This is a genomic window from Pseudohalioglobus lutimaris (genome assembly GCF_002866825.1).
GTDB lineage: Bacteria > Pseudomonadota > Gammaproteobacteria > Pseudomonadales > Halieaceae > Halioglobus > Halioglobus lutimaris.
In genome coordinates this window covers 1-54,246 of the sequence record NZ_PKUS01000039.1, presented here as the reverse complement: position 1 = coordinate 54,246, position 54,246 = coordinate 1, and the positions used below count along the sequence as shown (strand labels likewise).

Sequence of the window (54,246 nt, the reverse complement as noted above, 5' to 3'; positions counted from 1 at the left end):
TATTGGATCTGTGATCAGATGATTAACGAGGAATTACTGTGACACAGAATTCTGAACACTCCCTTGCGATTTTTACTAGCTACTGTCTGCCCAGCTAGTGGTTTACTTTGCCGGGTAAGCTCAAGTCACCTGACGCGATGTCCATCACATCCACAACGCAAAGCAAAGGCGCATGTACACTTTGATTGACTCGCAAGCCCGCTGTAACCCCATCATAAGTGGTTTCAGTAATATCAATTGATTGATCAAAAGCGACTTTTACTTCAACTGTGTCGTCATTGAAGATTGGTGACCACCCTGGGCTATCCAGCAGAATTGGTAGTCCCGGCCAGGTTTTCGGCAGTTTGGGAGTGGTGCCGTCGGGTATATCCACTACGCCTAGAGCGCCTTTGCCACACTGTTCATTCGGTTGCAGTACAACCCAGTGGCTATGCCAGACATTGCCATCATTGCCAGTGTCATTGTCGGCGTTCTCATCATACAAAGGGGTATCGTCAAAATCAGGATGAGCGGTTACAGCCAGCGCCAGTATCCCGGCGTTATCCTCAAAACCCACCACGCCACTATTCAGGCTTGTTGGCCATACATAGGAAAATACATCGCTTCCGGCGAGTTTGCCCGTTGGCAGCGGTTTAACACTCCCGGCATTCACTGCAACTCCCATATGAAAAGTGGCAATATTCTTCTGCAGAGTGACTTTGGCGTGGACAATATCAAAAGATGGCTTTATCCCGCCTGTTTGATCTGGCTCGGTGTGAATGCCGCCGGTATGGTTGCCGCTGGCAAAAGCCTGGGTAATTGTGGCGGCAATAGTCAATGTGGCTGCTTTGACAAGGTAGTTTGAGTTCATAATATGCTCCGATTTAGCTTCCGCAGGTAATAAAGTATCGACTCAATACTAAATAGTCTACCCGAAAAACCCGGCTTGTCAATAAGGTTTCGATTCAATACTATTTGCTCATGGATATACTGGAAACACAGCATCTACTGGAGCGGGTCGCAAGCCTGCTGCGCACAGAGACCCGTAACCTTTTGCTAGTACACGGCCTGCAGCCGGTGCAGTTCGAAGCGCTGCATTATTTGTCAATCTGCAATCGATATTCAGATACCCCAATGGGCGTTACTGAGTACCTTGGCCAAACAAAGGGTTCGGTGTCACAAACACTTAAAGTACTTGAGAAAAAAGGACTCATTGAGAAAACGGCTGACAAATCCGATAAGCGCGTGGCTCATTTGTCGGTAACAAAAGCCGGTCGCAATCTGGTATCCAGCATGCTGCCCTCGCCATCACTGGCAAGGGCCGGCAAGCAGTTAGGCAGGACGGACGAGGCGTCTATTGATGCTTCGCTTCGTAACCTGCTAAGAAGCATGCAGCAGGCGAACAATTTTAAGACATTCGGTCAATGTGCCACCTGCAGACACAATATCAGGCTGACAGATGATGAGTATGTATGTGGCTTAACAGAAGAAGCACTAAGTGGCGAAGATATTGAGCTCATTTGCCGCGAGCACAAGCCCAACCAATCAAGCGAGCACGGTGCTGTAACCGGCGCTCCGGCTTGATAAAAAGTGGCTGGAGTCCATGGCAGGCGTGAGACTACGGAGTATTAATGTCCATTCAGCTCGAGTTCATCAATTTTATAGTTCCTCGAAAAGTTATTGAGGAAAAGTATCCCGGAGGTTGGAGCAGGTGCCTTGACGACCATGAGAACCTGATTGGCGGCAGAGTCTGGTATGACGATCACCTGTTTAGAGATGGCGCCATGAATCCCGAGGACATAGGTTCATTGGTCGAGGAATGGGGCCGCCTGGGCCTCCATACGCACGATCCAGAAAACGGTGAGCCGTCCCGATGGGTAGACGTCTGTGTGGTAGAAGCAGCCTTTGGTGGTGCAACCATACCTTGCGATTGGCTGGAGACAGACGGTAGCGTAGCCTTTCATAAGTCATTCCCTGCCGGCGAGCTTATTGGAAGGAGAAATTTCTGCGGATAGCAGGCCAGGGAACCAGAGCAGGGTCGTAGCGAGAATTTAGCCTTAAATCGGCCGACTGCAGCTATAATCCAATGGTAGGCGGATGATGAGCGGAGGTGCCGTCAAATGACAGGTAAACCGTCGGCGAGCGAGTTCGACGTCATTGTCATCGGGTCCGGCATTGGCGGAATGACAACGGCCACTGCGCTTTCGCGTTTGGACCATAAAGTATTGCTGCTAGAGCAAGCGCAGACGATTGGTGGGTTGACCCACACTTTCTCTCGTAATGGTTTCACCTGGGATGTCGGTCTCCACTATTGCGGCACATTCGGCCATGAGCAACATGCGGGTCGGATTCTGGACTGGCTCAGCGGTGGAGCAATTGAGTTTCATTCGGTTGGTACCGTCTACGACACGCTTCACTTCCCGGATGGATTTGAGATTTCCATAGGGCGTCCTGCCGAAGCCTACAAAATGGAACTAAAAGAGCGTTTTCCTGACAATGTCGACGAGATAGATGCCTACTTCGAGGCGTTGCGGTCGGCTGAGGAAGCTGGGCACATGGTGGGTGCTGAGCGAGCGATGCCCGAACCATTCCGTTTTGCACATCACTGGTGGAATAAGAAGAAGATCCAGCGCTGGTGCAGTCGCACCACGGGTGAGGTTATCGCGGAACTCATCAGCAACCCCAGGCTCGCCGCCGTGCTGTCGGCGCAGTGGGGCACCTATGGCGGCAAACCCAAAGAAGCGAGCTTCGCCATTCACGCCATCATCATCGGACACTACCTTGAAGGCGCCGCCTACCCCGTCGGTGGTGCCGCCGCCATCGCAAGAGGACTTGTTCCGGTGATCGAGGCGGCGGGTGGCAGTGCCCGGGCTGGAACACCGGTTAGAGAGATACTACTGGAAGAGGGTAAAGCCGTGGGTGTGCGCACCCAGTCCGGCGAAGAGTTCACTGCGCCCTGTATCGTCTCGGCGATCGGCGCCGGTGAAACCGTGAAGCACCTGCTTCCAGAGAAAAGTTGTGAGCAGGACTGGGCCCGGGAAATAGCCACTTTCAAGCCGTCTATCTGCCACTTCGATCTCTATCTCGGCTTCGAGGGAGACATCGCCCAGCACGGTGCGACGCGCTCTAACCATTGGTTTTATGAAAGCTGGGACACCAGTGATGCCATCTGGACAGCGGGCGGAAGCGAGCCAATTCAAATGATGTTTGTGTCGTTTTCCTCTCTCAAGAATCCTGCTCATGACCCCGGCCCGGCGAACAGGCACACCGGTGATATGCTGATTTGGGCCGATTGGTCGTCGGTAGCTAAATTTGCGGATGGGGGAGCTGATGAATGTGCCGACGAGTGGGCATTGTTTAAGCAGCGCGTCGAGTCCAGGATGTTGGATTTCTTTGCGGATAAGTTCCCGCAACTGGCGCCGCTTATCGTCTACCATGAACTTGGCACACCACTCGCAACCGCGTCATTCACTGGCCACGAAAAGGGTGGGTTTTATGGCGTAGAAACGACCCCGCGCCGCATGTTGTCAGACGCGCTCAACGCCCGAACGCCTGTTCCCGGTTTATTCCTGGCAGGCCAGGACGTTATGACCCCGGGAATCGCTGGAGCACTTTCGGGTGGCATGTTGGGGGCAGCGGCGATCGACCCGCGAGTCTTCCAGAAGTTAAGTTAAGGCAGGCAAAATCGCGTTCATCGCCAGGAACGTGATGCCGTCGAAGGGCTTTGAACAGGCAACCGTTCGCGGACGGCAGTGGTGTTGACAACCGACCCGGTGCGGCCTGTCTTGAAACCGCGCGCCGAATGAGGAAGCCTGGCTTTTCTCTGGAGGTTGTCTGCCAGATGATATGGTGAAATGGAGTGCATAAGCTGAAATGAAATTAAAAGTGTTTATTGGGGTATTCGTTGCTCTGCTTTTATTTGGGTTGGGTGGGCTTTATACCAAGGATTCTGCGACAGTGGGCCAGGCAAATCTCGTAGAGAGCTTTTTCAAAGACTACTGTAGACAACATGGTAGCTACCCAACTTATGAAACTGTAGAGCGTGAGTTTCCCGGGCTATATCCGAACCACGATTGGTATTATTGGCCGAATGAGGCAAGAACTGTCGCATCATTTCAATACCCCATGACACTGCCAATTCCTTCCGCCCCCGGCCGTTCAAAGATCTCCGAGTTCATTCCCATTATTTACGCTTACGTCGTCCATCATCCCTGCGAGGGACTGTTTTGAAAGCATTGCATTGAGACCCGGAAGGTGTACAAATGCCACGTAGCACGATCACATAATGGTACTCACTGCCGCTCGCTGCGCTGACGGCAGTGCGCCACTGGCGTAGGGCGCAATGCGTGCCTATAGGAAAGCTATGAATATCAGTGACAAGATTAATTACGTAGAATTTCCAGCCCGGGATATAGAGGCTACAAAGGCCTTTTTTACTTCCGTCTTTGGTTGGGGTTTTGAAGACTTTGGCCCCGAGTACACGGCTTTCTCAGATCAAGGAATCGATGGCGGGTTTTTTAAATCCGAGCCAAACGGGAACGAACTGGCGGTTTGGTCTGATCTTGGCGCATAACAGGTCAAGGGTGCGGAAGGCTTATAGCCGCGTTAATTTAAGGCGTTGGATCTTGCCGATACGCCTTTCAAAAAGCCCCGCTTACTAGCGGCAGTTTTATGGCGCAATTTCATCTGGATACCACTCTGGCCTGCAGCTATGAAAGCGCTGCAATGGAAGTAAAGACGCCTTCTCTCCTTATGTACATATCTCATCCTCTTTTGGTTTTTGAGCCAGTGAATGGGACGGTGGTTCCGGAGGTATGGGAAGAGAAAACCTATTGGTTTCGTCTGAAACTTTTTGGCGTTGTTCCCCTCGGCACCCAGGTATTACGCATTACATTTGATGAAGAAAACGCAGTATTCAGGTTTTGCGACGACGGTTACAGTCGACTGATTCGACGTTGGTATCACTTGATAATCATTCAGGGGGAGGGCGGCGTTACCCAATATCGAGACACCCTGGATCTCAAGGCGGGGATTGCTACGCCCTTTGTTTGGCTGTTCGCGCGCGTGTTCTTTGCCCACCGTCAGAAGCGGTTGAGACAGATTGCACTGTCTGGATTCAATTATGAGGAGGCTTGGAATCTGTAGCAGGCTGCCAGGGGCGCCAAACAAGGCGGTGGAGCGGATGCGTGATCTTGCCCTTGCGTCGGCCGCTGCGGCAACCTCAGCAACTCTGCTTCAGGCCCGCCTGCGGCGTTATGCGACTTGAGAATTCGAATATCGAATATCGAATATGATATATGTACGGTTTACCGAGAACAGCCGATACTTGAAAATCGTCGACTGGGCAGGATCACGGTAGCGTTTCAGGGGCTCCACGAGAACTGGGCCAATACCGGGGGATGGCCGGCGCTGCGCTTGAAGCGTTAGGCTCTCAGTATAGTGATAACAGATAGAGATAACAGATAGAGAGAACAGAGAATGATCATAGAGGTTGGAGAAAAAGTTCACGTTGTGTATCGCTCGCTTTACGAGAATTCTACCCGTCGTCATTTTATTGGTGTCGTGGTTTCGGCGCAGGACGCGCTGTGTAGAATTGAGGGTTACGCTTTCGTCTATGACGCCAAGAAGACTGAATTTGAGAAAAAGGACAAATTGAGAACAACGATTATTGATCTGGCGGAGAGCGGCTATGTCGTTAACATTGTCGATACAGGTGTTGATATCAAGGATGTTCATTATCGGTATATGTCAGGTGTGGGCTTGATGGCCACTGACGGTAAGGATTTTCTGCTGGACATTAACGAATTTGGGTCACGAAGCTGACTCCAGGGCTGATAAGTCAAGGCACGAGACACCAGAAAGTATGGGCTTGTTTGAGTTGTTGTCTTCTCTTGCCGTGAGTGTCGTCTGCGGTCGGCAATACGGGGGTCTTGTTGATCTATGGAACTGATTGCCTATGTGGTCGTCGTTATACTCGTGAGTGTCGGCAGCTTCTGGATTGCGGGTAGCATATACGGATTGATTCATCGTCCGGCGATCTACTTTCCAATCTCCCTGGCAACAAAAATGGCGCTCTGCGCCGTATTCGGAGCACTGTTTTTAATGATTGGCGGTGTTTTGCTGGCGACCATGGTCTTTAACGCTGCGATGCAGCAAAGGCCGGATTATAGTCGGTGGCCAACCATTGTCTCCGGGTTAGTGATTTCTATCCTGTGCACGATTGTTATTTATTTTTCAGCTGTAACCCTGGCGTGGAAAATTATTGGATAGTGGGAATACCGCCAGGTTGGGCGCCATGAGGTCTGCCCCATTGGAGGCTATCCGCGAGGGGCAGGGCCATATCGAATACTGGAGAGATTGAGATGATCGAAGGTTCCTGTCATTGTGGTGCGGTTCACTGGCGCTTCAGCGGTGTTCCGGAACGGGCGACCGCGTGTAACTGCACCGTGTGTCGTCGTTATGGCGTGCTTTGGGCATACGACTTTGAAAATGAGGGTATTTCTGTCTCTGGACCCACTCGAGCCTACGTGCGCGGTGAATCCATAGAGTTTCACTTTTGTCCCCGTTGTGGCTGCGTCGCCTACTGGCGAGCAAAGGAGCCCGATGAGCATGGACGTCGCAGGATCGCCGTCAACTTAAGGCTTACCGAGCCAGAAGCGGTTGGCGAGGTCCCCATTGATCACTTTGACGGTCTCGATAGTTTTAAAGACTTACCCGGAGATGGCCGGTGTGTCTCAGACTACTGGTTCTAAACCGGGGGTTGCTGGCCCTTGCGGCTCACAATGTGCAACTGGCGTTTATTCGGGATGTCCAGGCTGTATCGTTGCTCTGGGTGTAGTATGACCAGACCTGCTTACTGGGCCTATTTGCTGTTCTGGCTGGTGCTGATGGCCCTGGCAATCGGCAACGGTGTTCTGCGCGAGGCAACCTACGGGCAGAAAATTCCAGAGCTCTATGCCCACCAACTCTCAACAGCCATTGCCGGCGCTATTTTTGGCGTGTCAGTGTTGGTTCTTTCGAAACGGGTGATACCGGGTTCTCCCGGAGAAGCTATCGCAATAGGCTTTACCTGGTTGGCGCTGACATTGTGCTTCGAGTTTCTTTTTGGGCATTATGTTGCCGGTCATGCCTGGTCGTTATTGTTTCGGGACTACGATCTAATGTCTGGCCGGGTTTGGCTATTGCTTCTTGTGTGGATTACGTTTCTGCCATACCTTGTCTATAAAGTACGTAAATAACCTGCATTGACCCGGGTCGGGTCGTTCCCGTCAATTGGCGCATACGTGTACCGTGTGACTGCTGATGTGGCCATCAGGTAAAAAGCGAGACAAGTAAATATGCTGGAAATCAGGCCCACCTGCGAGAATTGCAATATCGCGTTACCACCCAGCTCTACCGATGCGATGATATGCAGCTACGAGTGTACGTTTTGTAAGCACTGTGTGGATACGGTTCTGGAGAACGTATGCCCGAACTGTGGCGGTGGTTTCTGTCACAGGCCAGTGCGGCCGGCCAGGAACTTACGCAATGACAATTATTTGGGTAAGCACCCGGCATCGGGCGTGGTGGTTTTCAAACCTGTGGATGTAGAACAGCACAGGGCATTCTCGTCATCGGTAAAGCAGGTGTTGCCCAACGCGAGGTAGGGTGTGATAGCAAAGAGTCTTTGCGCTGTGAAGAGCTTGCATCGCAATGGATAGAACGAACTGAAAGCGGTGAGGTAGATGGCCTTGCTACGGGTAGCCGCGGGCGCTACAGGTGACCCAGAGCATGACCTCGGACAGCCATTGAGAAAGTAGGAGTAGGGTCATGCAGGTGCGCGCTTACACGGAAGCCGATGAGTCAGCCGTCATTGCGCTCTGGGATGAGTGCGGCCTGATTGCCCCGCAGAATAGTCCGCTCAGGGATATACAGCGCAAGCTACAGGTGGGTCGTGATCTCTTTCTGGTGGGTGTGAGCGATGGCGGAATTGTCGCAACTGTGATGGGTGGTTACGAAGGTCATAGGGGCTGGATAAACTACCTTGCGGTAAAGCCTTCCGAGCGGCGAAAAGGTATTGGCCAGGCTCTCATGAAGGCTGTTGAGCAACGGATTCATGAAAAGGGCTGCCCCAAGATCAATCTGCAGATTCGCTCGAAGAATAGTGAAGTTATCGCCTTCTACAAGGCTGTTGTTTACCTCAAAGACGACGTGGTCAGCCTGGGTAAGCGGCTGGAGTACGACTCATAGCGAGAAGAATTATGGATATCACGCTGGATAAGGCGCGCATATACGAGGTGCTCTGCGGATACTGTCGCGGACTCGACCGCATGGACAAAGCACTGGCTTACGCAACCTGGCATAAGGAGGGAACCGCGCTGTATCATGATATCTACGAGGGCAGCGGGCGTGGTTTCGTAGACTGGGTCTGGGAAGCTCACGCCGGTATGGAAAGGCACTTCCACCAAATTGGTAATCACCTGATCGTTGTCGACGGTGATACGGCCAGCAGCGAGACCTACGTCACGGTCGCTCTCTGGACGCTTCCCGATTCAGAAGGGATTCAGCAGGAAATAGTTGGCAGGGGAAGGTACCTGGACCGGTGGTCAAAGCAGCAGGGAAACTGGGCGATAGATCATCGTGAACATATCCTTGATATGCAGACTGTTCATGAACTCAGTCGTGGCTATATTAACCAGGTGTCAGCACGCGACAGCTCTGATCCCTCTTATGCCTTTCTAGCGGGTGGGTCCCACCGTCCATGACACGGCGTCGAATGGCCGATCTCGGTGACGTGTCTGGCGATGCAGTGGCGTTGGTGTCCACGAGTCTGCATCGCCAGGGGCCTGGTCCATGGCGGTGTCTTCACTGTCGTCGGATAGTGACCAGTGAGTCGGCGCAGCGCATTTCGTAATGTAGCCTCTTGCGTGGGGATTGAGCTGCCCAGGGTTTTTCAAAGGTCTTTTACAGGGGCGGTTTAATCATGTCTATCCCGTTGCAATTGGTACACTCAGCGCATCTGACCCTGCGGCCTATTCTCAAGAGCGATCTTACGGACCTGATGCAGGTGAATGGTGATTCTGAAGTGACTCGCTTCCTGCCCTATCCAACGTGGGAATCAGAAAAAGATGCCCAGGCGTGGTGGGTCAGGATGGAAGAGCGTATGTCGACCGGTACCGCAAAACAATTTGTCATTCATCACCCGGAGGACGGCAAGGTCATCGGTAGCGTCTTGTTGTTCAATTATGATGAGGGGAGCAGCCGCCTGGAGATCGGGTACGTACTGGCCCGCAGCTACTGGCGACGCGGCTATGCCAGGGAAGCCCTAAACGCACTCTTGCGACAGCTCATGGGTGAGTCTGGTATTCGGCGGGTGGAGGCAGAAGTGAACCCGGAGAATACGGCTTCAAACGCGCTGCTGGCTTCGTTGGGGTTTAGCCTCGAAGGTTGCCGCAGGGAGCGCTGGTTGGCGGAAAGCGGCCCCTACAGCGTCAATGTCTACGGATTGCTCGCCTCAGAGCTCCCAGCATTCGCGGATACCCCCTGATATGGCGCCTCAGCTATGCGCAACAGCAGCTTGCTTTGCGAAGGAACTGGAAATGAAAAAAGTACTCGAAGTAGATTCATTGATAGGCCAAAGGTTTGAATATCGTGTCGCGTGAAGATTTATACCTGGAGGCTCCGTTTGCATACAGGCTAACCAAAAGTGGGCTGGCTCAAATCTCTTACAGGGGCAGGGTGGTGATGACGTTGCGCGGCGCAAAGTCGAGTCGCTTTGTTAACCGCATTGGTGTGCTGGACGCGGACGCCGCCCAGCTTGAGATGGCGAAGCTTACAGGACACTTCAAGCATGGTAATGAACGCGCATCAAAGCTCCATAGAGAATAGTAAACACAACGCTGGTGGGCACTGGATAGTGCTCTACCAGGTCGGGAGGATCTGATATGGAGAAGGTAACGGGAATCGGCGGTGTTTTTTTCAGGGCAAAAGATCCTGAGAAGCTCTCGTTGTGGTACGAGAGGCACCTGGGGGTCTCCACTGTGCCCTCTAGTTATGATCAGTCACCCTGGCTGCAGGCAGAGGGGCCCACGGTATTCGCTCCGTTTGAGATGAATACAGGCTACTTTGGTGACGAGGCACAGAGTTGGATGATCAACTTCAGGGTGAGTGACCTGGCGGCCATGGTTGCCCAACTGCAGTCGGCCGGGATTGATGTCGTCATTGATGAGGAGGTCTACCCTAACGGCAGGTTCGCAAGACTGCACGACCCCGAGGGAAATCCCGTCGAGTTGTGGCAGCCGAAGTAATCAGCCTGCATGCACAGAGAGTGAAAACGCCACAAGGAGTCCGTTTACAGGTGGAGCGCAGGCAGTGCGGCTTATGAGTGCCCGGGAGGTGCTTCTTGTCTACGACACACAGTGCCCTGCCTGCGCTTACTATTGCACGCTTGTACGTCTCAGGGAGTCAGTAGGCGAATTGACGCTTGTTGATGCCCGCCAGCCGAGTGAGGTGATGAAACAAGTTACGGACAGGGGCCTGGATATCGATCAGGGTATGGTGCTCATCGTTAATAGTGAGTTTTACGATGGGGCAGATGCTATTAACGCCCTGGCGTTGTTGGGCACGCGATCTGGTTGGTTCAACCGATTCAACTATTGGGTTTTCAGGTCGGCCGCCGTCTCCAGAATGCTCTATCCAGTCCTCAAGTTATGTCGTCATTTCCTACTCCACTTTCTCGGTGTATCGAAAATCAATAATCTGGAGTCCGGCAACAATGAACGCTTCTAGTTTGTGTCACTGCCTGGGCTAAGCGCCCGCTCCGGGCGTATTTTTCGTGACCGGTATTTGTCTCGCTTGTGCAGGCCCAACAGGTGTTATTCTGGACTATGGCCTGCCGCGCCTTGTGTGCTCAAGGCGGCAGAGCCCAGGGGAGTTTGAGCTATGAGAAATGCAATGCTGGTGTTTTCGCTGATGCTGTTATCCGCATGCCTGGGTATGCCGGAGCAGGTTCGGCCAGTGACAGGCTTTGAGGCACAGCGCTACATGGGTAAGTGGTACGAAATAGCGAGGTTGGACCACCGCTTTGAGCGTGGAATGACCAACGTTACAGCCGACTATACCTTGCAGGAAAATGGCGGTGTGTCGGTGGTTAACCGGGGCTACCTGCCGCAAACGGGCGAATGGAAAGAGGCCGTAGGTAAAGCGTATTTTGTAGAGCAGCCTGACACGGCTTATTTGAAGGTCTCCTTCTTTGGGCCGTTTTACGGGTCCTATGTGGTATTTGGCCTCGACAAGGAAGGCTACCAGCACGCTTTTGTATCCGGCCCCGATCATTCCTACCTGTGGTTTTTGTCGCGAACACCGGTGGTGGACGAGGCAGTAATGGACCGCTTTCTTGAGCAGGCGGGCAAGGCCGGCTTTGATACCGGTGCGCTCATCCTCGTTGATCATGGCGAATAGACTGGCCAGGCTCTGCCCCGATGTATTGCTTTTTTAAGCCCGGCACAGGCCCCCTGATTTGTCAGCAACAGAGCTAAAACTAGTGCTCGACATAAGGTGAAAAGCCGGATAAGATCCTCATCTGCTAGAAAGAAGCCTAATCTTTACAAACCCGTTCGCTGTTTTACTCGTAATACTTCGTCCTGTAGTTTTTAAGTTTAAGTCTATATTTCCAAGCAATGCCGGTCCTTTGGGGCCATTATACTTATCGACACTCAGGATATGATTATGTCTAACACAGTAAAAGGAACCGTTAAGTGGTTCAACGAGTCAAAAGGTTTTGGTTTTATTGAGCAAGAGTCCGGCCCGGACGTATTTGCCCACTTCAGCGCCATTTCCGGTTCTGGCTTCAAGACTCTGGCCGAAGGCCAGGCAGTTGAGTTCACAGTGACTCAGGGCCAGAAAGGTCCTCAAGCTGAGAACATCGTAGCCGTATAAGCGCGACAACTCTGCGAAAAAGGCAGGCCCTCACGGGCCTGCCTTTTTTTTTGCTATTCTGAGTGCTCTCTATACCGAAGGATATTCACCATGGAGACGAACCGTGACCGGCTCGCGCTGGAAAGAACCCGGCTGGCGAATGAGCGAACTTTTCTGGCCTATGTGCGGACATCGCTGTCACTGATCGCCGGGGCGGCTGTCCTTTTTCAGTTTTTCTCCGCTGTACACTCCTATCTCGCGGTGGCCTGGGTGCTGGCGGTCCTCGGGTTTGCAGTGCTTGTTATTGGTGTCGTTCGTTTTCGCTCTGTGCAGAAGGAACTGCGTGGTGAAGCGAAAGCAGGTGGAGGCCACTAGCGTCGGGACAAGCCTGGCAAGTGACCTCCGCGCTTCCGTCGCAGCTTGTGATCACGCAACTGACTGCATATGACCGTTAACATCGTATCCCTCTGCAGCTAGACTCATCGTCAGCACAGGGAGGTGCGGCTATGATGAGGTTACGCAGGCAAAGGCTTATTGGCAGTGTGGTGCTGGTTGGTGTCGCGTCTATGGGTTGGGCGGCGGAACCTGCTTTGCAGCAGTGCCAGAAGCTGAAGGACAAAATTGAGCATTATGACCAGTTGCGTCGTAAAGGCGGTAAAGGCAGTGAGATGGATAGCTGGAAGCGCTCCAGGCGCGAGTTGGAAAAGGCGTTTCGCGCCCAGGGCTGTCACTACTATCGCCGGGAATTGAAGTAGGCTGCATTCGCTATTTCAGGGGAGCTTGTGCGCCTGAGCTCCGTCCGCTTCCGGTATGTTTACTCGAGGCCAGGGGATAGTTAATGAAATTGGTGTACACCAGCGACAATCGCTTTCTCGTAGGCAATGCACGCAACTTGCTCGAAGCCCAGGGGTTTGAGGTCATCATGCGTAATGAGCATGCGGTCAGCGCTGTGGGTGAACTGCCGGCGTTTGAGGCATGGCCCCAGTTGTGGGTACTGGAAGATAAAGATTATGGCCCGGCCTGCGCGGTGCTGGCATCGGCGCTGAGTGACAAGGACGCGCCGCCCTGGCAGTGTAGTGCTTGCGGTGAAGCGAACGATGCAGCATTTGATTTTTGCTGGCAATGTCGTAAAGATCGTCCTCCGGAGCCCGTTTCGCCAACAGACTGAACAGAGATGAAACCATGAGTGACCTGCCAAACTGCCCAGAGTGCGCCTCGGAGTACACTTACGAAGACAGGAATCAGTACGTTTGCCCTGAGTGTGGTCATGAGTGGTCCCGGAACGCGGAAGAGGTGGTCGAGGAGGCAGCGGTCACTGACGCCAACGGCAACGCTCTCGCTGACGGGGACACTGTTACCGTGATCAAGGACCTGAAGGTTAAAGGCTCATCTTCCGTGGTCAAGGTCGGCACCAGGGTAAAGAATATTCGCCTGGTAGAGGGCGATCACGACATCGACTGTAAGATCGATGGTATTGGCGCGATGAAACTGAAGTCCCAGTTTGTGAAAAAAGCCTGATCCGGCGGCGCCCACGCGCCGCCAGTGATCACTCGACATTGACTCAGGGCATAGCCAGAACGTTGCAGTCCAGCTTGTCGAGAATCTTTTCTGCCGTATTGCCGTGCAACAATGCGGCGAGGCCAGAGCGGTGGGAGTTACCGACGATGACCAGGCTGGCATCCAGCCTTTTGGCTTCACTCACAATTACCTTGTCAGGCTCCCCCAGCTTGATATGTACGCGATCGCTGGCCAGGCCAGACAGCTCAATCAGCTTCTTGCGGTCCGGTTTCAGTCTGAAGTCGGGAAAGGCATTCACCACGTGTACTTCCGCCTTCTCGCTCTCTACCAGTCGACGGCTGAAGGCCAGGATCTGTTCATTCAGTTTCTCGTAAGGCGCGGTTCTGACGCTGATGTCGATGCCCGCGAGTATTCTCGGCGTCGCTGGTGGCGCAGTATCCTTGATCAGCAAAACTGGACAGAGGCATTCCCTGATGAGTGTCCAGTCGGAAGTTGATTTGAGAAGGCGTTGACCGACGCTGTGACGAAACGAGGATTTGAAGACCATGTCCGCATGATTTCGCGCGGCGGCACGCACCACGGCGTGATGCCAGCCTTTGTCCCACTCAACTTCTGAACTGGTGATAATGCCGTTCGCGGCAATAGGTGCGAGGAGTGCATCCAGCTTCGCCCGGTGTTCGCCTAGCAGCCGCTTGACCTCTTCGGCCCCGCGGTCCGGGCCGGAAACGTCGCCATGAATGCAGCCGAACAGATGCAGGCTGGCACCGATTTCACCGGCAATGAGTGCAGCTCGCTCAAGCGCTGGTTGTGCTTCGCGAGTAGGGTCGTGAACGACCAGAAATTTGTTTAGTTCCATTAGCTCCAAAACCTTTTCGTCGGCCTACAGTGCCATTTTCCGCTAGTGAATTAGAATTAGCACCCTAATATCGTGCTGTGCGGCCAGCTGGTGCAAAGGTTATGCAAAAATGCCGTGAATGTACCAGCCAGTGTCAAGCCTGTCGCGAAATACCCAGTAGTGTTGCCCCCCATCTCCTCTGGCGATGTAGTAATCGCGACTGACAGCCTGCTGCCACCAGTTATCTTCTATACGTTCCGGACCATAAACCAGTTCTAATTTGCCCTGCCAGCGCAGTCGACCCTGTTTTCTGTCAAGGGCCTGGGGGGCCGGCATCAGCCAGAATGGACGCTGGTTGTGCAGTTGGCCACCGTTTTCATTGGCGGGATTGTCCTGGCATATATGCAGGGCCAGTTCCGGCAGGTGTTCGCTGCGAGTGCCGACTTTTTCCACAGCTTGTAACCCCAGTCGATTGCGCAGCCTGTCCAGCAATCCGGAAAGCGGCTCGCGCTGCGTGCGGGGGCTGAACAAATCGATATTTTCCAATTGACCGCTATGCAGTTGGTGGCAGGCCAGGTTAAGGCCTTCCACCCCGGTTTTCAGCTCCAGTTGGTCAAAGCGGATAAGGGTAAGCTGATACCAATTCTCCCAGTGGCTGTGCCCGGATGTGCTGCGCACACAGATTTCGCGCAGCGAGTGGTCAATGCCTACCAGCTGCCAGTGAATCTCTGTCGTTTGTAACTGTGTGTTGCGCAGAAACCGGCACATTGACTGCAGCAATAGCTGCACCGCGGGCAGCAGTTCGTCGTTGACACGCACCTCGTAGCCAAACCAGTACTCGTCGCTGAAGTTTACCGGCGGCTGGTAATCCGGTCGCAGATCTGCCTGCTGCCCGAGCACCTGTTGTAAAAACTCAGTGAACCCGGCTCCGCAGCGCCGCGCCAGGGCGGCAGGGGGCAGGGCAAAAAGGCAGCCGAAGGTATGCAGTCCGGCCCGGCGCAGTGAATCAACAGCCGTAACATGCTCTGTGAGCAGGCTCAGGGGGAGCGGTGCCAGGCGGTCACGGAGTGGATTCTGGTAGTCTGCAACCTGGTCTGTGTCACTGAAAGATAGCAGCCAGGCAGCCCCGGGTGTCTCTGCCAGCCCATATTCCACCCGGAAACCGCGATTGCTTATGCCGACGCGCACTTCTGCCAGCAGCCTGTGCAGTCCCCGAAACAGGCTCAGGCAACTACCAATTTCCAGTTGCAGGCAGTCTTCCCTGTATGGGTGCAGGGATGGGGTAATGCTGTAGGCCCAGCAACACAGTTGCTGCAGGCATTGAGCCTCGGCAGTGGTGTCGCGTTCCAGTAGTTGTACTGCCTCGTTGTCGAGCAGGGCGCGCACGGTGCCCGCTCCCATCCCCTCGCGTATACCCAGGCCAGCGGCATAATCATTGGCGCGCAATACCCGTTGCTTTACCAGTATTGCCACTGCCAGCTCTTCTGAACGGTTCAGGCACTGCAGTGGTAATTGGTGAAAGCGCAGACACAGCCACAGGCTCATAACATGCACCCTGCCGGCTGCCTGTAATATCCAGGGGGCAATGAGCCCAGTTTAAATTCACCAATACTGTACATATATACAGTATTGGTGAAGCCTGAACAAATGTCTATCGGGGTGAATGCCGCGTGTCGCTTAATCGCGCGGACTGATTGAGCAGGCGGAGGTCAGCCTCCGCCGGCTGCATTTTCCAGCAGATAGGTAATAATGAATTTTATCAGAAAGCCAAAGATACCCATGGCCAGGCCTATATAGAGGATCATGGTGCCAAACTTGCCGGCATTACTGCGTCTGGCCAGGTCCCAGACAATAAAGATCATAAACAGGATCAGTGCACCGACACCGATGGTGACGCCGTAATCGGTCAGCCACGCGTCCACATTTCTCTCCGCGGCCGACGTCCGGCCTCAACTCAGGGAGGGCGATTATATCAGTTTGCAGGTAGCAGGATGTCTGCTGCATGACGCAGCGCCATGATGCTGTGAGGCGAAGGGGTGTCAGGTCCAGGGAGAGCTGCCGGGCCGGGATTGGCGCGCCGGTAACTATTCAAAACAAAGGGTTAGCGGTGTGGTACTACCAGAAGGTATAGCGGTGCGGGCTCCCCAGCGATCGTGTTCGCGGAGAGCGCTTTTACCAATGGGACTTCACGCATGGCAAATTCCTTGTTGCGCAACCGGGACTCTACCAGTTCTAAAGCAGATGAGGGCAGGCGTTGTTGCGCCATGCCGCCGGCAGTCTGGCGAATCAACAGGCCAACGCCGCGAAAGTTCCTGATCACGAATGCGATTCCATCGACGGATTCCTGCAACTCCAGAGGAGCATATTCGCCAGTCAGGGTATTGAGACCCTTGGGTATGACCTGGAGTGTGCCGTCACGTTGCCACAGTAGTCTGTCAGCGTAGGGTTGTAGCGCGGTGCCCAATTCCGGGGTGATGATCAAACCGCGACCCCTGTTTTTGAGCGCCAGATCGATGAAGCGTTGGGAGGAGCCGGTGGGTAGCAGCAATGTTATTCGCGGCCCGGTAGGTTCCCCTGGCTCTGCCCGCGCCTCTTCTGTATCTATACCTGTGCCCAGGTTTGCAGGCCCCGGGTCACTGATATCAGGGGTTAATCCGTCTGGTTGCTCAGACTCCAGTTGGCCTGCTGTGTCACTTTGCACTGAGGACGATGCGGGAAGGGAGGTTTGTTGCCCGGCAGCGTCCCCTTCTCTGTTGGCTATGGCCAGTACTTCGTCACGCTTTACGCGTTCTCCCGTATCGGCTTCTGGGGGTTGGCTGGCAGAGAGAGCTTCCTGCTGCTGCACCGGAAGGGACTGCGCAGGCATTGAATCTTCAGTCGGCGAGGAGAAGGTCTCGCCAGTGTCAGGCGTCATCGTGTTGAGCGAGTTGCGGTTCAAAGTGTGCGCATCAGCATGCACTGCCATTGGCGGATCGCCTGCCTGGGGTAACAGGGAAACGATACCAAGCGCATGCAGGGCTTCCGCGATGGGCTCTATTTGCATCAATCGGCGCGCATTGCTGAGGTCCCAGTAAGCCCCGGCGACAATCACAAGAACGATAAATAGCACCACTAGCAGCATTCCACCCCAGCGCCCTCCCTTGTGCTCAGGCTTCCGTGTACGAGGCTTTGTCACCGGAGCATGCTGTCGCTCCACCATATCAATGTCCGGTTCGGGCCTGATGCCTGTCAAATCGACCGGTTCAATAGTGAATGGCGGATCATTTTCGGTTTTTTCGACGGGAGCTGCCACGGCGGCTGGCCGTGGCTTTTTACGTTTGCGCCTGCGTTTGCGAGGTGCAGGTGGCGGTGGTGCGGGTGTTGTTTGCTTTGCGGGGCCTTCCTCGTGTTCTTCCTCACTGCTGTTCGCGACGCTGTCAGCACTCTCTATAGCGGCGTCAATGACGGAGCCGGAGCCGACCTGCTCAGCAGCGCGCTCAACGTCCGCTGCATCCAGCCGGGTTTTACCTGCGCTATTGCCGTTCTCCAACAGGCGAAAACAGATAGGGTCGATGGTGCCAGGGATGCCCCGGCTACAACTGTGCAACAGTGACAGGGCGTCATCGGCCAACTCCGGGCGTCCCTCCCAACCGGCATCTCTCAGGTGTTGCTCGATATATGCCCGCGTCTCCTCTGCCCTGTGCATAGGCCCGAGGTGGATATGGGTTACAGCGTCTCCCTGGGGGTGTTTATCAGTAAAGTCATTGATCAGTTGTTGTATACCAGGGAGACCCAGGAGATATATGCGCAGCGCGGCAGAGGAGTGGTCGTCTCTGGATTTGACCGCTCTTAGCTTTTCCAGGTCTTCGATGTCCAGGTTGTCTGCATTTTGAATGACCAGCAACGCCTTCTTTTTTTCAGCGTGCTTCTTATCGAGGTATTGTTTCAAGGCAGGAATCGCATGGTCATCATCCTGTTTGGATAACCGGATACCAAATGCAGATGCGACCTGGCTCAGCAGTTCACCGTGGTTATCGTCTGCGGCTGAGCATTGTCCTACTTCCAGATCATTCAGCGGGTATCGCGACAGCAAGTCCTTGATCAGCGTATGTTTTCCGGTTCCCTGCTCACCGGCAATCACCACCATGCCGGTGCCGTCCATCAGCGCATATTCCAGCGAGCTGCGCGCACCGCGATAGGCTTCATGGGGGAACACGGAGCGTGGCCCCGGGCTTGTCGCGAATGGGTTGTGGTTAAAACCGTAAATGGTATTGTCCATAATCGGGAGTGGTTACTGGTTCCGGGGTCGAGAGGGTTTCTCGCCGGTCAGCGAATCATACCGATTATTCCCTTCAGTGCGCTAGTAGGTGCTCTTATAATGGTTGGGGCTGGTACACCGTTTTATAGTGGATTGCTGGTTACGGCCACAAAATCTCCGCCCCCGGAGATAAAGCCGGGCGCGAATGTGATATGGCTCTCAGGGTGATGCAGTGCTACAAGGTGCCCGGGGGCGGACCGGGTCAGGCGAAGGAAAATGCTGATTGCGCTTGCGGGCTCTCCTGCCATACGGGAACTTCCCACAGCTGGGGGTGCTCCGGTACGTCTTCTGCTGGCGGCAGGTCAACATCCAGGCCCTGGTTGCCACCACGCTGTTTGAGGATATGCACCCTGCGATATTCGCGCATCTGCAGGCGCAGGCTGGCGGGTGCATGATTGCGAGCGGCATCAAGCGGACGGAACAATACTGACAGGCTATCACTCGCGCTGGCGGCCAATTGCAGCTTACGTAACTCCGTATAGCTGTAGTTATGTGCTCCCAGCCAACTGAATACCGCACTGGAGGTGGTGCTGCGCAATGCCTGCTCGGTAGCCCAGAGCAGGTCCTCACGACTTTTCGGATGCACCAGCAGCACTTGTTCCGTATCTATGCCCCTGGCCTTGAGCAGTGGTGCATAGGGAGTGAAGGGCGGGGCGATGAACACCTGCCAACGCCCCTCTGCGCTAAGCTTTTCCATGGCGGGCAGGAACAAGCCCATTGAACCCAGGCCGCAGCCGTCGCTGAGCACCTCGATGCCGCTGCCCCGTGGCCAGCCACCGCTGTGCAACTGGGCATCAAGGGTGCTGTAGCCGCTATGCAGTATGTCTCCCTGTCCGTGCCGGTCGCTGTTGGAGCAGAGCCTATGGTTGGAGAAGGGCCCCTGCCAGGTATCACTCCGGTTGATGACCTGCTGTAGTGCTTCGTTCATATCTGCCACCGTTAACTGTATGTTTGAACACTGGTTTTATATACAGTAGTTGCGTAATAGGCAGAATGCAAGGTAGCTGGCGGGGGTATTAATTGACAAAAACAGGATATGTCTTAAAAGGCGACAGGTAATTGAGGTCCCGGGTTCCCGTGCTAATGCGCCGGGAGCCCGGATCACCGGGCCAGGGCCACCACCAGGGCATCCAGGTTGTCCCAGGGCCTGCCGCCGGCATAGCCCTTGATGCTGCCATCCACGCGGGTGGCCTGGTCCAGCAGGCCAATAAGAGAGGCTGTGTTGTGTCGGGACAGTGCTGACTGCATCAGTCCCATGCGATTTTTCCACACGCGCAGCGCGCCCAGGGCCTGTTGCTGGCTCTGCCCCTTATCAACGGCTGCCCGGGCTTGATGCAGAGTCCGTATCTCTCGCAGCAATGCCCATAGCGCAACCGTGGGTTCTGTCCCTTCACTGCGCAGACCGTGCAGCATTTTCAGACTGGCTGTCGCATCGCCGCGAAGCGCATGGTCAGTCATGTCGAACAGGTTATAGCGGGCGTTATTGGACACGGAGCGGGTCACCGTTTCGGCGCTGACCTGCCCATTAGCGGCCAGTAGTTTCAGCTTTTCGACCTCCTGCACGGCGGCCAGCAGGTTGCCTTCGACTCGATCACAAAGCAGTTGCAGGGCGTCGTTATCAATACCCATGCCGGCGGCGCGTACCCGCTGCTGTAACCAGCGCGGCAGGTCTTTGGCTTCAATCGGCCAGATCTGCAGCGTTGCCCCCGCATTATCCAGCGCTTTGTACCACTTGCTGTTGGTCGATTGTTTGTCGATCTTACCGGCGACAATCAGCAGTATGTCCTCGCCACTGGCGCTGATATCGAGATATTCCAGTAGTGCCTTACTGCCCTCTGCCCCCGGCTTCCCGCTGGGAATGCGCAATTCCACCAGCTTGCGCTCGGCGAACAAAGACATACTGGAGGCGCTGGCAATAATGTCGGCCCATTTGAACCCGGGTGCGCCGGCTTCGATCACTTCCCGGTCCGTGCAGCCGGCATCGCGCGCGGCCTGTCGCACCAGGTCACAGCACTCCTGTACCAGCAGCGGTTCGTCGCCACTGACCAGGTAAACCGGCAGTAGTTGTTGTTTGAGCTGTCCGGCGAGTTTCTCCGGATAGAGACGCATCAGCCTTCCTGACTAGCGGCAAAAAAGGCAATACGGCGCAATATCTGCTGGGCGAGTTCGCCGCGCATCTCCGACTTGAGTATGCGGATTTCCTCAGCCTTGCCCACCACGTTGCTGGGGTCGTTTTCCATTTGCTTGACCACAGAGCCAGTGGTGTCGCTCATGGTTTCCTTGCCGGAGTTATCGCGCACCGAGAAGGTGGAACGCATGGTGAGCTCAAATTCTGCTGCGCGGGCCTCCGCGTTGAGCGACAGGTTGCGCTGGCTGAAGCGCTCCGGGCCCAGTACCAGCTGAAAGTTGGCGTTGGCTTTGTCTTCCTGCCACTCGACCCCATTGGCGGCGAAGCGGGTTTTAACTTCCCGGCTGAACTCGCTGTTGGGGTTACTGCTGACCAGGTACATGGAGCGCCACTGGTCGGAAACAGCAATATCACCGGTCCCGCGCAGTTGAAAGCCACAGGCAGACAACAGCAGGGTTGCGCCGAGCAGGAGAAAAACTGTGGCGAGGCGCCGCTGCATGATAAGTATCCCGGTGAGGTCAGTTGGCAACAATATTAACCAATTTGCCCGGCACTACAATCACCTTGCGCACGGTAACGCCTTCCAGGAAGCGCCGAACATTCTCCTGCTCAAGCGCAGCGGCCTCTGCAGTGGCCTTGTCGGCCGTGGCATCGACCTGCATCTTGGCGCGTACCTTACCATTGACCTGCACCACCATCTCAATGCTGTCACGGGCCAGCGCGCGTTCGTCAACGCAGGGCCAGGCGGCATTGAGCACGTCGCCTTCGCCTCCCAGTGCAGGCCAGAGAGCGTGACAGGCATGGGGCACGATGGGATTCAGCATGAGCACTACCGCACGCAGCGCCTCGGCCATCACCGCGCGGCTCTGTTCGCTGGCGTCCAGCTTGCCCAACTCATTACAAAGCTCCATCACCGCGGCGATGGCGGTATTGAAGGTCTGTCGGCGACCATAGTCGTCACCGACCTTGGCGATGGTTTCATGGGTCTTGCGGCGAGTGTTTTTCTGCTGCTCGTTCAGGGCGTCTGCGTCCAGTGCCGGAGCCGGGGCCGCTGCCAGGTGCTCGCTGACCAGTTTCCACAGGCGGCGGAGAAAGCGATTGGCGCCCTCTACGCCGGAGTCTGACCATTCCAGTGACTGCTCCGGCGGTGCCGCGAACATGGAGAACAGGCGCACCGTATCGGCACCGTAGCGGTCGATCAGCGCCTGTGGGTCAACTGTATTGCCCTTGGACTTGGACATCTTGGCGCCATCCTTCAGTACCATGCCCTGGGTGAGCAGGCGGGTGAAGGGCTCGTCGGAGTTGATAAGGCCTTCGTCGCGCATCAGTTTGTGATAGAAACGCGAGTAGAGCAGGTGAAGAATGGCGTGCTCGATACCGCCCACGTACTGATCGACCGGCGTCCAGTAATCTGCCTCGCCATCAAGCATGGCCCGGTTGTTGTTGGCACAGCCATAACGCGCGTAGTACCAGGAAGATTCCATAAATGTGTCGAAAGTATCAGTCTCGCGCACTGCTTCCCCGCCACAGGTGGGGCAGCTGGTCTGGTAAAACTCCGGCATTTGCTTGATGGGCGAGCCCACGCCGTCGAAAGCAACGTCAGTAGGCAGCACCACCGGCAGGTCTTCGGCCGGTACCGGCACAGCGCCACAGCTGTCACAGTTGATAATGGGGATGGGTGCACCCCAGTAGCGCTGGCGTGAAACGCCCCAGTCGCGCAAGCGATAGTTGACCTTGCGCATGCCTTTGCCCTGGCTTTCCAGCCGGTCGGCAATGGCGTTGAAGGCGGCTTCGAAATCCAGTCCGTCGAATTCACCTGAATTGATGGTCACGGTTTCGGTTTTATCGGCGTACCAGTCCTGCCAGGTGTGACTGCTGTAGACGTGGTTATCATCGGTCCTGGCCACTACCTGTACTATCGGCAGGCCGTATTTGGTGGCGAAAGCGTGATCACGCTCATCGTGGGCAGGGACAGACATCACTGCACCGGAGCCATAACTCATCAACACGAAGTTGGCGACCCAGATCGGGACCTGCTCTCCGGTCAGCGGGTGTGTCGCAGCGAGACCCGTGGCCATACCCAGCTTTTCCATGGTAGCCATGTCGGCTTCAGCGACCTTGATATTACTCTGGGCTTCTACAAAGGCTGCCAGCTCAGGAATATTCTCAGCCGCTGCCTGTGCCAGGGGGTGCTGTGGTGCAACTGCCAAATAGGTGGCGCCCATCAGCGTGTCGGGTCGCGTGGTATAGACGCTTAATGGCTGGCCGTTGTAGTCGAAGTCCAGTTCGACGCCTTCGGAGCGACCAATCCAGTTGCGCTGCATCGTGCGCACCTGTTCAGGCCATTGGTCCAGGCCGTCCAGGTCGGTTAACAGCTGCTCAGCGTAGTCGGTGATCTTGATGAACCACTGGTCGATCTCGCGGCGTTCAACCGGATTGTCACAACGCCAGCAGCAACCGTCTACCACCTGCTCATTGGCGAGCACGGTCTGGTCAGTTTCACACCAGTTCACCTCGGCCTTTTTCTTGTAGGCCAGGCCTTTTTCAAAGAGGCGGGTGAAGAACCATTGTTCCCAGCGGTAGTAGTCAGGGTCACAGGTGGCGATCTCTCGGTCCCAGTCGTAGGCGAACCCCAGCTCACGCAATTGCTTGCGCATATAGTCGATGTTCTGCGCCGTCCATGTTGCCGGCGGGACATTATTTTTGATGGCGGCATTTTCCGCCGGCAGGCCGAAGGCATCCCAACCCATGGGTTGCAGTACATTCTTGCCCTGCATGCGCTGGTAGCGAGCTATCACATCGGCGATGGTGTAGTTGCGCACGTGGCCCATGTGCAGCTTGCCACTGGGGTAGGGAAACATGGCCAGGCAGTAGAATTTCTCCCTGCTGTCATCCTGTTGCACGGCGAAGCTGTTATTTGCCAGCCAGTGGGCCTGGGCGTTTTGCTCCAGTGTCTTGGGGTCGTATTGCTGATCCATCGCGGCTAGGCTCGATCCTGATATGGGTGAAAAAAAGAAGCGCGGATTCTACCAGCAAAAGCCCTGGCCCGCTAAGCGTTGCGGCGTAACATGCCGCGTTGCCCTGAGACAGCTATGGTGCGGCAAAGTCAGTCACTGTCGCGCCACAGCCCCAGAAAGATGAGGTACATCAGGGCCAGCCCGATACCGCAGCCAAGGATGACGGGGGTGGAGCCAAAGCTACTGAAGGGCGTATTGCCCAGCATTGTCTCTACCTCTCCCAGCAGGCTGGTTTCGACAAAGCGCTCGCTGGCGGTAACGATCTGCCCCTGGTGATCAATGATCGCCGACACCCCGTTATTGGTACCGCGGATCAGGTAGCGGCCGTTCTCCAGCGCGCGCATCTGTGCCATCTGCAGGTGCTGCAAAGGTCCAATTGAGTCACCGAACCAACTGTCGTTGCTGATGGTAACCAGCAGATCGGCATTGCGCGCGCTACGGGCGACCAGATCAGGGTAGACAATCTCGTAGCAGATGAAAGGCGCCAGGCGGAAGGCCCCGGCCTGTAAGGGCGCCTGGTCGGCCGGGCCGCGGGTGAATGCTGACATCGGCAGGTCGAAAAAAGCGATTACCCCGCGCAGCAGGTTCTCCAGCGGTACATACTCACCAAACGGCACCAGGCGCTGCTTATGGTAGACGCCCGATCCCTGGCCCAGGGCGACAATACTGTTGTGATATTGCTCACCGCCCTCCGGGCGGAAGGGAATGCCGGTAATGAGTGTGGTCTCTACCATGCCCGCATTGGCGGCGACAGCGTCGATGAACGGGCGGGCGTTCTGGTAGTAGTTGGGGACGGCGGCTTCCGGCCAGACCAGGATGTCGGCACCCATCAGCGGCATGCTGGCGGCTTCCAGTTGCTCCAGAATAGGGTAGTAATAGCGTCGATCCCACTTCTGTTCCTGAGGCACGTTGGGCTGATATACCGCCACGCTCAATGGCTGGTCGTTGGCGGGGGCCACCCATTGAGTGGGCTGGAGAATGCTGCCGCCGATCCAGAGAATGCCTATGACCACGGCATAGGTGGTGACGGCGGCGGCTTGTCTGCTGCGCCAGGCGAGAAACAGGCAGCTGCCGCTGAGCGCACAGATGAAAGAAAGGCCATACACCCCGAGTATGGGTGCCCAGCCGGCGATCCAGGTGTCCACGTGGGCATAGCCCAGCATTAACCAGGGGAAGCCGGTGAAAAGCCAGCTGCGCAGCCACTCGAACAATACCCATAGAAGGGGAAAGCCCACCAGCATGCCGCCTGGCAGAGGGCGGACCAGGCGCACATAGCTCCATGCAAACAGCGCGGTGAAAATGGCCAGTCCCGCGCAGAACAGAATTGTCAGCAAGGCGGCCAGTGGAACCGGGGCATAGCCATGCACATGGATGCTGACATAAACCCAGGACACGCCACTGCCAAAAAGCCCCAGGCCATACAACCATCCGCGCCACAGGGCCTGGCCTGTATCACAGGTGCTCAGCAACCAGGCCAGCAGGGTGCAGCTGAGAATACCTGCAGGCCAGATATCAAATGGCGCCAGTGAGAGGGTGACCAGTGCGCCGCTGCAGGGGCCTAGCAATAGTACCTGTGGTAAAGACAGCTTCAAAGCGCGCTGGCTGATGGCCATGGGCGCGGCTCAGTTCTCCAGTGGACGCATGCGCAGGCTGTGGATCTTGCGCTGATCGGCATTGATGACCTTGAACTCAAATGAATCGATGACGGCCACTTCATTGCGAGTCGGCATGTGGCCCAGGGCCTGCATGACGAGACCGCCTATGGTGTCGAATTCCTCGTCCGGGAACGCTGTCTTGAAGTACTCATTGAAGTCGTCAATCGGAGTCAACGCCTTGATGAAGTAGTCCTCGTCAGAAATTCTGCGGATAAAGCGATCGGCCTCTGCGTCGGTTTCATCCTCGATCTCGCCGACAATTTCCTCGAGCACGTCCTCGATGGTGACCAGCCCGGCGACACCGCCGTACTCATCGATAACGATAGCCATGTGGTTGCGGTTCTCACGGAACTCCCGTAGCAGCACGTTCAGGCGTTTGCTCTCGGGAACCACCACTGTCGGGCGCAGCAGAGAGACGATTTTGAAGTCGCTGTGATCTTTATTGAGAATCTGCGGTAACAGGTCTTTGGCCAGCAGGATCCCGAGTATGTCGTCCGGGTTTTCTCCCACCACCGGGTAGCGGGAGTGCGCGGAGCGGGTGATCTGCGGCAGGATCTCCTCCAGTGAGCACTCCGCCTTGATGACGACCATCTGCGCGCGAGGGATCATGATATCCCTGGCCTGCATGTCGGCGACTTGCATGGCGCCTTCCATGATGCTGTGGGCGTCCTCGTCTATCACCTCGTTTTCGGCAGCAACAGTCAGCACGTCCAACAGGTCATCGCGATTGCGCGGCTCGCTGGAGAATAGCTGGCCTATTTTGTCCAGCCAGGACTTGTCACCAGCTTCACTGCCGGATTGGTCATCGTTCATGCTCGCGCATGCTCCTTGGTGGTGTTGCCCGAGTAGGGGCAGGGGATGTTGAGGGAGGCAAGAACCCTGGTTTCCAGGTTCTCCATGATTCCGGCCTCGTCGTCCTCGACGTGGTCATATCCCAGCAGGTGCAAGGTACCGTGCACCATCATGTGCGCCCAGTGCGCGCGCAGGGGTTTGCCTTGTTGTTCGGCCTCGGCACGCACCACAGGCGCACAGATGACGATGTCGCCCAGCAGCGGCAGTGCCAGCTCTTCGGGAAGGTCTGAAGGGAAGCTGAGAACGTTGGTAGGCCCGTCCTTCCCGCGATAGTTTCTGTTGAGCGCGGTCATTTCCTCGGTATCAACAATGCGCAAACTAATCTCGGTATCGGCATTATGGCGGCCGGACAGGGCAGCACAGATCCAGCGTCGTATGTCTTCCTCATCGGGGCAGGGCTCGGCCGTGGCCGACTGGACGTCTACCTGAACGTTCACGGTTTGCTCTTGTCCAGCGAGGTCGTCTTTGCCTCGTGGGCGTCGTAGGCAGTGACAATGCGCTGCACCAGCGGATGGCGGACTACGTCCTTGTTGGCAAAAAAGGTAAAGCCAATCCCCTCAACGCCCTCGAGAATGCTGCTGGCGTGGGTGAGCCCGGACTGGGTCCCGCGGGGCAGGTCGATCTGGGTGGCGTCACCGGTAATCACTGCAGTGGAGCCGAAACCAATTCGCGTGAGAAACATCTTCATTTGTTCACGCGTGGTATTTTGTGCCTCATCGAGAATGATAAAAGCGTTGTTCAGGGTACGTCCGCGCATGAATGCCAGGGGGGCGACCTCGATAATGTTGCGCTCAATATATTTATTCACCGTTTCGAAGCCCAGCATTTCGTAGAGCGCATCGTAGAGTGGTCGCAGGTAGGGGTCGATCTTCTGGCTGAGGTCACCGGGCAGGAAACCCAGTTTCTCGCCCGCTTCCACGGCCGGGCGCACCAGTAAAATGCGCCGCACCCGCTCTTCCATCAGTGCCTCTACAGCGCAGGCCACAGCAAGGAACGTCTTGCCCGTGCCCGCCGGGCCAATACCGAAGTTGATGTCATTGAGCTTGATCGCGCGCACATAGCCCTGCTGGTTCTTGCCGCGCGGCTTCACCGAGGCGCGCTTGGTGCGAATTACCTGGATTGCCTCTACGGGTGCGTCACCTTCACCGACCTCGGCCAGCTGCTCCAGCCCTGCCTGCTGCAGTTGCAAATGCAGTGACTCAGGGCTCAATCCTACGCCCTGACAGACCTCAGCATAGAGGTGTATGAGTAAATCTTTGCCAGCGGCGATATTCACCGCGGGACCGCTCAGCTGGAACTGGTTGCCACGATTATTGATATGGATGCCCAGGCGCTGTTCAATCTGGCGCAAATGGGTATCCAACTGGCCACATAGCATGGCCAGATGACGTGCGTCATTAGGTTCCAGGGAAAGCGTGTCTTGGGATGTCGGCTGCTGCGACGTTGAGGATTCGTTGTTCAATTGATTATTGGGCCCACCCAGGCAAGAGTAATGAGTTTAAAGGATATACGGGATTTGGCCGGCGTCAATGACTGCTTAGCGTCCCGCGGAGGGAGTTGGGTAGGGCCCCCACAATTTCCACCTCGGTAAAGTTGCCGATCAGGCTGTGATCGCTGCAGGAAAAATTCACCGCGCGGTTGTTTTCAGTGCGGCCCTGCAGTTCGCCAGGGTCCTTTTTGGACACACCGGTAACCAGGATTCTTTGCACGCTACCCACCATGCCCCGGCTGATTGCCTGCGCATTCTGGTTGATACGCGCCTGCAGAATTTGCAGTCGCTGCTTCTTGACGTCTTCCGGGGTTTCATCAGGCAGATCGGCGGCCGGCGTACCGGGACGGGCACTGTAGATAAAACTGAAAGACACGTCGAAACCGATGTCTTCTATCAGTTTCATGGTGTCAGCAAAATCTCGCTCCGTTTCCCCAGGGAAGCCAATAATAAAATCAGAGGATATGCTGATATCAGGCCTTATCTTGCGTAAACGGCGAATCTTGGACTTGTATTCCAGCGCTGTATGCCCGCGCTTCATGGCGGTCAGGACTTTATCTGAACCGCTTTGGACCGGCAGATGAAGGTGGTCGACCAGCTGCGGGATGTCGGCGTAGGCCTCGATCAGCGCGTCGGAGAACTCCACCGGGTGGGAGGTGGTGTAGCGAATACGTTCGATCCCGGGTATGCGAGCGACGTAGTGCAGCAGTTCGGCGAAATCGACTATTTCGCCCTCGTGGCTTTCGCCGCGGTAGGCATTCACGTTCTGGCCGAGCAGGTTAACCTCGCGCACGCCTCCGGCGGCGAGATGAGCGATTTCGGCGATGACATCGTCCAGCGGGCGTGAGACCTCCTCGCCCCGGGTGTAGGGAACCACGCAGAAGGTACAGTACTTGGAGCAGCCCTCCATAATAGAGACGAAAGCGGACGGGCCGTCTACCTTGGGCTCGGGCAAGCGATCGAATTTCTCGATCTCGGGGAAACTGACGTCAACCACCAGCGTGCCCCCGGGGCCTTTCGTGGCGCTGCGTTGCGCCATCATCTCTGGCAGCCGGTGCAGGGTCTGGGGGCCAAACACCAGGTCCACGTAGGGAGCGCGCTTGCCAATCTCTGCGCCTTCCTGGCTCGCCACGCAGCCGCCGACGCCGATAATCAGGTCGGGGTTCTTCTGCTTGAGGTGTTTCCACCTGCCGAGCTGGTGAAATACCTTTTCCTGTGCTTTTTCCCTTATAGAGCAGGTGTTTAGCAGCAACACATCGGCCTCTTCCGGGTCGTCTGTGGGGACCAGGTCGTGGCTTTCCTCCAGCAGGTCACGCATACGAGCGGAGTCGTACTCGTTCATCTGGCAGCCGTGGGTCTTGATGTATAGTTTCTTGCTCACAGTTCCTCTGATCCGGGGTTTCGCCCCCCCGTTTGGTCCAGCTTTGAAAAGGGTGGAGGAGTATACCCAGTCAGGTCGCTGAAACCTAGCGCTGGCGCGGCTTTCGGACTGGTATTTCCTCCAGATGATGGTAATATTGCCGCCCCCTGAAATCAGGTGGTCGTTCAGGGGCCGACCAGCGGGCCACCGCACGAGGGAATCATGCCAGCACAATCCGTCTACAAAGTGATCTTCCAGAATGGCAACCAGGTGTTTGAGGTGTTTGCCCGGGCGATCTACCAGAGCGATATGTGGGGCTTCATCGAGGTGGAGGAGTTCGTGTTCGGTGAGCGCTCAAAAATCGTGGTCGACCCCAGCGAAGAAAAGCTGAAGAATGAATTCAATGGCGTGACCCGCTCCTATATCCCCCTGCAGGCGATTATTCGTATTGATGAGGTGGACAAGGAGGGGAGTGCCCGCATAACAGACGCGGGAGCCGGCTCAGGTAATGTGGCCAGGTTTCCTCTTCCCGGTATGCCCGGGGGGCAACAGGGTGACGATCTATAACCGGAACGCCTCACCATAAAGACCAATTACCGGTGAGCATTACATAGCCAGAAAGCAGGAAATTGGTAATCATGTGTGCGGCTACAGCGTCATAGACCGAGTTTTTCCTGATCCGCAGCCACGCATAGGCCAGGCCGGCCATAGCACCTGCAAACCATTGTCCGTGCAGGATGCCGAACAGCAGTGACGAGGCAGCCACCGCGATCCAGTTAAAAGGCAACTGGCCATTCATGGACGGGGCCTGCCCTGAAAAACGCGCGAGTAAATAGCCCCTGAACGCCAGTTCCTCTGCCAGGGGAACGGTGATGGCGGATCCCGCCAGTCGAAATAATACCCAGACAACCACAGCCCAGGCGGGCCACTGCGCGAATTCGCGGGTATATTCTGCTGAATCAGCAGGCGCGTTCGGCACCAGCACTATCCAGAGCGCGAAGACCCCCACCCCGGTGGCCAGGGCGGTCATGCTGATTTTGCCCAGGCCAAGGCGATATTGGGCGCGGAAATACCAGAGTGCCGCCCCAACGAGGATGACTTTCACCGGGTAGAGGTAGTCAAAGTCGACGGTGAGCGTGCCCAGAATCAGCATGGATGCAAGCAGGGCGATAAAGGGGAACAGCAGGGCGTCTACCAGTCCGGGTTCGGCGCTGGCTGCAGACCGGCTCTTTTGCGGTTCCGGCGCTTGTTTTTCCTCCGCACGACACCAGCGTACACGGTGCAGGAAGGCGATCAGGCCGGTGGCTACCGCGAGGAAAGCTATCCAGCCTGCATTGGAGTGGAAGCCGGCCAGGGCGATTGAAGGAGAAAAAGAGCTACCCAGGCTGACCAGGGCGGCGACCCTGAGGACATTGAACGCGTAGATGATACAAATTCCAACCGGGTAGGCCACCAAAACCGCGGGGAAGCGGAATTCCCTGTGGAACAAGAACAGATAAACCGTCAGGAATACAGTGATCAGGGCAATGCCTTCATAACCGGCACAGTCGTTGCTGACTTTAACCAGGAAGTCACCTGTACCCAGCACGCGTTGATCAAGATCGAAGGCCACATCGTGGTACACCAGCGACAATATGAATTCGGCACCCTGTATTGTCCCCAGGGCAAGTGCAGGCGTGATTTTCTGCAGCAACAGCGACAGTGCTGTCGTCAGCAGAGCCGCAGCAGCAGCCAGGATGATTGATTTTCCCTCCGTGCGAAACAGGTTCGCCCAGTACCCCCGGGGCGCCAACATCAACAGCGACGCACCAAGCGTCGCGCAGAGCAACAGGCCCCAGCCGATAAGCGGCAGCGTTGATCCGGCGTATTTATCCGGCTCCATGGAAAGGTGGTAGGTGGTCCAGGCAAAGCAGGTATAAAGGGCCAACTGCATTATGAACATGCCGCCCCAGGAGTGCGATATTGTTGCGCGGCTCAGCTGTCCGTAATGTGCGCGCAGCCGGGGCCAGGTGATCAGTAGCAGTGCAACCGGAAATACCACCAGGAAGCTGAAAACATACTGGCGAAATTCGTATAGAGGCGCCCACACGGATGACCGTGCGACGTCGGGTGTGTAGTAGTCACGCAGGCCAATTTCCAGCGCTTCAAACTGCAGGAAAAAAATAGCGATCAGTAAAATTATTCGCCACGTGTGCCTTCTGTGCTGGCTTGATGCCCTGGCCGAAGTCAGTTTCATTCAGTCAACCCGCAATGCCCCAAGATAAGCCGACGCTAGCGGATGCAGGGAAAGACGCCCGCCAAGTGTCAGCGTTGAATTGTCTGTCATGCCCGTAAGCAGTCCAATCCCGTTCAGTGCCGTTGGTCATTATGCGTCATCATATTGGTGCGGTACCGACCGTCTTTGGCTCTATAAGAGCACATGGCCACAGCTAACTCGCTGTATATCAATAAAAAAAGTGTATTCGGCGTGCTTTATGCCTGCAAAGGGCATAGAATGCGCGCGCCCGATCGCCAATCGGGTCCCAGTGTACGTGAGGGCGTCGATTATCTTAGCCGTCACTAGCCTGTCAAAGCAGGTCACGTAGAGAAACCGTGATGCAGTTCACAGTTTTTGGATGCGCTTTGAATACTGTCATCAAATCTGTGCAGACTGTGCCCCATGTGCTATACCCAAAAGGGGTTAGACGGGTTTTCAACGCCAATGGATATCGGGGTTGGCGGCGACAATCGAGAAGGTTTGCCCTGAGCGGGTAAGTAGTAGCAAGGTAAGTTTTATCATTCCCAGTTGTGGGAAAGGGAGTTAGGGCGGTGTTTCGCAAGTTGTATTCAAATATTCGGAAGGTGTTCGCAGTTGTCGTTATCGCGGCGAGTTGGTCCAGTGCCGGGGCCATGGGTGCTGAGATCACTTCGATCGAAACCCTGAAAACCGCCTCCCTGGATCAAGCGGGTATGTACCAGTTAGCCGCACTGGAGTTATCCGCCGTTCACCAGGCATCTGTTCCCGGAGACCTGGTCTCCACGGCGGGTTCGCCAGCCGTGGCTGTGTCGCCCGTGTCCGGTGTGGTTGTCGACTCCGTAGACAGCAATGCGTTTTCCTCCAGGCTCCTGCTCCTGCTGTTGGCCTCAACGGTGCTGGGCTTCAGTGTCGTAGCGCGACGCTGAAGCTGTTGCGCAGTGGTTTTGGCTGGGTGAGGGCGGCCTCCTTAGACGCGCCCTCTTTGCCCGATTGTTCCCCCCCGGAGTAGAATTGATCTACCTATAAAAATATGTAGATTGGTGCACAAATATGCGTTTCTGTGTGCCTGTTTGCGCACTTCTCATGTATCCTCGTGTAGTTAGAAAATGTAGTTCTGTAGTTCGTCTGGAGGCCTCACGAATGTCGAAGTCTATTGCGAAAATTTTGCTAGTTTTTGCTTGTTTTTCCGCGGTCCCATCGATTTTTGCGGCACCTTATACAGTAAATCCGGGTGATCTGTTGCGCATTGATGTTTGGAACGAAGATACGTTGGGTCGAGAGGTTCTGGTGCGTCCCGATGGCTTGATCAGCCTGCCTATGGCGGGGGATATCGACACTACGGGCAACACCCCTTCGGAAGTGGGAAAGGAAATTTCCAAGGCGCTCGGAAAATACATCAAGGATGAGCCGCGCGTGGTTGTCTCGCTGGTGGATGCGGGCGGAAACAAGATTTATGTTATTGGTAAAGTAGAGCGCCCAGGAGAGTATCGAATTAACAGTGATACTGATGTTATGCAGGCGCTGGCGCTGGCTGGAGGGCTCAATGCCTTTGCCGCGGAGAATGATATCCGGGTTTTACGCCGTGCCCTGGATGGCAGACAGGAATCCATTTCGTTTCGTTATAGCAAGGTGAAAGCAGGGCAGGATTTGAGTTCGAATATCCTGCTGCGTAGCCGTGATATTGTCGTTGTACCTTGAATGATAGAGGAAGGTAGCAAATGCATTTATATTCAAAAAAAACAGTCTCACAGATGCTCGGCGCGGCGAGCCTCCTCGGTTTGTCGATTGCAGTAGGCGCGAATGAGTACAGCTTTCAGTACGCAGTAGAAGCTGGATATGAGACGGATGATAATACTCGAATGACTCCGGACAATAAGTTGGATATTTCCGGTGCTCGAGTTTCGCTGCCTGCAACATTAGCGACTCGCACAGAGCGCCTTACAGCGGAGCTGGATGGTGAGTTGGTTTTTTCCAGGTTTGATGAAGACGCGTACGATAGTGATGATCAGGACTTGCAAGGCAAGGTGAATTATTTGCTCGAGCGCGGAGAAATCGAAGGGCGAGCGGGGTATAAGCGCGATACAAGCCGCACAGGAGAGTTCGAGGATACAGGTCTTGTAGGGTTAAAGGCTAATCGCCGAGAAACGGCAACGCTTGGTGGATCTGGTGATTACCTGATTACGACGCGTAACGGGGTGACAGGAGGCTTGGACTACCAAAGTGTGGATTACGATACGATCCTCTTAAATGATTATTCGTTTCTGAGAGCAAACGGCGGATGGTTGCACCAGCTTTCTGAGCGTAATCGAATTCGCTTGGAGGGTTATTGGAGTCAGTTTGAAGATGACAGTGATCCTCGCTTTAGCGCTGATGAGGCCGAAACCTTGGGTGCTTGGCTAGGTTTTGACTCAAGCTTGACAGAGCAAGTCAAAGGGTCGATTTCGGCCGGATGGGCAAGTGTGGAAACCAGCTTTCCTGACGAACTGGGTCTTGATGATGAAGAGTACGATACTTTTCTTCTGCGAGGAGATCTAACTTATTCCGATGAAAGGTCACAGTGGAAAATTCGCCTGAGCAGTGAGCCGGCTGGAAGCGGGGCCGGAAATGTAGTCGAGGAGTATAGGGGGTCTTTGGATTACCAGCTCAAATGGACTGAGCGAAGCAAAATCAAGGCTTTTGTTCTTATGGGTAGGCGCGAGTCTTTTCGAGATGAAATTGATGCTACTCGAGACTATGCAAGACTACGTTTGTTAGTGGATTATCGTTTTGCTGAGTCCTGGTATATTGCAGGGAGTTACCAGTATTCCTATCAAGATCAAACCCAGCTTCTTCAGAGCGGCAGTGCTGACTCCAACGCATTTTATCTAAGTATCGCCTACCAACCCACAAAAAACGTTTGGTCCCGATAGTTGAGTTGATTCAAAAATCATGGATACGCAGTTTAGTAAATTCAATTCGTTAGGAGATTTCCTAAGGGCGTTTAGGCGTCGAAAGATTTGGTTCCTGCTTCCAGCGGTGCTTATCTTTTCGATCGCGGTTATCTTCGCGCTTGTGCTTCCGGCGAGATTTGAGTCACAGGGTGTTATTTCGATTGAAGAGCAAGCAGTATCGCAGGACTTGGTCCGGTCAACAGTTACGAGCTATGCCGCTCAGCAGGTCCAGGTCATAAGCCAACGCGTACTGGCCTGGGAAAACGTCGAGGGGTTGATTAAAGAATATAGGTTATATAAGCATAAAGATGGATCGGATGCCGATGTGACACCTCTAGAAGTCAGGGAGTTCAGGGATAACGTTGCCGTCGAGTTGGTCAGCGCCGATGTTGTTGACCCAAGAAGCGGAAGGCCCACCCAGGCAACCATTGCATTCACAGTAGCTTTCACCGATGAGGATCCTGTTCAGGCCCGGGATGTCGCTACTGAGCTAGTGGAACTCTTCCTGCAGGAGGATCAGCAAGATCGCTCTGAACAGGCTGCAAGCACAGAGCAATTCTTGAGCTCCGAGGCCAACCGATTGAAAGATGAATTGGTGGAGTTGGAGAAGAGGATATCCCGGTTTAAAGAAGAAAATGAAGGAAGTATGCCGGGGCGTGACAGCTTCAACCTGACAACATTGCAGTCAGCCCAGAAGGAATTTAGCGATTTGGATAACCGCATCCAAGCACTTTCTAAACGGCGGATTGAAATAGCGGGGAAAATGTCCCAGATAAACCCCACTGCGCCGACAATGTTGGCTTCAGGTGACTTGGTTATGAGCGCTACTGATCGGCTCAAGGCCCTACAGACAGAGTATAGAAAGAAGGAAGCGGTGTACCTGGAGAATCACCCGGACCTAATAAGGCTTAAACGTGAAATAGCCGGCTTGCAGGCCGAAACCGGCCTGGGCTCAGATGTTAATGACCTGCAGAGACAACTGCAGGAGCAGGAGCAGGTGGTGGCTGGGTTAGAGAGTCGTTATCGGGATGACCACCACGAGTTGATACATGCACGAAGGGTGTTAGAGCAGATTCGTGAAAGCGCTCGAAAAGCAGAAAAAGAATCTTGGGGGACAGCTACCCCTGTGGCGGATAACCCGGCTTACGTGCTGCTACAGACCCAACTTGAAACGATAAATTCGGACCTTTTGTCTATGCGTAACAGGCAGAAGGAGTTGGAGCAGAAGATCAATCTTTACGAGGAGTTGCTCAAACGGGCGCCTGAGGTGGAGCGGGAGTATCAGTCGATGTTGCGCGACCACAAGACTGCAAACGCGGAGTTCGCGGATATCCGTGCCAAACGTCGCGACGCCCTTTTGGCCAAGAGCCTGGAGCAGGAACAGAAAGGAGAGCGCTTTGAATTGATCCAATCTCCTTTGCTTCCGTCGTCCCCGGTGAGCCCTCATAGACCAGCGATTGTCTTTCTTGGTTTTATTCTAGGGGTTGGGATTGGTGCTGGACTGTCAATCCTCAGAGAAATCACTGATAGCACTGTACATGGCCTAAATCAACTCGCTGAGTTGATTGGAGAAGCGCCCCTGGTTGCCATCCCTTACATAAGTAACGATATAGAAAAAAGCCAGCAGCGGCAAAAGGCCGTAGTCTTGATAGGAGGAGTAATTCTGCTTGTAGTGGCTATGTACTTTACCATTAGTTCATTGGTCAAGGTCTAAAGACTTTTTCTAAAAGCGACTAGAAGTGTTTGATTGAGGAAGGAGGGGTATGGATTATCTGCAGGAAGCAATCGAGAGGGCGCGACAGAAGCGCGAGGGCGTAATTGGCAGAACGCCGCCGCCGGGTACACGTACAACTCGAACAGTAGATAGGCAGCACGAGAGTCGTGATCCTGGGTTGCGTGCCGGTGGAAGTGCGCTTGGCGCGATCAGAGGTAATGGTGCTAGCTTGGCCGTTCCGACACGGCAGGTAGTGTATTCTCAGACCCGAGTTGTTGAGCCGGACCAACAAGTTTTGGCGAATAACCGAATCATTGCATGGGATATCGATGACCCCCGGGTGGAGGCCTATCGGCAGCTTCGTAGCCAGGTCTTAAGTGCAATGAAGCGAAACGGCTGGAAAACTCTCCTAATTACTGGCCCGAGAGAAGACGTTGGTAAGTCGCTGACCGCCGTTAACCTGGCATTGTGCATTTCTCACGAAATGAACCAGACCGTCATGCTGGTAGACCTTGATTTTCGTGAGCCTAGTGTATGTCCGACTTTGGGGATTGAGCCGGAAAAGGGAATCGTAGATTATCTCGTGGACCACGAACCGCTGGAAAATATTCTAATTAATCCCGGCTACCCCCGCTTTGTTGTAGTGCCATGTTTGCCACGTGGGCAGCACGCCTCAGAATTTCTAAATATGCCAGAGATGGACGAATTTCTGGCGGATGTAAGAAACCGTTATGCAGACCGCATTGTTATCTTCGATGCGCCACCGTTGTTGAGAAATGACGATGCCATGGTGTTTGCACCCAAGGTGGATGCCTGCCTAATGATTGTAGAAGATGGGGGATCAGACCCGGCTGATATTAAGCGCTCATTGCAGTTGCTGGAAGGGGTGCAGTTGATCGGCACTGTCTTGAATAAGGCTCGCTGAGAAGGAGAGAGAACTAGAGCATGTATACGGAATATTTTGGCCTTGATGATAAGCCCTTCTCTCTTATACCAGATGCGGATTCGGTGTACTTTTCCAGCGTGCACAGAGAAGCATACAATATGTTGGAGTTCGGTCTGCTCGAGCAGGTTGGGATCACTGTCATTACTGGAGAGGTAGGAGCTGGTAAAACCACGCTTCTCCGGCACTTGTTAAGCAGAACCAATTATGACGAAATTACCCTGGGGTTAGTGAGTACGCCTCACCGTGCATACGGCACTTTGCTGCAGTGGATTATCAACGCTTTTCGGATCGACACTGATAGTAACGAGGAATTTGCGCTGCTGCAGAAGTTGCAGGACTTTCTTGTAGACCAGAGCGCAGAAGGCAAGCGCACACTTGTCATAGTTGATGAAGCGCAGAATATGACAAAGGATGACCTTGAGTCTTTGCGTCTGTTGGTAAACATCAATGCCGACAAAATGCAGTTGTTGCAGGTTATACTGATTGGGCAACCCGAGTTGTTGGAGATGTTTTTTGATCCGGCCATGTCTCAGCTCGCCCAGCGTGTCTCTGCAGAGTATAGGCTGGACCCTTTGAATCTACTGGAGACAATGAGCTACGTTCGTTTCCGTTTAGAGCACGTGGGTGGATCAGAGAATCTTTTTGATACCTCTGCGTTGATGGCGATCTATTACTACAGCGGAGGGATTCCTCGTATTATCAATACGCTTTGCGACGGATCGTTAGTCGCCGCTTATGGCCAAGGACGTAAACAAGTACCATTGGATATTGTGCTAAGCGTGGTCAAGGCCAAACAAATTGGTGGTGTACACAGAAGGGGGATTGGATCCGACCCCGAGAGGGAGTCAGTAAGAGAAGAGCTGAAAGTGAAAAGCTCTATAGATCTGTTGGATATAATTGGTTAGCTGCCAATATGCCAATTACATTTCCTTTTGCCTGAAAAGCAACAGCCATATGCAAGTCCAATTTGTATTCACATTCATAATCGCGCTTTTGTCTTCGTTGGCTTTGATTCCTCTGCTGATTAGGCATTCCAGCCGGTTAGGTTTGGTGGATGACCCCACCGGTAATGCTAGAAAAATCCACGCTGAAACCATGCCGCGAAGCGGCGGTATCGCTATAGTCGCAGCGACCTCAATCGCTTTATTGGTTGCACTTCCTTTCAACTCGCAAGTGGTTAGTTATGTCTTGGCTAGCCTGATTATCGTTGTATTTGGTCTGTTAGACGACATGCTCGAGCTATCACCAAAGCAGAAAATTGGCGGGCAAGCACTTGGTGTAATGGTGGCGATGGCAGGTGGGATGGTCCTCACTGACTTTCCCTTGTTTTCCGATGCGCCGGCTTGGATCGCTTACTCAATAACATTCATTTTTGTTTTAGGTGTGATTAACGGTGTAAATTTTTCTGACGGCATGGATGGTCTTGCTGCGGGCACTACACTGATAGCTTTGGGTCTAATATTTGTACTTGCGCAGGAAGCATCTGCGCCAATTATTATTGGAATAACTCTAGCCGTAGGTGCCGCGTTACTTGGTTTTTTGCGCTTCAATACCCATCCAGCAAGAATATTTATGGGAGATTCCGGTAGTCAGTTCTTGGGCTTTACTCTGGCTTGGTTGGCGATCACTCTGACTCAATCGGAGTCGAGCAGTGTGAGTACGTTGTTGCCCTTGTTGATACTCGGTATTCCTGTGATGGACATATTTCAGGTAGTGCCCGTAAGGATCCACAAAAAGTTGCCGCTCCCAGGGCCAGACAGAGAGCATTTTCACCACCAAGTCGCAAAGCTAGGGTTCTACAACCATGAAGTTGTCGCAATTGTGTATATATTGCAGTCACTTCTTTTGATAAGCGCATACCTGTTGCGTGCCAACGACGATTGGTATGTATTGGTTTTTTATTGTTCATTCTTGGTAATTGTCTTGGGCGCTTTGGTCACGGCGAATATAGTCGGGTGGCGTTTTCATGATGAGGCAATAACATATGAGAAGCGCAGGAACCGATTTTTCCGAAAGCTTGGGGAATACCACTCGTACACCGGGTTATTCTTTAGTTCCGCCATCTCGCTAGTTCTTATAGGCTCTGCACTTTTTGCAACTCAAATTTCAGACCGGCTACTAGGCGCTGCATGTATCTGTGCAGGCTTTCTCTGGCTATTCAAGTTAACGCACTGGCAAACGACGTCTCTGGTATTTGCAAGAGCCGCTTCTTATCCCGCTTGCGTTTTGCTTATCTACAGTGCCACCGTTTCAATTCAAGGCGAAAAGTTTAATTGGCTCATAGATTTCTTATTCGCCGTCTTCGTTTTGTTGTTACTTGTTTCCATAAGGATTACGCGCAAGCAGTACTTTGGCTTGACGAATCAAGATCTTTTGGTGGCGCTATTTCTTGTGTGCGTCGCGCCTTTGCTGTTGATTGAGTACGGGCAAGGGTTAGAAGTTGTAAGGCTATTGTTTCGCACGAGTGTAATGCTATATGCGGCAGAATACGCTCTCGCTCGAGGTGATAGCCCAATGAAAAGGCTTACGCTAGGGTCCTTAATTGCGCTATCAGTGTTGGCAGTTCACTTTTAAACTCACTTCCGATTCCGATAAAAGGGTTTTACGTCGGGTATCGCAGGCTGTTTTCTCTATGCAAGGAGCCTACCTTTGAAAAATTGTGCGGAAGTATGATAACTATGGTCCTTCAGTGAACCATCGAAAAACTATAGGGTTTCTTACTCTTACTGATCCCGACAACCGTAGAGCCTGGTCCGGTACTCATTACTATATGCGCGAAGCACTTGAGCGCCAGTATGGTGACGTGATCAACTTGGGTCCTGTGGAAACTCGCTTGTCCATTCTAGGCAAGTTGTTCAATAGGTTGTCGCTCTTTTTCTTTGGAAAAAATTATGACTATACACGTGCTCGCTGGTATGCAAAGCGTGTCAGCAGGATAGCCAGCAAAAAACTGAAAACAGCGAGCCCCGACTTTTTGGTTGCTGCAGCTGCATCACCCGCTTTGGCGTATCTGGAAAATATCGGTGTGCCTGTGGTGTTTGTATCGGACACCACGTTTACCGCGGTAACCGGGTACTATGAGGCCTTTTCTAATACCCTGAGAAGGTCAATCTGCGCAGGGGAAAAGTTAGAAGCCCTAGCTCTAAATAGATCCGATATAGTTACGTTCCCTTCACAATGGGCTGCGAGTTCGGCTGTTAATGACTACGGAATTTCTCCGAGAAAAGTTCATGTCATTCCTTTTGGTGCCAACATAGATAACGTTCCTTCCTCTAAAATTGCGATCTCCCGAGAACAGTCGGGTGAATGTAGATTGCTTTTCTTGGGCGTCGACTGGAAAAGGAAAGGAGGAGATATCGCATACGAAGCTTTACTCAGTCTCGAAAAAAATCACAATATTCTCGCTCACCTAATTGTATGTGGTTGTGACGTTCCTGAAAAGTTTACTCATGAGCGAGTACATTCCGTGGGTTTTTTAGATAAACGTATTGATGAGGAAGCAAATAGGCTGGAGCAACTTTTCGTAACGTCCGATTATTTGCTGTTACCTACAAGGGGAGAGTGCTTCGGAGTTGTTTTCTGTGAGGCTAGCTCCTATGGAATTCCTAGTATTTCGACAGAAACTGGGGGAGTGCCCGGTGTGATTCTAGACGATGTTAACGGATACTTGTTACCCCTATCTGCTAGGGGGGAGGAATACGCACGCATCATAGCTAAGCTTGAACACGATCAATCAGGCTACAGAGATCTTTGCCTCAGAGCCCGCACTGACTATGAGTCTCGAACTAATTGGGATCAGTGGGCAATTCGTGTCGGTCAGCTGGTAAACGACCTGGAAGCACAGAAATGAATTTACGAGAGAGAACCGCAGCGGGTTTGTTTTGGTCGATATTTCAAATCGGTTTTCGTAGGTTTTCATCTCTACTGGTCTTTCTAATTCTTGCGCGACTATTGGCACCAGAGGATTTCGGGTTGGTAGCGTTGGGCAGCGCGTTTATTGCCTTCGCAGAGTTTTTCAACCGACTTGGGTTTGGTGAAGCGATTGTGCAGCGTGAAGAGCTTGAACCTGCACACCTTGACACGGCATTTTGGGTAATGGTCGGCGTGGGCACATCGCTGACATTATTTCTCATGTTTGCGGCACCCGCGATTGCACTTTGGTACGAAAGCGCAGATTTAGTTCTAGTTCTGCGTTGCCTGTCAATGAGTGTTTTTCTCTATTCTTTGATTCGAGTGCAGGAGTCAATACTAATAAGAGATCTTCAATTCAAAGTTTTGGCCATTCGTTCAACCGTGGCTACCTTATCGGGCGCTGCTGTGGGAATAACCATGGCGATATCTGGTATGGGTGTTTGGGCTCTAGTGGCGCAACAACTTGTTCAGGCGGTGGTGTCTCTTTTCGTTATATGGACTTATAGTGATTGGCGTCCCGGATTGCACGTATCTGTGAAACACTTCAAAGATTTGTTCGACTTCGGATCTAAAGTGCTAGGAATTCAATTCATGCACGTTCTTAATCAACATTCCGATCGGTTAGTAATAGGATATGTACTAGGGCCTATCGCCCTAGGGTACTACACCATAGCTCGAAGGCTTGTGGAGATCTTAGAGATGATTCTTAGCAAGCCTTTTGTAAATGTTCTCTTTCCAACCTTTTCTCGCATACAGATGGATAGAGATAAGCTTTACTCCTCATACCTTAAATGCACTCGCCTTGTTGCTTTGGCGTTCTTTCCTTCATTTATCTTTCTTGCAATCGCGGGTGCCGAGATAACCCAGTTGGTGTTTGGAGATCAATGGGAGCCTGTATCGATAGTTGTTCAGCTTTTGGCTCTGAGCGCGCTGGTCAGCCTTATTACGATGTTCAACGATCCGGTTTATCGTGCAATAGGTAAACCGCGACTGGCTTTGAATGTGTCGATTCTTCAGACTATTTCGGGATTAGTCTTGTTAGTTGTTGCAGTTCCTTTCGGGCTGGAGGCTTTGGCATTGGCTGCACTATTGCGTTCTATGCTCGTGCTTCCCTATACCACTCACATTATGAAATCGGTTTTGGATCTAGATGTGCGCGAATTCGTTCGCCAGTTTTTTTCGCCACTTATGGGTTGCCTGGCAATGGCTGTTCTTCTTTTCTTCTGGGAAGCCGTAAGAGGTTATCTGGTAACTGATTTGATTGGCCTATTTCTTCTTACAGTGGCAGCGGGTATCAGTTACTTTGTTGTTGTCCTGATACTGGATAGAAGTTTGTTCATTGAAGCTTGTGGTACCGCCAAGATGGTTTTGTCCCGCGGAAACTAGCGAGGCCAGGGTATATGTGACGAGTATATAGAGTAGCGTTCGCTATAGTGATTCGTTAACTAATGACACTTGGATACTCTTGCTATTGCTTTATAAGTTATCTGTAATAGAGAACCCAAGGAAATGGCTGGAAATTGATTTGATTTATGAGAGTTAGGACGGAAGATCATTTCGGCGCATGCAAGAATTTGTACCCGATACCTAATTTATCTAGTTTATTGCCTGAAAAAACTGACTTGCATAATGGGGGCTGTTCGCACATAGCCTTTGTATCAAGAAAGGGTGCTTTAGTTGGACAATTTTTGTAAGGTGCGAGTGTTTAAGAATAGGGATTTATAGAGTAACGGCTTCATGGGGAAATCTGTAGATATTTTAGCGCTACGTAAACTGAAGTTTAACCGTAGTCCATTTAGCAAAATTTTAGTGGTTAATTTTGACGAAATCTTCGTCGCTAGTTGATGAGAGCGGCAGAGTTGTGATGTTCGAAATCATTCAGAGGTTACGCTTGGCTTGATATTTCTTTTAGTTGTTTTCTTCTTTGCTAATCAACTTTTATGGTTACTGCCTGAGTTTCCAGGGAAACCTACGGATGTGGGACTGCTGTTAATTTTCGCTGGCATTTTTTATCAGTACGTAATTCGCAGGCAGTCTTTCTCCATTTTTTCATCACCCTTCAGTTGGCTTTTTTTCGCTTACTTGTTTTTGGTGTTAATACAAGCGCCACTCGCTTCAATCAACTTCAATCAATCCGTATTGAATGGGCTCGTTGCTGTGAGGCAGCAGTTCTACTACTTGAGTTTCTTTCTTTTCATTTCGGTATTGAAGACGCCGTCCGATGTATTCAAGTTCATGAAGATCCTCACAATTCTGTCAGTTATCGCTTTGATACTGGCTGCCATCGATACTTTTGGTCCAAATATTGTTCGAAATCAGTTCGATATGGGGGACGGGGTCAGTAAAATAAGGAGTTCAATCGCTGTGCCCACCGTTCCGGCGTTAAACCTAATAAGCGTAATATTTTTGTGGCAAGTTTCGATATGGTCTTTCGCGACCGATAAGTCGACGCGTTTCTGGGGTAGATTTCTGACCGTTTTTCTCGCGGGTGCTCATGTTTGGCAGCAAGGCCGTTGGCGATTACTCTCAATAGTCGTCGCTGCACTTTCAATGTTGGTCTTAAAGCGCCGGATTAAACTGCTATTTTCACTAGTTTTAGTGGGCATTACTGCAGTTGTGATTGCAGAATATCGAATGGAAACAAATATTTTTCTCAATCCGTTCATTTCTGGAATGGAAACGGTGAAAGAGCAGAAAGGGTCTGCGGCAGCGAGAATGCGTCAACTTGAAGTCGATCTGGAAATTTTTGAAAAGTACCCATACGTAGGCGGTGGAACATTGGCTATTCGTGTTAATGAAAGTGATTTCTCTTATAGGCGTAAAGAGGAAATTTCTCGAAAAGCTGATTTGGGTTACACTCATCTCCTGAAGCATTTAGGTATTCTTGGAATTGTTTGGTTGGTCTTTTTCTATATATTGCTATGGGTTTATACAATCCTTGGTAGTAAAAATCTTCCACCCGAGCACCAGTCAATAACAGCGTTTGGCTATTCATACCTGGTATATTTTATCGTCTCTTTTGTTATGGAAAATCATTTGATGTTTCCTCACTCTATAATTCTTGTCTGCCTAGTCGCAGCAATACTGTCAGTTGCTTCTGGGGAGTTTAATGGGAATGGCGAGGCAAATAGTAATTCAACTAAAAGCGGACTGGAATAATACCTCAAATGGCTGAACTCTCGGTAATTGTAGTGAACTGGAATACTAGCGAGTTGCTCAAAAACTGCTTGGAATCAATTTATTCAAATCTGGATAAAAAGCTGCGTATCGAAATCGTCGTTGTAGATAATGCGTCTTCAGATGATAGCGTTGCTATGGTTAAGGCTTGCTTTCCGAGAGTCAAGTTGATTGAAAATAATCAGAATGTAGGCTTTGCAAGAGCTAATAATCAGGCCGTCGGAGTAGCCACAGGGAAATACTTGCTTTTGTTGAATAGTGACACAATAGTGCTTGACGACGGTGCATTGGAAGTTCTTGGTTTTATGGAGGAGAATCCGGAAGTTGGGATTGTGACGGCGAAGCTACAGTATGAAGACGGAGAGTTTCAACCACCCTATCGTCGTTTTCCAGGTTTTTGGGGGACTTTCTGGAGAAATACTTTTCGCAGAATTCGTAGTACAAATTCGGCTGGCCAAAAGCGATTCCTGTATAGTGATTTAGATCCTGAAAGTGTTCATGAAGTTGACTGGGGAACAGGCGCTTACTTGTACGTATCCCGCTCTTTGGTCACAGGTGGAAAGATTTTCAACGAAGATATTTTCATGTACTACGAGGATACTATCCTGTGTAAAAGAGCAGGAGAAGAAGGATTTAGGGTGATGTACCTTCCGTTTGCTCCTGTTATTCACTTAAGAGATCGAAGTGCAAGCAAAGTAAAACTTCATTCACTAAAATATAGTTTTCAAGGCAGCATTATTTATATCCGGCATATTTATGGCCCCGTAGTATCCGCTGTATACCGATATGCTGTGCGTGTTGTTTGGAGGATGCTGTACTTGGCTTGCCGCCTTGTGCCAAGCTCTCGATTTAGTACCAAAGCGCAACTTTTTCGCTACATGATAAATGAGTGTACCTTCAAGTGAAGGTGCTTCATGTTATCTGGCATTTGGATCAAGGGGGGGCTCAGACATACTTGTTCAACTTACTTAGTGAGCAGGTAGCAGACCCAGATTTGGAGCCTTGTTTGGTAGTGCTATCAAGCCCGGGAGCACTTTCTGACAAGTTTGAAAAATTGTTAGAAGTAGAGTACCTAGGGATGAAAGGCGGATTCAGTGTCGTACGTTCTTTCGGAATACACAGAACAGTAAAAAAATTTAGACCTCGGCTAGTTCATTCCCATTCGAACAATCTATTGTTTAATTCCGCTCTTCATTTCGTTCGCCTCCCCGTTGTGTATACAGATCATGGAGGGGGCTTGCTCGGTGGTAGGAAGCAGGACTATATCTTATATAGATATCTTTACAGGACGATTAACAGATGGATTAGTATTTCTGGGATGATGGCTGAACTTATGCAAAACGCAAACCCATCAGTAAGCCTGGAAATAGACCTTGTATACAATGGAGTCGATGTAAACCAGATAGTCTCGACGAAAGAGTACTGTGGCGATGATCTCGATAGCCGAATACTGAATGCAAAGTATAGAGTCGGGATTATCGGCCGCTTGGAGCATCAGAAAGGTGTTGATTTATTTCTCAAAACTGCTGCATCTATATCAGAGAAGGTCGATGACGTTGTTTTCATAGTCATCGGTGATGGCGACTTGCGAGACGAATTGGAGAGCCTCGCTGTAAGGTTGGGTATACAGGACCGGACATTTTTTTTAGGCTTTCGCTCTGACGCATTGAGCCTACTTAAGTTGTTCAGCGTTTTTTTGTTTACTTCAAATTTTGAACCTTTTGGTCTGGTGATTACTGAAGCGATGGCGGCGAGGGTTCCCGTTGTGGCAGTCCATACGGCCGGAGCTGTGCCCGAAATTCTGGAAGATCATGAAGACGGCTTTATCGTGAACACGAGGAATCCTGATCAGGTGGCTCAAGCTGTTGTGACCGTTCTTGGAGATCCCGCGACCTGTCACCGTATCACCGAAAAAGCCGCTTTCAAAGTGCAAAGAGAATTCTCAATAAAGTCAAACGCACAAGGTGTAAAAGAAGTCTATTATCGATCAATATAAAGAGCAATCAGGGTGTTCTGTTGATTTTGGCATGGCAGCTAATTGTAGTTCAGCGCATGCAGCGTAAGAATACAAATAGGAGAGGGATGTCGACGTCCCTATTTGCGCTGATGGTATCAAAGCCGTGATTGTGTTCTTAACGTATGCGAGTAGATTCGCGTTTTCCATGAGGTCATAGATGAGATTCGAAAGTATCGAGCGTGCTGCTGGAATCAGATTTAGAATTATCTTGAATCAATTGGGGCTACGCGATAAAAAGTTTTTCGCAATTGGGTTCAATAAGTCTGGAACGACATCTTTGGATGCATTGTTTCAGTCTATGGGTTTGCCCTCAAACCACGGTACGGAGTGGCGAACATGTAATGATATGAACTTGCTTAGGAAATACGATTGTTTTAGTGATGGGGTGCCTGATGATTTGCCCAAACTCGACCAGTCTTTTCCTGGAAGCAAGTATATTTTGCAGGTCCGAAGTTTGCAAAGTTGGGTCTATAGTAGACTGGGTCACATTCAGCGGGAAAAAGAAACCGGTAGGTATAAGGCAAGTGATTATTGGGATGATTCCCAAAGTGCGGTAAAGCAGTGGATAGAGCATCGCAACCAACATCACTTGTTTGTCATGAAGTATTTCGCCGATCGGAAAGACGACTATCTGATTGTTAACTTTACACGAGATATGCAGGCCGCGAGAAAAGTCTGTCAGTTTATGGAACGTCGTGGCGTTGATGAAATGCCAAAAGAGAACGTTGGATCGAGAAGGACCCCGCCGCCTGAGCACAGGGATCTATTTGCAAAGTGTGTATATGAGTTGGGTTTAACGGACGCAGAGCTGGAATTCGATATTTACTGTCCATCGCTGGTATCTGACCCCGATTTTCTCAAGTTTCCTGAAGATACTAGCTTGATTAGCTGATCAATAGAGCTAGCCACATATGCCAATGCCTGTTTTCAGAGGAAAGGTGAATAAACAATGAAGCTACCGAATTTGTTCTGGGGCTTTCTAGCCATGCTGAATTGCGTACTTAGCGCGATGATAGTAGTGCCTCTGTTGGTCTTTTCCTCAATGGCCCTGTCGAAGGATTACTATGTCCACGCGGATATCGGCGACAATGCCAGCAGCGGCCGATCTTCGAATGCAGCCTTTGCTGACCTGGAATATGCGATGATGAAACTGGACCCAGGTGACACACTCTTTGTCCGAGCTGGAGTTTATAAAAAGTTTCCGCTACTGAGCTCAGAAAAGTATCAGAGTGGCACCTCAACTAACCCCATTCGTGTTCGATCTTATGCTGGCGAACTTCCAGTTATCAGCGATAACTCCGATTTACGCATAGCGGACGTAAGTTGGTGGGTTTTTGAGAAGTTGACTTTTCAATCTGCGGGAACAGTGAAGCTTGGCGGAACTGAATCTGGTAAATGTCTGACCTATGTCAGCAATATCGCCTTTCGCAAAAATCGCTTTCAACACTCCAGCAATGCAGGTATAAAAATCCAATGCGGGCGTCGCATTGCAATAGAAGATAACTTTTTTGACAACTTACGCAGCCGAAAAATTGGGCGGGATTTACATGCAATCACAGCGGAAATATCGACTGACGAAATTCTAATATCGGGTAATTTATTCAGAGATATTGGTGCAGATGGTATCCAGTTGGCCGGTACAGTGGGTAAGACCTCAATTGTCTCAAACGTTTTTGAAGTGCAGAGGCCTTATTATTATCGGGACGAAAATGGAGAAGATCATTCGATAACTCATCATAATTTTGGGAATGTTGGTGAAAACGCTATCGACATCAAGTCGGGCCCGGGGCCGATTCTGATTGAAAAAAACAAGTGTTTTGGTTTCCGGCCTAGTGTTGCGGGGCAGGATGTATCAGGAAGCAATGGCGTTGCCATTGTGATTCACAATAATGCATCAAACATCACATTGAGAAGAAACTATTTTGAAGACAACGTTGATCATTTGCGAATATTGAAAGGTGCGGGTTCAAGCAGCGAACATCCTAGGCGTAGTGTACGGGTTAACAATAATATTTTCGCGGATACGGCATACTACGGCGAACGAAAGCCATCTTCATTGTATCTAGAGGGTATTAGCGACGTCAGAATCTACAACAACACTTTTTATAATAGAGAAGGCAGTGGTAAGCGAATTCTACGTTTGAGAAACCTCAGTGATATTGAAATTAGTAATAATATATTCCATAACGGTGAAGTAGAGGTACAGAAAAGCCATGTACTAGAAATCCTTGCAGACCATAATGCATGGTCGGATATCGCTGGAAGTATCAATGAATCTTTGAAGGGAAGTAACGATTTGAACGTGTTCACGCCACAAATCGATGAAACTAGTTGGACCCCTTTACTGGGGAGTTCCTTGATTGATGCGGGAAAGCCGGTTGGTCTTGACGATGACTTTTATGGTAACGCAATCAATGGAAGCGGGCCCGACATCGGAGCAGTTGAATACGGCAGGTAATCGCTACGACCAATAAGCACTCCAAAAACGTACAATGTACTCGTAGAATATAGTTTCTATTTCGCTCTGGAAAAACGAGACTTTTCCTAATCAGGTAGAAACGAGCATTCCTTTCTGGTTAACCTGAAAAGTTAGTTAACTTGCAGTATAGGCACACTATGGAGGGACAGCCTACTACCTCTTTCTTTTACGCCCACCTTTTTCAGTTACACTTACCTTCTTATTGGCAAGACAAACTAGATATGTATAGTGGTAGCTGACTTTGCTTAGCTAGAGCTAGCAATCAGCTTTATACGACCAAAAAATGGAGCAATACGTGACAAGCGTACATCTTTCCGGATATCAAAGACGAGATTTTGAAGTCTCCGACTATGAAATGTACACGTTAGACGATACAGGCCTCTCTTTTAGAGGTCCGCCTATTAAAGAAGTTAAAGATGGAAATTATTTTGTATGCCTGGGAGCCGCTCAGACCTTTGGGTGTTTCTGTGAAAAACCGTATCCGCAATTGCTTTCTTCCAGATTGAATCTTCCGGTACTAAATTTGGGTTACGGAGGCGCCGGCCCGGAGTTTTTTCTAAAGCAGGAGCAACTTCACGAATACATTAATCGTAGCAAATTTGTGGTTGTTCAAGTGATGTCCGGGCGTAGCCAGAGCAATTCATATTATGAGTGCGGTGGTCTTGAGTATGTGACCATAAGGAGCAACGGGCGAAAAATGGGGGCTCGGCAAGCTTTTAACGAACTTTTTAATTCAACTCCGCTTGGACAGTTTGGTGATAACCGACTTGTTCGAAAGATAGCCAGGCTAAAAAATAGATCACAAGTAAAAAGTCTTGTAAATGAGATTCGTGAAACGTGGGTAAATAACTATATTAGTTTACTTGAGCGCTGTTCTGTGCCTGTAGTTTTTTTCTGGTTTTCAAAGAGGGAAGCGCAGTATGCAGAAAGTTACTCAAGCTTAGGGGGACTCTTCGGTGAGTATCCGCAGTTAGTAAACCAGGAGATGTTGGATCAGGTAATAAGCCGTGGACCTAAATTCGTAAAATGTGTATCTAGACGAGGTGACCCACAGCCGCTTTTCAGTAGATTTACTGGTGAGCCAGTGACAGTAAACCCTGAAACCGATCGCTTTGACCTTGCCTCGCAGGAGTGGACCCACAATATCTATTATCCTACACCAGAGATGCACGAGGACGCTGCCGAAACTTTGTTTGATACGTGTAAATCGATAGTGTGATATTGCGTTTCGAGGTATTCGTGTAGCTGCCAAATTGGGCTTCATATGTAATAGTGTCATTACCGAGGGAAACTGGCGAACTGATTACTAGGCGACTTTGCGGTAGCACCGTGTCAGCCAATGGCGTTGCCAGGATCTCTCCAGGTTTCAATTACTTTCCTGGCATCTTCCAAGCTAGCGAACCAATGCAAGTCGAGACAGTAATCGCTGGGAAAATTGACGCCGATTGAGTTCAGAGATCGGCACTGAGAAGCCGGAAACTTCCAGATTTAGCCGGTCCAGTTTTGGGGAGAGGCTCACCCGGCTTGATTAGACCACGTACAACTATGTCACACTAGGTTGTGGCAAAGTGCTTGATATAAAGGAGTTCGTACACATCCACGACTCTTCCGTAAAACTTTGGTAAAGAGAATTCTTTCGCCAGCGAATGACTAAATGCGCCAAAGCTTGTCAATCGCGATCGATCAGTTTGAAAATACTTCAGTGACTCCTTGAATGCTTCAATCTCGCCAGGGCGGTGGAGGAATCCGTTCTTGGAATTGATTACTATGTCTGGTATCCCGGCAATATCCGTTGAGACTACAGGAATACCGTGCCCTAAGCTCTCCAGTATTACCATCGGCATACCTTCGTTATAAGAAGGCAGGAAGAGAACGTCGGTCTGCTTGTAGAGCTCCGCCTTCTTCTCTCCAGAAACCCAGCCGACAAAGTTGACATTTTTTTCCAATTCCAGATTCGCTATAGTTGTACGAATATAGTCTTCGAGGTCGCCTTTGCCAGCAATTGAGAGGCGAAACTTAGTATTGTCATCACTTAGCCTTTTGGCCGTTAGTAGTAAGTCTTCTATCCCTTTTGAGGGTATGAAGAAACCCATATACAAGATTTTTAACTCGCCTGTTCCTTCAAACTGATTTGGTTGATAGATGTGCTCAATCGGGTTATGAACCACAACAATATTAGTCAGTTGAAATTCCTGTTCTAGCTTTCTTTTCCAGTCATTACATAGCGCGATTACAACGTCCGAATTTTTAAGTATCCAATTGATGTACTTTCTTTTGAATTTTGGTGCATTAAGAAAAAATTCATCGAACTTACTTGAGTGCAAGTGAAGAATCACTGGCAATCTGAATAATTTGGCTATTAACCAAAAAACAGACTTCCTGTAGAAGCTAGCTCCGTATGAACTATGAATATGGACAATTATTCTTCGAGTCGTCACGACTTTATAAAGAAACTTAAAAAGTGCGAAAAATACCAGAACATAATTATCAAGTTTAGAACCATCTTTGTAATGGCTGGTTTTCAAAAGATATATGTCGAAATTCCGAGGAGTCTCACTAGCATGCTGCTTACAAAATGCTTTGACTACCGATGCAATGCCTCCATTAGATGTGAGGTCCGCACCAACCACTGCAGCAGTGTAACGTAAGTTCATAGTGTCATTGGGCCTCGTAGTAGTGTGTTCGACAAGATGCTTGCTATATAGAAAAGTCGCTCAGGCAGACCACTTCACCTCGCCTCAAAGATTCTGTTGAGGCTAGTGTGGCCAGAGTGGTGTCGAAGAGACAATCTATTGAAATTGGCATCTGGCTGCCTGCTTTGATCGCTGAAACAACCTCAAGAAGTTCGTTTTTCTGGCCTTTGTCTATCGACCTCGCCTTAATTTTATTGCACTTGTCGCCACTGTAGATCTTCATTGATTCAAAATTGTGGAGTTGAATGGACGTACCCCCACAGAAAACTTCTAGCGACTCCTTAGGGACTTTTTTGTTTCCCTGTGTTAAATAAAGCAGATTGCCTATTGACCCATCCTCGTATTGAACGGTCACGACCAGATTGTCTAGATCGTCTTTAGATATATTGGGCGGACGCAAGCATCGCGCAAATACGCTAAGCGGCCGGGAATTTGTAAGAAAAGCAAAAACATCGAAGAAGTGGCCCGCTTCACCTTCGAACCGGCTCCCGTGCTCATCGGATTTAAGGTACCAAGAACCTTCTTCAAGTTGCCCGGCATGCACCCGGTAATTCATCACCATCGGTAAGTTGATCTCTGAAAGACTGTCTTTCACTTTACGCATAAGAGGGGAAAACCGCCTATTAAATCCAACCATTAGTCTCGGGTTAGCAGATGACCTGACTGCATCATCGACAGACGCCAGCCCCTCTAGGTCTATCGCCAGTGGTTTCTCCACGTATACAGCTTTATTGGCCTTAATAGCAGCTGAGACCATCAGCGCATGAGATTGATGACGGGTTGTGATGATCGCAGCATCTGCTTCGCCTAAAAGAGCATCTTCGAAGCTTGTACTGCTCCTTGAGAAACCAAATTTATTCATGGCATTCATCGCGGAGAGGCTTGTTGCTGTTACTACCTCGTGAAGAATAACATTTGGGTTTTTCGCCAAATGAGGCAGCAGCATACTGGAAGCATAATTGCCTGCCCCTATCGCTATAACCTTAACCTTGTCTCCAATGGAGTCTAAGCTTGAGTTCAGTGCACTACGATTTGGAGAGCTTTGAAAAGCATCAATATCATCATTGTGACGAAAGGCAATTGCTATGTCCTTTCTCTCTCCTTCGCCAATTGATTTCAAAACTCTTTCGGCGTCGTCAAAAGGCTCGACAGAACCGATCAATGGCCTCATATCAAGTGATCCTTTCTCCATAAGCCTTAGAACTGACTGCATGTTTCGACGCTCTGTCCATCTAACGTAACCTACTGGATAGTCGATACCTCCCTCCTCATAGTTGCTATCGTACCTCCCTGGCCCGTAGGACCTAGCGAATCGAACATCTAACTCCTTTTCGTAATAGTCATTCCACGGTAAGTCGAGCTTGGTCTTTCCAATGTCTACTAGTCTACCTCTATCACGGGCTAGCTTGTGGGCGATCTCGACGGGGCCATTGGAACTTCCCCCCGCGGCTATGAAAGTGCAATCAATTCCCAATCCGTCCGTTAGTGTTTGAGATTTCTGCATTAACCTTTCGTCTTGGGGTTGTAACGCACAAAATGCACCATTCAACTCGGCGAGTTCGCAACGTTCTTGGACAAGGTCTATACCGATAACATTGATACCCGAAGCAGTGAGTATTTGCACTAATATCTGTCCAATGAGTCCAAGGCCAATAACACAGGCGGTTTCGCCAAGCTGCATTTCGGACTGACGAAAACCCTGCATGGCAATTGAACAAATAGTAGTGAATGCAGCATCCTCCATACGCACCCCTTTCGGAACTGGCACGACCAGATTTTTTGGAACGAAATTAATCTCTGCGTGATTGGCATACCCCACACCAGCACAGGCCACTCGTTGACCTACCTGAAACTCTTCGGCTCCTTTCCCTACTTCAAGTACCGTTCCTGAAATTGAATACCCTAGGGGTGTTAGGGAGTCGAGCTTGTTCATTACTTTTTCATAAGTACTCTTCAAACCCTGTTGTTGGACTGATTCAATAACTTTCTTTACTTGATCAGGGCGTGCACGCGCTTTGCCCAGCATAGACATGCCACCCTCTCTAATCTTCATCCCTTCGGTGCCCATGGAAATTGCACTAAAATGGGTCTGCACTAAAATTCCACCACTCTTCAACTTGGGAGTATTCACAGTCTCCAGATTAATGGTGCCATTTTTGTAGTTCTGGCTGATTTGTCGCATCGATCAATGACCTTCTAGTTTGCGAGTAGTTAGAAATAATAGACGGTCAGATGATACTGGATATAGGCGGTAAGCGGTTAGTGACCAACATCACTTTTCTGTTATTTAGGCTAGTAACTAATGGCGTTCCCCAGAGTCGAAATTTTCGCCGGCTGTTCCTGGTAAGACCGAGCGCTTACGGTAGTGAGTTCGGGAAATTGCCACTGGCCACTAGATAAAATATGAGCGAATCCACAGATTAGTTCGCATATTAGTAAAAGGCTGAGGTTGAAGCCCTTGCTCTTTTCGGGCGAAACAGAGTCTCAGGTACGAAAAGTTATCATTCACCTGTCTAATAAAAGAACAGCGCAGAAGACCCATGAACGGCAGAACTTTATAGCGTGGCTTCCCGGATTCGAGTCCTCTACCGCTTCTATGGTTCGTTGACTCAAATAATCTAGAAGAGGTCACCAATGATCATACCTCTTGTCTCTATCTTGTGATCCTATGCCGCCTCACGAAGCACATTGTAGATAATTCTTGGTATAGCTCACCACCTCACTAATTAGCGAATCAAACACCCGGGCCATTCGAGCTTGAAGCAGCCAAAGCAACTGGGCCAGCGCAATTCACGTCCCAAATACAGAAAACGTCAAATATGTCGCGCAATTGCGACAGTCTCAGCCTTCAAGGAGTGGCGATCCATACAAATCCTGGAAATTCTGTCGCCAAATTGCAACAACATATGCCCACCCTGTGAAAGCAACTTGCTCTTTCAAGGTGCGGTGTGAATGCACCTGATTGAATATCATGGATATAAATAAATCTGGCACGATATATGCTTATGTGTTCGGCGAAGTTTACAACATCGCAACGCTAACTCTAGCTTTAACGTAGGAATCTAATGAACAAACTGATGAAAACGAGCGGTTTTTCTCGCGCTATTGCCTCAATTG

Annotated in this window: 55 protein-coding genes; 38 read left to right on the top strand and 17 right to left on the bottom strand. The window is 51.6% G+C overall.

Translation table 11 applies throughout. The annotated features are described in order from the left end of the window. Positions 1 to 94 precede the first annotated feature (94 nt). Positions 95 to 850 (bottom strand): hypothetical protein, encoded by a 756-nt coding sequence (locus tag C0039_RS18915; RefSeq protein WP_101518971.1) that lies wholly within the window; start codon positions 848 to 850, stop codon positions 95 to 97. Positions 851 to 960: 110 nt separating this feature from the next. On the opposite strand from C0039_RS18915, the gene C0039_RS18910 reads away from it, so the two are divergent. The 22 genes from C0039_RS18910 to C0039_RS18800 all read left to right on the top strand — a co-directional run bounded on the left by C0039_RS18910 (position 961) and on the right by C0039_RS18800 (position 13,392). Then, on the top strand, positions 961 to 1,563 hold the full coding sequence (locus C0039_RS18910) for a MarR family winged helix-turn-helix transcriptional regulator (RefSeq protein ID WP_075998962.1): 603 nt from the start codon (positions 961 to 963) through the stop codon (positions 1,561 to 1,563). A 47-nt stretch (positions 1,564 to 1,610) separates the two neighbouring features. After that, positions 1,611 to 1,994, top strand: coding sequence for a hypothetical protein (locus C0039_RS18905; RefSeq protein ID WP_075998961.1), 384 nt, complete (start codon positions 1,611 to 1,613; stop codon positions 1,992 to 1,994). A gap of 105 nt (positions 1,995 to 2,099) precedes the next feature. Then, entirely contained in the window at positions 2,100 to 3,653 is a 1,554-nt protein-coding gene (locus tag C0039_RS18900; protein ID WP_075998960.1) for a phytoene desaturase family protein, read from the top strand. Positions 3,654 to 3,852: 199 nt separating this feature from the next. Beyond that, positions 3,853 to 4,209, top strand: coding sequence for a hypothetical protein (locus C0039_RS18895; RefSeq protein WP_101518970.1), 357 nt, complete (start codon positions 3,853 to 3,855; stop codon positions 4,207 to 4,209). 133 nt (positions 4,210 to 4,342) lie between these two features. Then, positions 4,343 to 4,552 carry a VOC family protein gene (locus C0039_RS18890; RefSeq protein ID WP_076002093.1) on the top strand — a complete coding sequence of 70 codons (210 nt, stop codon included), beginning with the start codon at positions 4,343 to 4,345 and terminating at the stop codon, positions 4,550 to 4,552. Positions 4,553 to 4,650: 98 nt separating this feature from the next. Further along, the gene (locus C0039_RS18885) at positions 4,651 to 5,124 is read left to right on the top strand and encodes a hypothetical protein (protein ID WP_207796488.1); all 474 of its coding nucleotides are present in this window, start codon (positions 4,651 to 4,653) and stop codon (positions 5,122 to 5,124) included. 333 nt (positions 5,125 to 5,457) lie between these two features. Next, positions 5,458 to 5,802 (top strand): hypothetical protein, encoded by a 345-nt coding sequence (locus tag C0039_RS18880; protein ID WP_075998957.1) that lies wholly within the window; start codon positions 5,458 to 5,460, stop codon positions 5,800 to 5,802. A gap of 117 nt (positions 5,803 to 5,919) precedes the next feature. Further along, positions 5,920 to 6,249 (top strand): hypothetical protein, encoded by a 330-nt coding sequence (locus C0039_RS18875; RefSeq protein ID WP_075998956.1) that lies wholly within the window; start codon positions 5,920 to 5,922, stop codon positions 6,247 to 6,249. Between the two features lie 92 nt (positions 6,250 to 6,341). Next, entirely contained in the window at positions 6,342 to 6,731 is a 390-nt protein-coding gene (locus C0039_RS18870; protein WP_101518969.1) for a GFA family protein, read from the top strand. Between the two features lie 87 nt (positions 6,732 to 6,818). Further along, positions 6,819 to 7,217 (top strand): hypothetical protein, encoded by a 399-nt coding sequence (locus C0039_RS18865; RefSeq protein ID WP_101518968.1) that lies wholly within the window; start codon positions 6,819 to 6,821, stop codon positions 7,215 to 7,217. 99 nt (positions 7,218 to 7,316) lie between these two features. After that, positions 7,317 to 7,625, top strand: coding sequence for a DUF1272 domain-containing protein (locus C0039_RS18860; protein ID WP_075998953.1), 309 nt, complete (start codon positions 7,317 to 7,319; stop codon positions 7,623 to 7,625). A gap of 163 nt (positions 7,626 to 7,788) precedes the next feature. Beyond that, positions 7,789 to 8,208, top strand: coding sequence for a GNAT family acetyltransferase (locus C0039_RS18855; RefSeq protein WP_101518967.1), 420 nt, complete (start codon positions 7,789 to 7,791; stop codon positions 8,206 to 8,208). Between the two features lie 11 nt (positions 8,209 to 8,219). After that, positions 8,220 to 8,723, top strand: coding sequence for a nuclear transport factor 2 family protein (locus C0039_RS18850; RefSeq protein WP_101518966.1), 504 nt, complete (start codon positions 8,220 to 8,222; stop codon positions 8,721 to 8,723). 218 nt (positions 8,724 to 8,941) lie between these two features. After that, positions 8,942 to 9,505 carry a GNAT family N-acetyltransferase gene (locus C0039_RS18845; protein ID WP_075998950.1) on the top strand — a complete coding sequence of 188 codons (564 nt, stop codon included), beginning with the start codon at positions 8,942 to 8,944 and terminating at the stop codon, positions 9,503 to 9,505. Positions 9,506 to 9,902: 397 nt separating this feature from the next. Next, positions 9,903 to 10,265 (top strand): VOC family protein, encoded by a 363-nt coding sequence (locus C0039_RS18835; RefSeq protein ID WP_075998949.1) that lies wholly within the window; start codon positions 9,903 to 9,905, stop codon positions 10,263 to 10,265. Between the two features lie 73 nt (positions 10,266 to 10,338). Further along, a complete protein-coding gene (locus C0039_RS18830; RefSeq protein WP_075998948.1) occupies positions 10,339 to 10,746 on the top strand; it encodes a DCC1-like thiol-disulfide oxidoreductase family protein in 408 nt (135 codons plus the stop codon). A gap of 153 nt (positions 10,747 to 10,899) precedes the next feature. After that, on the top strand, positions 10,900 to 11,418 hold the full coding sequence (locus C0039_RS18825; protein WP_075998947.1) for a lipocalin family protein: 519 nt from the start codon (positions 10,900 to 10,902) through the stop codon (positions 11,416 to 11,418). 267 nt (positions 11,419 to 11,685) lie between these two features. Further along, positions 11,686 to 11,895: a cold-shock protein gene (locus C0039_RS18820; protein ID WP_075998946.1), complete on the top strand. Its 210-nt coding sequence runs from the start codon at positions 11,686 to 11,688 to the stop codon at positions 11,893 to 11,895. Positions 11,896 to 11,985: 90 nt separating this feature from the next. Further along, positions 11,986 to 12,249 (top strand): YidH family protein, encoded by a 264-nt coding sequence (locus C0039_RS18815; RefSeq protein ID WP_075998945.1) that lies wholly within the window; start codon positions 11,986 to 11,988, stop codon positions 12,247 to 12,249. 131 nt (positions 12,250 to 12,380) lie between these two features. Continuing rightward, a complete protein-coding gene (locus C0039_RS18810; protein WP_075998944.1) occupies positions 12,381 to 12,629 on the top strand; it encodes a hypothetical protein in 249 nt (82 codons plus the stop codon). 83 nt (positions 12,630 to 12,712) lie between these two features. Then, positions 12,713 to 13,042 (top strand): putative signal transducing protein, encoded by a 330-nt coding sequence (locus C0039_RS18805; RefSeq protein WP_075998943.1) that lies wholly within the window; start codon positions 12,713 to 12,715, stop codon positions 13,040 to 13,042. Between the two features lie 14 nt (positions 13,043 to 13,056). Then, positions 13,057 to 13,392 (top strand): zinc ribbon domain-containing protein YjdM, encoded by a 336-nt coding sequence (locus C0039_RS18800; RefSeq protein WP_101518965.1) that lies wholly within the window; start codon positions 13,057 to 13,059, stop codon positions 13,390 to 13,392. 43 nt (positions 13,393 to 13,435) lie between these two features. Here the strand turns inward: C0039_RS18800 and C0039_RS18795 are convergent, their stop codons facing one another. The 13 genes from C0039_RS18795 to miaB form a co-directional block, all read right to left on the bottom strand. Continuing rightward, positions 13,436 to 14,248 carry a universal stress protein gene (locus tag C0039_RS18795; RefSeq protein WP_101518964.1) on the bottom strand — a complete coding sequence of 271 codons (813 nt, stop codon included), beginning with the start codon at positions 14,246 to 14,248 and terminating at the stop codon, positions 13,436 to 13,438. A 99-nt stretch (positions 14,249 to 14,347) separates the two neighbouring features. Then, positions 14,348 to 15,772, bottom strand: coding sequence for a Y-family DNA polymerase (locus tag C0039_RS18790; protein ID WP_101518963.1), 1,425 nt, complete (start codon positions 15,770 to 15,772; stop codon positions 14,348 to 14,350). Positions 15,773 to 15,936: 164 nt separating this feature from the next. Then, positions 15,937 to 16,149, bottom strand: coding sequence for a DUF2788 domain-containing protein (locus C0039_RS18785; RefSeq protein WP_075998940.1), 213 nt, complete (start codon positions 16,147 to 16,149; stop codon positions 15,937 to 15,939). A gap of 179 nt (positions 16,150 to 16,328) precedes the next feature. Beyond that, positions 16,329 to 18,485, bottom strand: a complete 2,157-nt coding sequence (locus tag C0039_RS18780) for an ExeA family protein (RefSeq protein ID WP_101518962.1) — start codon at positions 18,483 to 18,485, stop codon at positions 16,329 to 16,331. A gap of 241 nt (positions 18,486 to 18,726) precedes the next feature. After that, positions 18,727 to 19,452, bottom strand: coding sequence for a translesion DNA synthesis-associated protein ImuA (imuA, locus tag C0039_RS18775; protein WP_075998938.1), 726 nt, complete (start codon positions 19,450 to 19,452; stop codon positions 18,727 to 18,729). A gap of 173 nt (positions 19,453 to 19,625) precedes the next feature. After that, on the bottom strand, positions 19,626 to 20,633 hold the full coding sequence (gene holA / locus C0039_RS18770; protein WP_075998937.1) for a DNA polymerase III subunit delta: 1,008 nt from the start codon (positions 20,631 to 20,633) through the stop codon (positions 19,626 to 19,628). Continuing rightward, entirely contained in the window at positions 20,633 to 21,151 is a 519-nt protein-coding gene (locus C0039_RS18765; protein WP_075998936.1) for an LPS-assembly lipoprotein LptE, read from the bottom strand. Before C0039_RS18765 ends, holA begins: the two co-directional genes overlap by 1 nt. Positions 21,152 to 21,170: 19 nt before the next feature. Further along, a complete protein-coding gene (gene leuS, locus C0039_RS18760) occupies positions 21,171 to 23,630 on the bottom strand; it encodes a leucine--tRNA ligase (protein WP_075998935.1) in 2,460 nt (819 codons plus the stop codon). 128 nt (positions 23,631 to 23,758) lie between these two features. After that, positions 23,759 to 25,282, bottom strand: a complete 1,524-nt coding sequence (gene lnt, locus C0039_RS18755) for an apolipoprotein N-acyltransferase (RefSeq protein ID WP_101518961.1) — start codon at positions 25,280 to 25,282, stop codon at positions 23,759 to 23,761. A 9-nt stretch (positions 25,283 to 25,291) separates the two neighbouring features. Beyond that, positions 25,292 to 26,137, bottom strand: coding sequence for an HlyC/CorC family transporter (locus C0039_RS18750; protein WP_101518960.1), 846 nt, complete (start codon positions 26,135 to 26,137; stop codon positions 25,292 to 25,294). Continuing rightward, on the bottom strand, positions 26,134 to 26,613 hold the full coding sequence (gene ybeY / locus C0039_RS18745) for an rRNA maturation RNase YbeY (protein ID WP_075998932.1): 480 nt from the start codon (positions 26,611 to 26,613) through the stop codon (positions 26,134 to 26,136). The genes C0039_RS18750 and ybeY overlap by 4 nt, the downstream gene beginning before the upstream one ends. Next, on the bottom strand, positions 26,610 to 27,554 hold the full coding sequence (locus C0039_RS18740; RefSeq protein WP_101518959.1) for a PhoH family protein: 945 nt from the start codon (positions 27,552 to 27,554) through the stop codon (positions 26,610 to 26,612). Before C0039_RS18740 ends, ybeY begins: the two co-directional genes overlap by 4 nt. A gap of 148 nt (positions 27,555 to 27,702) precedes the next feature. Next, positions 27,703 to 29,046: a tRNA (N6-isopentenyl adenosine(37)-C2)-methylthiotransferase MiaB gene (miaB, locus tag C0039_RS18735; protein WP_075998930.1), complete on the bottom strand. Its 1,344-nt coding sequence runs from the start codon at positions 29,044 to 29,046 to the stop codon at positions 27,703 to 27,705. Between the two features lie 201 nt (positions 29,047 to 29,247). Here miaB and C0039_RS18730 point away from each other — a divergent pair, with 201 nt between their 5' ends. Then, the gene (locus C0039_RS18730; RefSeq protein ID WP_075998928.1) at positions 29,248 to 29,592 is read left to right on the top strand and encodes a DUF1820 family protein; all 345 of its coding nucleotides are present in this window, start codon (positions 29,248 to 29,250) and stop codon (positions 29,590 to 29,592) included. Between the two features lie 10 nt (positions 29,593 to 29,602). On the opposite strand, the gene xrtE is transcribed toward C0039_RS18730, so the two are convergent. Further along, on the bottom strand, positions 29,603 to 31,261 hold the full coding sequence (gene xrtE / locus C0039_RS18725; protein ID WP_101518958.1) for an exosortase E/protease, VPEID-CTERM system: 1,659 nt from the start codon (positions 31,259 to 31,261) through the stop codon (positions 29,603 to 29,605). A gap of 572 nt (positions 31,262 to 31,833) precedes the next feature. Between xrtE and C0039_RS18720 the strand changes: the two genes are divergently transcribed. From C0039_RS18720 to C0039_RS18650, 15 genes are all read left to right on the top strand, one after another. Next, complete coding sequence (locus tag C0039_RS18720) at positions 31,834 to 32,187, top strand: hypothetical protein (protein WP_101518957.1); 354 nt, start codon at positions 31,834 to 31,836, stop codon at positions 32,185 to 32,187. A 214-nt stretch (positions 32,188 to 32,401) separates the two neighbouring features. Continuing rightward, complete coding sequence (locus tag C0039_RS18715) at positions 32,402 to 32,959, top strand: polysaccharide biosynthesis/export family protein (RefSeq protein ID WP_165787191.1); 558 nt, start codon at positions 32,402 to 32,404, stop codon at positions 32,957 to 32,959. Between the two features lie 20 nt (positions 32,960 to 32,979). Further along, positions 32,980 to 34,170, top strand: coding sequence for a hypothetical protein (locus tag C0039_RS18710; protein WP_101518955.1), 1,191 nt, complete (start codon positions 32,980 to 32,982; stop codon positions 34,168 to 34,170). Positions 34,171 to 34,189: 19 nt separating this feature from the next. Continuing rightward, positions 34,190 to 35,905, top strand: coding sequence for a GumC family protein (locus tag C0039_RS18705; protein WP_101518954.1), 1,716 nt, complete (start codon positions 34,190 to 34,192; stop codon positions 35,903 to 35,905). 49 nt (positions 35,906 to 35,954) lie between these two features. Further along, positions 35,955 to 36,830 carry a CpsD/CapB family tyrosine-protein kinase gene (locus tag C0039_RS18700; protein ID WP_101518953.1) on the top strand — a complete coding sequence of 292 codons (876 nt, stop codon included), beginning with the start codon at positions 35,955 to 35,957 and terminating at the stop codon, positions 36,828 to 36,830. Positions 36,831 to 36,850: 20 nt separating this feature from the next. After that, positions 36,851 to 37,756 (top strand): ExeA family protein, encoded by a 906-nt coding sequence (locus C0039_RS18695; RefSeq protein ID WP_101518952.1) that lies wholly within the window; start codon positions 36,851 to 36,853, stop codon positions 37,754 to 37,756. 145 nt (positions 37,757 to 37,901) lie between these two features. After that, entirely contained in the window at positions 37,902 to 39,425 is a 1,524-nt protein-coding gene (locus tag C0039_RS18690) for an MraY family glycosyltransferase (protein ID WP_165787190.1), read from the top strand. 196 nt (positions 39,426 to 39,621) lie between these two features. Next, the gene (locus tag C0039_RS18685; RefSeq protein ID WP_101518950.1) at positions 39,622 to 40,701 is read left to right on the top strand and encodes a glycosyltransferase family 4 protein; all 1,080 of its coding nucleotides are present in this window, start codon (positions 39,622 to 39,624) and stop codon (positions 40,699 to 40,701) included. Beyond that, the gene (locus tag C0039_RS18680) at positions 40,698 to 42,149 is read left to right on the top strand and encodes a lipopolysaccharide biosynthesis protein (protein ID WP_101518949.1); all 1,452 of its coding nucleotides are present in this window, start codon (positions 40,698 to 40,700) and stop codon (positions 42,147 to 42,149) included. The genes C0039_RS18685 and C0039_RS18680 overlap by 4 nt, the downstream gene beginning before the upstream one ends. 510 nt (positions 42,150 to 42,659) lie before the next feature. Next, positions 42,660 to 43,922, top strand: a complete 1,263-nt coding sequence (locus tag C0039_RS18675) for an O-antigen ligase family protein (protein ID WP_133126050.1) — start codon at positions 42,660 to 42,662, stop codon at positions 43,920 to 43,922. A gap of 8 nt (positions 43,923 to 43,930) precedes the next feature. Then, positions 43,931 to 44,845, top strand: coding sequence for a glycosyltransferase family 2 protein (locus tag C0039_RS18670; RefSeq protein WP_101518947.1), 915 nt, complete (start codon positions 43,931 to 43,933; stop codon positions 44,843 to 44,845). Further along, positions 44,830 to 45,936: a glycosyltransferase family 4 protein gene (locus tag C0039_RS18665; RefSeq protein ID WP_101518946.1), complete on the top strand. Its 1,107-nt coding sequence runs from the start codon at positions 44,830 to 44,832 to the stop codon at positions 45,934 to 45,936. Before C0039_RS18670 ends, C0039_RS18665 begins: the two co-directional genes overlap by 16 nt. Before the next feature lie 178 nt (positions 45,937 to 46,114). Then, positions 46,115 to 46,849: a hypothetical protein gene (locus C0039_RS18660; RefSeq protein ID WP_101518945.1), complete on the top strand. Its 735-nt coding sequence runs from the start codon at positions 46,115 to 46,117 to the stop codon at positions 46,847 to 46,849. 57 nt (positions 46,850 to 46,906) lie between these two features. Next, entirely contained in the window at positions 46,907 to 48,415 is a 1,509-nt protein-coding gene (locus C0039_RS18655) for a right-handed parallel beta-helix repeat-containing protein (RefSeq protein ID WP_101518944.1), read from the top strand. 316 nt (positions 48,416 to 48,731) lie between these two features. After that, positions 48,732 to 49,655, top strand: a complete 924-nt coding sequence (locus C0039_RS18650) for a DUF6473 family protein (protein ID WP_207796487.1) — start codon at positions 48,732 to 48,734, stop codon at positions 49,653 to 49,655. A 334-nt stretch (positions 49,656 to 49,989) separates the two neighbouring features. On the opposite strand, the gene C0039_RS18645 is transcribed toward C0039_RS18650, so the two are convergent. Both C0039_RS18645 and C0039_RS18640 read right to left on the bottom strand, forming a co-directional pair. Next, the gene (locus C0039_RS18645; RefSeq protein ID WP_101518942.1) at positions 49,990 to 51,090 is read right to left on the bottom strand and encodes a glycosyltransferase family 4 protein; all 1,101 of its coding nucleotides are present in this window, start codon (positions 51,088 to 51,090) and stop codon (positions 49,990 to 49,992) included. Between the two features lie 43 nt (positions 51,091 to 51,133). Then, positions 51,134 to 53,311: a bi-domain-containing oxidoreductase gene (locus tag C0039_RS18640; protein WP_101518941.1), complete on the bottom strand. Its 2,178-nt coding sequence runs from the start codon at positions 53,309 to 53,311 to the stop codon at positions 51,134 to 51,136. Positions 53,312 to 54,246 lie beyond the last annotated feature (935 nt).

Coding starts and splice junctions, on each gene's coding strand:
- C0039_RS18800 (WP_101518965.1), top strand. CDS start 13,057: ATGAGTGACCTGCCAAACTGCCCAGAGTGCGCCTCGGAGTACACTTAC.
- C0039_RS18900 (WP_075998960.1), top strand. CDS start 2,100: ATGACAGGTAAACCGTCGGCGAGCGAGTTCGACGTCATTGTCATCGGG.
- C0039_RS18670 (WP_101518947.1), top strand. CDS start 43,931: ATGGCTGAACTCTCGGTAATTGTAGTGAACTGGAATACTAGCGAGTTG.
- C0039_RS18645 (WP_101518942.1), bottom strand. CDS start 51,090: ATGAACTTACGTTACACTGCTGCAGTGGTTGGTGCGGACCTCACATCT.
- C0039_RS18790 (WP_101518963.1), bottom strand. CDS start 15,772: ATGAGCCTGTGGCTGTGTCTGCGCTTTCACCAATTACCACTGCAGTGC.
- C0039_RS18870 (WP_101518969.1), top strand. CDS start 6,342: ATGATCGAAGGTTCCTGTCATTGTGGTGCGGTTCACTGGCGCTTCAGC.
- C0039_RS18820 (WP_075998946.1), top strand. CDS start 11,686: ATGTCTAACACAGTAAAAGGAACCGTTAAGTGGTTCAACGAGTCAAAA.
- C0039_RS18780 (WP_101518962.1), bottom strand. CDS start 18,485: ATGGACAATACCATTTACGGTTTTAACCACAACCCATTCGCGACAAGC.
- C0039_RS18685 (WP_101518950.1), top strand. CDS start 39,622: ATGCGCGAAGCACTTGAGCGCCAGTATGGTGACGTGATCAACTTGGGT.
- C0039_RS18730 (WP_075998928.1), top strand. CDS start 29,248: ATGCCAGCACAATCCGTCTACAAAGTGATCTTCCAGAATGGCAACCAG.
- C0039_RS18890 (WP_076002093.1), top strand. CDS start 4,343: ATGAATATCAGTGACAAGATTAATTACGTAGAATTTCCAGCCCGGGAT.
- C0039_RS18660 (WP_101518945.1), top strand. CDS start 46,115: ATGAGATTCGAAAGTATCGAGCGTGCTGCTGGAATCAGATTTAGAATT.
- C0039_RS18860 (WP_075998953.1), top strand. CDS start 7,317: ATGCTGGAAATCAGGCCCACCTGCGAGAATTGCAATATCGCGTTACCA.
- C0039_RS18830 (WP_075998948.1), top strand. CDS start 10,339: ATGAGTGCCCGGGAGGTGCTTCTTGTCTACGACACACAGTGCCCTGCC.
- C0039_RS18655 (WP_101518944.1), top strand. CDS start 46,907: ATGAAGCTACCGAATTTGTTCTGGGGCTTTCTAGCCATGCTGAATTGC.
- C0039_RS18740 (WP_101518959.1), bottom strand. CDS start 27,554: ATGCTATGTGGCCAGTTGGATACCCATTTGCGCCAGATTGAACAGCGC.
- C0039_RS18825 (WP_075998947.1), top strand. CDS start 10,900: ATGAGAAATGCAATGCTGGTGTTTTCGCTGATGCTGTTATCCGCATGC.
- lnt (WP_101518961.1), bottom strand. CDS start 25,282: ATGGCCATCAGCCAGCGCGCTTTGAAGCTGTCTTTACCACAGGTACTA.
- C0039_RS18710 (WP_101518955.1), top strand. CDS start 32,980: ATGCATTTATATTCAAAAAAAACAGTCTCACAGATGCTCGGCGCGGCG.
- C0039_RS18915 (WP_101518971.1), bottom strand. CDS start 850: ATGAACTCAAACTACCTTGTCAAAGCAGCCACATTGACTATTGCCGCC.
- C0039_RS18850 (WP_101518966.1), top strand. CDS start 8,220: ATGGATATCACGCTGGATAAGGCGCGCATATACGAGGTGCTCTGCGGA.
- C0039_RS18640 (WP_101518941.1), bottom strand. CDS start 53,311: ATGCGACAAATCAGCCAGAACTACAAAAATGGCACCATTAATCTGGAG.
- C0039_RS18895 (WP_101518970.1), top strand. CDS start 3,853: ATGAAATTAAAAGTGTTTATTGGGGTATTCGTTGCTCTGCTTTTATTT.
- C0039_RS18795 (WP_101518964.1), bottom strand. CDS start 14,248: ATGGAACTAAACAAATTTCTGGTCGTTCACGACCCTACTCGCGAAGCA.
- C0039_RS18845 (WP_075998950.1), top strand. CDS start 8,942: ATGTCTATCCCGTTGCAATTGGTACACTCAGCGCATCTGACCCTGCGG.
- imuA (WP_075998938.1), bottom strand. CDS start 19,452: ATGAACGAAGCACTACAGCAGGTCATCAACCGGAGTGATACCTGGCAG.
- C0039_RS18680 (WP_101518949.1), top strand. CDS start 40,698: ATGAATTTACGAGAGAGAACCGCAGCGGGTTTGTTTTGGTCGATATTT.
- C0039_RS18700 (WP_101518953.1), top strand. CDS start 35,955: ATGGATTATCTGCAGGAAGCAATCGAGAGGGCGCGACAGAAGCGCGAG.
- C0039_RS18835 (WP_075998949.1), top strand. CDS start 9,903: ATGGAGAAGGTAACGGGAATCGGCGGTGTTTTTTTCAGGGCAAAAGAT.
- C0039_RS18885 (WP_207796488.1), top strand. CDS start 4,651: ATGGCGCAATTTCATCTGGATACCACTCTGGCCTGCAGCTATGAAAGC.
- leuS (WP_075998935.1), bottom strand. CDS start 23,630: ATGGATCAGCAATACGACCCCAAGACACTGGAGCAAAACGCCCAGGCC.
- C0039_RS18875 (WP_075998956.1), top strand. CDS start 5,920: ATGGAACTGATTGCCTATGTGGTCGTCGTTATACTCGTGAGTGTCGGC.
- C0039_RS18715 (WP_165787191.1), top strand. CDS start 32,402: ATGTCGAAGTCTATTGCGAAAATTTTGCTAGTTTTTGCTTGTTTTTCC.
- C0039_RS18765 (WP_075998936.1), bottom strand. CDS start 21,151: ATGCAGCGGCGCCTCGCCACAGTTTTTCTCCTGCTCGGCGCAACCCTG.
- C0039_RS18815 (WP_075998945.1), top strand. CDS start 11,986: ATGGAGACGAACCGTGACCGGCTCGCGCTGGAAAGAACCCGGCTGGCG.
- C0039_RS18910 (WP_075998962.1), top strand. CDS start 961: ATGGATATACTGGAAACACAGCATCTACTGGAGCGGGTCGCAAGCCTG.
- C0039_RS18855 (WP_101518967.1), top strand. CDS start 7,789: ATGCAGGTGCGCGCTTACACGGAAGCCGATGAGTCAGCCGTCATTGCG.
- holA (WP_075998937.1), bottom strand. CDS start 20,633: ATGCGTCTCTATCCGGAGAAACTCGCCGGACAGCTCAAACAACAACTA.
- C0039_RS18805 (WP_075998943.1), top strand. CDS start 12,713: ATGAAATTGGTGTACACCAGCGACAATCGCTTTCTCGTAGGCAATGCA.
- C0039_RS18905 (WP_075998961.1), top strand. CDS start 1,611: ATGTCCATTCAGCTCGAGTTCATCAATTTTATAGTTCCTCGAAAAGTT.
- xrtE (WP_101518958.1), bottom strand. CDS start 31,261: ATGAAACTGACTTCGGCCAGGGCATCAAGCCAGCACAGAAGGCACACG.
- C0039_RS18705 (WP_101518954.1), top strand. CDS start 34,190: ATGGATACGCAGTTTAGTAAATTCAATTCGTTAGGAGATTTCCTAAGG.
- C0039_RS18880 (WP_075998957.1), top strand. CDS start 5,458: ATGATCATAGAGGTTGGAGAAAAAGTTCACGTTGTGTATCGCTCGCTT.
- C0039_RS18865 (WP_101518968.1), top strand. CDS start 6,819: ATGACCAGACCTGCTTACTGGGCCTATTTGCTGTTCTGGCTGGTGCTG.
- C0039_RS18695 (WP_101518952.1), top strand. CDS start 36,851: ATGTATACGGAATATTTTGGCCTTGATGATAAGCCCTTCTCTCTTATA.
- C0039_RS18750 (WP_101518960.1), bottom strand. CDS start 26,137: ATGAACGATGACCAATCCGGCAGTGAAGCTGGTGACAAGTCCTGGCTG.
- C0039_RS18810 (WP_075998944.1), top strand. CDS start 12,381: ATGATGAGGTTACGCAGGCAAAGGCTTATTGGCAGTGTGGTGCTGGTT.